The organism is Chryseobacterium daecheongense, from assembly GCF_003729955.1.
Classification (GTDB): Bacteria; Bacteroidota; Bacteroidia; order Flavobacteriales; family Weeksellaceae; genus Chryseobacterium; species Chryseobacterium daecheongense.
Map to the genome: position 1 here is coordinate 922746 of NZ_RJTX01000001.1, position 57671 is coordinate 980416.

At 36.5% G+C, this 57671-nt stretch carries 54 protein-coding genes (2 of these 54 cut by a window edge); 12 read left to right on the forward strand and 42 right to left on the reverse strand.

The genetic code is table 11. The features are described 5' to 3' along the window. From EGI05_RS04305 to EGI05_RS04320, 4 genes are all read right to left on the reverse strand, one after another. Positions 1-1880, reverse strand: the 5' portion of a protein-coding gene (locus EGI05_RS04305; RefSeq protein ID WP_123261820.1) for a T9SS type B sorting domain-containing protein. The gene continues 2326 nt to the left of window position 1, outside the view; only the first 1880 of its 4206 coding nucleotides appear in the window; its start codon is at positions 1878-1880; the stop codon falls past the left edge of the window. A 207-nt stretch (positions 1881-2087) separates the two neighbouring features. After that, on the reverse strand, positions 2088-2381 hold the full coding sequence (locus tag EGI05_RS04310) for a hypothetical protein (RefSeq protein ID WP_123262570.1): 294 nt from the start codon (positions 2379-2381) through the stop codon (positions 2088-2090). Positions 2382-2488: 107 nt separating this feature from the next. After that, on the reverse strand, positions 2489-2746 hold the full coding sequence (locus EGI05_RS04315; protein WP_123261821.1) for a prevent-host-death protein: 258 nt from the start codon (positions 2744-2746) through the stop codon (positions 2489-2491). Positions 2747-2812: 66 nt separating this feature from the next. Then, on the reverse strand, positions 2813-3463 hold the full coding sequence (locus tag EGI05_RS04320) for a protein-L-isoaspartate(D-aspartate) O-methyltransferase (RefSeq protein ID WP_123261822.1): 651 nt from the start codon (positions 3461-3463) through the stop codon (positions 2813-2815). A gap of 135 nt (positions 3464-3598) precedes the next feature. Between EGI05_RS04320 and EGI05_RS04325 the strand changes: the two genes are divergently transcribed. The 6 genes from EGI05_RS04325 (at position 3599) to EGI05_RS04350 (ending at position 9364) form a co-directional block, all read left to right on the forward strand. Continuing rightward, positions 3599-4567: a Gfo/Idh/MocA family protein gene (locus EGI05_RS04325; RefSeq protein ID WP_123261823.1), complete on the forward strand. Its 969-nt coding sequence runs from the start codon at positions 3599-3601 to the stop codon at positions 4565-4567. Positions 4568-4918: 351 nt separating this feature from the next. Continuing rightward, positions 4919-6649 (forward strand): cellulase family glycosylhydrolase, encoded by a 1731-nt coding sequence (locus EGI05_RS04330; RefSeq protein WP_123261824.1) that lies wholly within the window; start codon positions 4919-4921, stop codon positions 6647-6649. Between the two features lie 63 nt (positions 6650-6712). Then, a complete protein-coding gene (gene bla-A / locus EGI05_RS04335; RefSeq protein ID WP_123261825.1) occupies positions 6713-7591 on the forward strand; it encodes a CGA/CIA family class A beta-lactamase in 879 nt (292 codons plus the stop codon). 42 nt (positions 7592-7633) lie between these two features. Beyond that, positions 7634-8050 carry a hypothetical protein gene (locus EGI05_RS04340; protein WP_123261826.1) on the forward strand — a complete coding sequence of 139 codons (417 nt, stop codon included), beginning with the start codon at positions 7634-7636 and terminating at the stop codon, positions 8048-8050. Positions 8051-8067: 17 nt separating this feature from the next. Further along, positions 8068-8958: a 3-hydroxybutyryl-CoA dehydrogenase gene (locus EGI05_RS04345; protein WP_185144962.1), complete on the forward strand. Its 891-nt coding sequence runs from the start codon at positions 8068-8070 to the stop codon at positions 8956-8958. A 166-nt stretch (positions 8959-9124) separates the two neighbouring features. Then, positions 9125-9364, forward strand: a complete 240-nt coding sequence (locus EGI05_RS04350) for a hypothetical protein (RefSeq protein ID WP_007845674.1) — start codon at positions 9125-9127, stop codon at positions 9362-9364. A gap of 53 nt (positions 9365-9417) precedes the next feature. On the opposite strand, the gene EGI05_RS04355 is transcribed toward EGI05_RS04350, so the two are convergent. From EGI05_RS04355 to dnaN, 3 genes are all read right to left on the reverse strand, one after another. Beyond that, on the reverse strand, positions 9418-9828 hold the full coding sequence (locus EGI05_RS04355) for an META domain-containing protein (RefSeq protein ID WP_123261828.1): 411 nt from the start codon (positions 9826-9828) through the stop codon (positions 9418-9420). Between the two features lie 172 nt (positions 9829-10000). Next, positions 10001-12403: a phenylalanine--tRNA ligase subunit beta gene (pheT, locus tag EGI05_RS04360; RefSeq protein WP_123261829.1), complete on the reverse strand. Its 2403-nt coding sequence runs from the start codon at positions 12401-12403 to the stop codon at positions 10001-10003. 255 nt (positions 12404-12658) lie between these two features. After that, complete coding sequence (dnaN, locus tag EGI05_RS04365; RefSeq protein ID WP_123261830.1) at positions 12659-13789, reverse strand: DNA polymerase III subunit beta; 1131 nt, start codon at positions 13787-13789, stop codon at positions 12659-12661. A gap of 231 nt (positions 13790-14020) precedes the next feature. On the opposite strand from dnaN, the gene EGI05_RS04370 reads away from it, so the two are divergent. Next, the gene (locus tag EGI05_RS04370; RefSeq protein ID WP_123261831.1) at positions 14021-14377 is read left to right on the forward strand and encodes a diacylglycerol kinase family protein; all 357 of its coding nucleotides are present in this window, start codon (positions 14021-14023) and stop codon (positions 14375-14377) included. A 30-nt stretch (positions 14378-14407) separates the two neighbouring features. Here EGI05_RS04370 and EGI05_RS04375 read toward each other — a convergent pair whose 3' ends face one another. The 13 genes from EGI05_RS04375 to EGI05_RS04435 form a co-directional block, all read right to left on the reverse strand. After that, positions 14408-14590: a bacteriocin-like protein gene (locus tag EGI05_RS04375; RefSeq protein WP_123261832.1), complete on the reverse strand. Its 183-nt coding sequence runs from the start codon at positions 14588-14590 to the stop codon at positions 14408-14410. A 68-nt stretch (positions 14591-14658) separates the two neighbouring features. Further along, entirely contained in the window at positions 14659-14991 is a 333-nt protein-coding gene (locus EGI05_RS04380; RefSeq protein ID WP_123261833.1) for a gamma-glutamylcyclotransferase family protein, read from the reverse strand. Further along, positions 14991-15617 (reverse strand): SGNH/GDSL hydrolase family protein, encoded by a 627-nt coding sequence (locus EGI05_RS04385; RefSeq protein ID WP_123261834.1) that lies wholly within the window; start codon positions 15615-15617, stop codon positions 14991-14993. The genes EGI05_RS04380 and EGI05_RS04385 overlap by 1 nt, the downstream gene beginning before the upstream one ends. A 105-nt stretch (positions 15618-15722) precedes the next feature. Continuing rightward, positions 15723-19421 carry a phosphoribosylformylglycinamidine synthase gene (locus EGI05_RS04390; protein ID WP_123261835.1) on the reverse strand — a complete coding sequence of 1233 codons (3699 nt, stop codon included), beginning with the start codon at positions 19419-19421 and terminating at the stop codon, positions 15723-15725. 29 nt (positions 19422-19450) lie between these two features. After that, positions 19451-20413 carry a WG repeat-containing protein gene (locus tag EGI05_RS04395; RefSeq protein ID WP_123261836.1) on the reverse strand — a complete coding sequence of 321 codons (963 nt, stop codon included), beginning with the start codon at positions 20411-20413 and terminating at the stop codon, positions 19451-19453. Positions 20414-20462: 49 nt separating this feature from the next. Beyond that, a complete protein-coding gene (gene purB / locus EGI05_RS04400) occupies positions 20463-21890 on the reverse strand; it encodes an adenylosuccinate lyase (protein ID WP_123261837.1) in 1428 nt (475 codons plus the stop codon). A 196-nt stretch (positions 21891-22086) separates the two neighbouring features. After that, the gene (locus EGI05_RS04405) at positions 22087-22230 is read right to left on the reverse strand and encodes a bacteriocin-like protein (RefSeq protein ID WP_123261838.1); all 144 of its coding nucleotides are present in this window, start codon (positions 22228-22230) and stop codon (positions 22087-22089) included. Between the two features lie 137 nt (positions 22231-22367). Next, complete coding sequence (locus EGI05_RS04410; RefSeq protein WP_123262571.1) at positions 22368-22760, reverse strand: hypothetical protein; 393 nt, start codon at positions 22758-22760, stop codon at positions 22368-22370. Between the two features lie 80 nt (positions 22761-22840). Next, positions 22841-25171 carry a beta-glucosidase BglX gene (bglX, locus tag EGI05_RS04415; protein ID WP_123262572.1) on the reverse strand — a complete coding sequence of 777 codons (2331 nt, stop codon included), beginning with the start codon at positions 25169-25171 and terminating at the stop codon, positions 22841-22843. Between the two features lie 65 nt (positions 25172-25236). After that, on the reverse strand, positions 25237-25944 hold the full coding sequence (locus EGI05_RS04420) for a carboxylesterase family protein (RefSeq protein WP_123261839.1): 708 nt from the start codon (positions 25942-25944) through the stop codon (positions 25237-25239). 88 nt (positions 25945-26032) lie between these two features. After that, positions 26033-27424 carry a glucoamylase family protein gene (locus EGI05_RS04425; protein ID WP_123261840.1) on the reverse strand — a complete coding sequence of 464 codons (1392 nt, stop codon included), beginning with the start codon at positions 27422-27424 and terminating at the stop codon, positions 26033-26035. A 68-nt stretch (positions 27425-27492) separates the two neighbouring features. Continuing rightward, positions 27493-28872, reverse strand: a complete 1380-nt coding sequence (locus EGI05_RS04430; RefSeq protein WP_228428545.1) for a RagB/SusD family nutrient uptake outer membrane protein — start codon at positions 28870-28872, stop codon at positions 27493-27495. Positions 28873-28921: 49 nt separating this feature from the next. Continuing rightward, complete coding sequence (locus EGI05_RS04435) at positions 28922-31741, reverse strand: SusC/RagA family TonB-linked outer membrane protein (RefSeq protein WP_123261842.1); 2820 nt, start codon at positions 31739-31741, stop codon at positions 28922-28924. Between the two features lie 325 nt (positions 31742-32066). Here EGI05_RS04435 and EGI05_RS04440 point away from each other — a divergent pair, with 325 nt between their 5' ends. Together EGI05_RS04440 and EGI05_RS04445 are read left to right on the forward strand one after the other, a co-directional pair. Continuing rightward, the gene (locus EGI05_RS04440) at positions 32067-32738 is read left to right on the forward strand and encodes a DUF4197 family protein (protein WP_123261843.1); all 672 of its coding nucleotides are present in this window, start codon (positions 32067-32069) and stop codon (positions 32736-32738) included. Between the two features lie 41 nt (positions 32739-32779). Then, positions 32780-33085, forward strand: coding sequence for a DUF493 family protein (locus EGI05_RS04445; protein WP_123261844.1), 306 nt, complete (start codon positions 32780-32782; stop codon positions 33083-33085). 57 nt (positions 33086-33142) lie between these two features. Here the strand turns inward: EGI05_RS04445 and EGI05_RS04450 are convergent, their stop codons facing one another. The 19 genes from EGI05_RS04450 to EGI05_RS04540 form a co-directional block, all read right to left on the reverse strand. Further along, positions 33143-33493 carry an ArsC/Spx/MgsR family protein gene (locus tag EGI05_RS04450; RefSeq protein WP_123261845.1) on the reverse strand — a complete coding sequence of 117 codons (351 nt, stop codon included), beginning with the start codon at positions 33491-33493 and terminating at the stop codon, positions 33143-33145. A gap of 88 nt (positions 33494-33581) precedes the next feature. Beyond that, positions 33582-34196 carry a deoxynucleoside kinase gene (locus EGI05_RS04455; RefSeq protein WP_121460718.1) on the reverse strand — a complete coding sequence of 205 codons (615 nt, stop codon included), beginning with the start codon at positions 34194-34196 and terminating at the stop codon, positions 33582-33584. Between the two features lie 37 nt (positions 34197-34233). Beyond that, complete coding sequence (locus EGI05_RS04460; RefSeq protein ID WP_123261846.1) at positions 34234-35193, reverse strand: hypothetical protein; 960 nt, start codon at positions 35191-35193, stop codon at positions 34234-34236. Positions 35194-35278: 85 nt separating this feature from the next. Further along, on the reverse strand, positions 35279-36298 hold the full coding sequence (locus EGI05_RS04465; protein ID WP_123261847.1) for a glutaminyl-peptide cyclotransferase: 1020 nt from the start codon (positions 36296-36298) through the stop codon (positions 35279-35281). A 111-nt stretch (positions 36299-36409) separates the two neighbouring features. Beyond that, entirely contained in the window at positions 36410-37432 is a 1023-nt protein-coding gene (locus EGI05_RS04470) for a glutaminyl-peptide cyclotransferase (RefSeq protein WP_123261848.1), read from the reverse strand. Positions 37433-37468: 36 nt separating this feature from the next. After that, positions 37469-37852 (reverse strand): VOC family protein, encoded by a 384-nt coding sequence (locus tag EGI05_RS04475; RefSeq protein WP_185144954.1) that lies wholly within the window; start codon positions 37850-37852, stop codon positions 37469-37471. Positions 37853-37931: 79 nt separating this feature from the next. Further along, a complete protein-coding gene (locus EGI05_RS04480) occupies positions 37932-38357 on the reverse strand; it encodes an SRPBCC family protein (RefSeq protein WP_123261849.1) in 426 nt (141 codons plus the stop codon). An 18-nt stretch (positions 38358-38375) separates the two neighbouring features. Further along, entirely contained in the window at positions 38376-39989 is a 1614-nt protein-coding gene (locus tag EGI05_RS04485; protein WP_123261850.1) for a Na+/H+ antiporter, read from the reverse strand. Between the two features lie 17 nt (positions 39990-40006). Next, the gene (locus tag EGI05_RS04490) at positions 40007-41011 is read right to left on the reverse strand and encodes a bestrophin family protein (protein ID WP_123261851.1); all 1005 of its coding nucleotides are present in this window, start codon (positions 41009-41011) and stop codon (positions 40007-40009) included. Between the two features lie 57 nt (positions 41012-41068). Continuing rightward, a complete protein-coding gene (locus EGI05_RS04495) occupies positions 41069-41743 on the reverse strand; it encodes a DUF2490 domain-containing protein (RefSeq protein ID WP_123261852.1) in 675 nt (224 codons plus the stop codon). 133 nt (positions 41744-41876) lie between these two features. Further along, the gene (locus EGI05_RS04500; protein WP_123261853.1) at positions 41877-42275 is read right to left on the reverse strand and encodes a DUF1398 domain-containing protein; all 399 of its coding nucleotides are present in this window, start codon (positions 42273-42275) and stop codon (positions 41877-41879) included. A gap of 112 nt (positions 42276-42387) precedes the next feature. Next, entirely contained in the window at positions 42388-42840 is a 453-nt protein-coding gene (locus EGI05_RS04505) for a VOC family protein (protein ID WP_123261854.1), read from the reverse strand. Between the two features lie 41 nt (positions 42841-42881). Then, positions 42882-43424 carry an SRPBCC family protein gene (locus tag EGI05_RS04510; protein ID WP_123261855.1) on the reverse strand — a complete coding sequence of 181 codons (543 nt, stop codon included), beginning with the start codon at positions 43422-43424 and terminating at the stop codon, positions 42882-42884. Between the two features lie 20 nt (positions 43425-43444). Next, the gene (locus tag EGI05_RS04515) at positions 43445-43816 is read right to left on the reverse strand and encodes a VOC family protein (protein ID WP_123261856.1); all 372 of its coding nucleotides are present in this window, start codon (positions 43814-43816) and stop codon (positions 43445-43447) included. Next, a complete protein-coding gene (locus tag EGI05_RS04520; protein ID WP_123261857.1) occupies positions 43813-44217 on the reverse strand; it encodes a hypothetical protein in 405 nt (134 codons plus the stop codon). The genes EGI05_RS04515 and EGI05_RS04520 overlap by 4 nt, the downstream gene beginning before the upstream one ends. Positions 44218-44228: 11 nt before the next feature. Further along, a complete protein-coding gene (locus EGI05_RS04525) occupies positions 44229-44699 on the reverse strand; it encodes a hypothetical protein (RefSeq protein ID WP_123261858.1) in 471 nt (156 codons plus the stop codon). An 11-nt stretch (positions 44700-44710) separates the two neighbouring features. Then, on the reverse strand, positions 44711-45166 hold the full coding sequence (locus tag EGI05_RS04530) for a DUF1569 domain-containing protein (RefSeq protein WP_123261859.1): 456 nt from the start codon (positions 45164-45166) through the stop codon (positions 44711-44713). 165 nt (positions 45167-45331) lie between these two features. Then, a complete protein-coding gene (locus EGI05_RS04535; RefSeq protein ID WP_123261860.1) occupies positions 45332-45817 on the reverse strand; it encodes an ecotin in 486 nt (161 codons plus the stop codon). Between the two features lie 181 nt (positions 45818-45998). Continuing rightward, the gene (locus EGI05_RS04540; protein WP_123261861.1) at positions 45999-51893 is read right to left on the reverse strand and encodes an alpha-2-macroglobulin family protein; all 5895 of its coding nucleotides are present in this window, start codon (positions 51891-51893) and stop codon (positions 45999-46001) included. 78 nt (positions 51894-51971) lie between these two features. Here EGI05_RS04540 and EGI05_RS04545 point away from each other — a divergent pair, with 78 nt between their 5' ends. From EGI05_RS04545 to EGI05_RS04555, 3 genes are read left to right on the forward strand one after another with little or no spacing between them, the layout of a single operon-like run. Further along, positions 51972-52667: a UbiA prenyltransferase family protein gene (locus EGI05_RS04545; protein ID WP_317125043.1), complete on the forward strand. Its 696-nt coding sequence runs from the start codon at positions 51972-51974 to the stop codon at positions 52665-52667. Between the two features lie 3 nt (positions 52668-52670). Then, entirely contained in the window at positions 52671-53750 is a 1080-nt protein-coding gene (recF, locus tag EGI05_RS04550; protein WP_123261863.1) for a DNA replication/repair protein RecF, read from the forward strand. Next, entirely contained in the window at positions 53747-54043 is a 297-nt protein-coding gene (locus EGI05_RS04555; protein ID WP_123261864.1) for a hypothetical protein, read from the forward strand. Before recF ends, EGI05_RS04555 begins: the two co-directional genes overlap by 4 nt. Here EGI05_RS04555 and EGI05_RS04560 read toward each other — a convergent pair. The 3 genes in view from EGI05_RS04560 to EGI05_RS04570 are tightly spaced (at most 41 nt apart) and all read right to left on the reverse strand, a layout consistent with a single transcriptional unit that may run on beyond the window. Then, positions 54021-56054 carry a recombinase gene (locus EGI05_RS04560; protein WP_123261865.1) on the reverse strand — a complete coding sequence of 678 codons (2034 nt, stop codon included), beginning with the start codon at positions 56052-56054 and terminating at the stop codon, positions 54021-54023. The two genes, EGI05_RS04555 and EGI05_RS04560, sit on opposite strands and share 23 nt — an antisense overlap. A 13-nt stretch (positions 56055-56067) precedes the next feature. Next, positions 56068-56712, reverse strand: coding sequence for a monofunctional biosynthetic peptidoglycan transglycosylase (mtgA, locus tag EGI05_RS04565; protein ID WP_123261866.1), 645 nt, complete (start codon positions 56710-56712; stop codon positions 56068-56070). 41 nt (positions 56713-56753) lie between these two features. Further along, positions 56754-57671, reverse strand: partial view of an ABC transporter substrate-binding protein gene (locus EGI05_RS04570; RefSeq protein WP_123261867.1) — the 3' portion only. It continues 129 nt past the right edge of the window; the window shows 918 of its 1047 coding nt (coding positions 130-1047); its start codon lies off the right edge, out of view — the gene reads right to left on this strand; its stop codon occupies positions 56754-56756.

Consider the following 57671-nt stretch of genomic DNA (forward strand, 5'->3'; position numbering starts at 1 on the left):
GGGGCAACCAGCATATTCGTTGATAATGTATTCAGGTTAATCGAAATATCGTCGGTTCCGTTAAAGCAGATATATTCATTCTTTTCGCTGACAATAATTTTAGTGAAAGTAACATTCATATTCACCTGTGCAACGGCAAAACATCCGTTTGGAATCTGCACTCTAATAAATACCGGATATTGCCCTTCCTTGATGGAAGTTAAAGGAATTCCGGTTCCGGCAAAAGCATCCGCATACGTTTCATAAGCCGTAAAAGTGGCTCCGGGTTGTGTAGAAACCAGTGGTCCTATATTCAGTGCAAAATCGAAAGCTTCATTATTATCCGCATTGATATCACACATTGTATAAGGGAACGTTATAGGTGAATTGATATTAACTCCCGGCTTGAACTGAAAATGTACAGGTCCTAATACATAAGTGCAGGAAGCATCCTGAACCCTTACCCAAATATTAGTATTGGTGGTAATATCTGCCGTTAAAACAGCATTCGTATTGTTCTGAGCTGCTGTCTGGCTAAGATGATAAGAAATTCCCGTAGTCCCAGGTGCAAAAAGTTCATTATTAAGCAAACTAAGATCATAAGCCGGCTCTACTCCATCATTATTAGTATCACAAAGCAGTATGGTATCTTTCAATAAATTTTTAGTCAGAAAATTAAGTGTTAAAACTGCCACTCTGAAACATGTGGGTACATTAGGATTCTGAATTCTGACATATAAAACGGTATTCGCACTTAAAGTATAGGACGTTGATATTGCATTTTGTCCATTCTGAGCATCTTGCAGAGAGGTATGAAAACTGAAAGTAAAATTAGCCGGGTTTTGCGAAGTCACATTCTGCTGCAAACTGTTAAGATTGATATTCAACGGGGCATTTCCACAAAAATCCTGCGTATGATTCTTTGCAGCAGGATAAGTTGCATCAAAGGTTAACGGAAAATCATCTGTTAAAATAAGCTGGCTGTTTCCACAAATATTAAAAGCAACATTCGCAGTATACACTTCGTTTTGTGTTGGGCAGATGGTCGTCTGAATTCCTGTACTTACCGTTTGTCCGGCCGAATTCGTCCAGGTCACTTCCGGCTGGATCACATTTCCCTGTGGATTAAATCTCCATCCTTCCTGCGCAGCCTGCCAAACGCCTGTATTCCTGGTGGCGGGAGAAACTCCGGCTGTTCCGTCATTATTAATAACACCAATCAAAGCATTTGCAAATTTCCGGGTAGGACATGGAAGTGGTTTTTTATCGATAAAAACTTCAATAACATTCGTTGTTTCGTGCAATACGATCTGAGAAGAAGAACGATCTGTACATCCCGTTATTCTTCCTTCGTAGAAATTGATCACAAACTTCCTGAAAGGGGCCGTTCCTATAACAGAATAATAAATCTCCGACTGATCTGCGGAAGAAAATACCATGTCATGATACGCACCGAAAATAGAGTTTTTAGGAAGACCCGTACTTGGATTGGGCCATTGAACATTCGGGTAATTGATATTCCCAAGTTGGCTGAGATCAAAAGTGACCATTCCGTTGGAACCTACCACAAGCGCTTCAAAGTACTGATTATAAAAACAAAACTTAAAGGGAAGATCCAGCTTCGTGGCAAACAGATCATCATAATTGGCATTCAGAGGTGTCCCTTGATTGAAAGGAATAACCGGATTATAGGCTTCCGGATTGACCTGGTAACCTGTTGTTGCATTCAATACGGGATATTCCACATGAAGCTGTATGCAGCCGTTCGCATCCAGGTCATTGGTACAGGTTACGTTAAAGCTCTCATTACCCACCGCATCTTTTACTTTAACGTTTGTAGGTGTCTGTGAAAAAGCAACACCCCATATAAACAAGAATAAAATTTGTAAAGATCTCTTCATACCAAAAAAATTAATCTGTTATATATCACAATAAAATTACAAATAAAAATCATAAATCATATCATTTAATTGTGAAATATACAATCATAAACATTTATTAATATATGATTGAGATCAATTTTCCACCTAAAACTATTTTATAAATTCTTGCAAAGGCTTATGAACATTCATAAATCCGAAATAAAAAACCTTACTGAATCAGTAAGGTTAATCAATTACATCTGTATTTTCTTCTTCATGATCATCGTCATTATCACTCAGACTCCAGTAATTATTTTCTTCATCCTCTGCTCCCAGCTCTTCCATTTCATCGTCATCTTCAATTCCCGGAATATCGAGGCCTTTATCTATTTTATCTTCATCCGAATCTTCATTCAGGATCGGATTTCCGTCACCATCCAACGGGATATGCTCTTCCTGGTTAAAAAGATCTTCTTCAGGGTCGTAATCCATCTGTTCTAACTTCCTGTTTTGCTCATTAATATTGTCTTCTGGTATCATACTATTATTTTTTAAGGTTACTTTATAAGAACAAAAATAATTCCAAATAAAAAGCCTCACTTTCATTAAAAAGTGAGGCTTCTTACTAACTTTAATATTAAAAACTACTACTCATCTTCATAGTCCTTAGTCTTTTCCCAGGCTTCGGAAGCCAACTCCTGGATTTCTTCCCAGACATCTTTAGCAGATTTTTTCGCCTGTGTCATAAATCCCTGTTTGGTTGCTTCCTGATTCTTACTCTTCATATCGTTAATGTAATCTTTCACCTGCTGAGAATAGCTCTCCACACTATATCCCGGATTATTGTGCAGATTTTTCTGAAGATTACTAAAATCGTGTGATGCTTTAAATCTGTTCGTATCCATAATAAAAGATTTAAGTGATTGGGAATGAATATACTTCAATTTTCATTCCGAAATGGAAACGCAGATCTACAGATTGGTATTATTCAGCATGGGAACGAATTTATAGGCGCCAAATTCTTCTTTTTCAAATTCTGTAGGAGAAATTTTTGTAAACCGATACAAAACCTGTTCATCTGTTGGTCCCAATGGAATCACCATTTTCCCTCCCACTTTCAGCTGCTTCAATAATTCCGTAGGCAAAACCGATGCCCCGCAAGTCACAATGATTTTATCAAATGGAGCAAAAGTAGGCAATCCGGCAAAACCATCCCCAAAACTCTGAAATTTTGGATAAAGGTGGAGTTCTCTGAATTTTTTCTTAGAAAAATCAAAAAGGTCTTTTTGTCTTTCGACAGTATACACCAATCCTTTCATGGCCAATAAAACAGCAGTCTGGTATCCGCAGCCCGTCCCGATCTCCAGGATCTTCTCTCCAGCTTTTACCTGTAAAAGCTCAGACTGTTCTGCTACTGTGGAAGGATGGGAGATCGTCTGATGTGCCAAAATAGGAAAAGCCCGGTCTTCATAGGCATAATCTTCAAAAATGCTTTCGATGAAAAGATGTCTTGGAACTTCATTCATGGCGGCAAGTACATGTTCATCAGAAATCCCGATTTTCTGTCGGAGATAATCCACTAATTTTTTTCTTTTCCCTTTATGTACAAACGAATCATGCATCATTGGATAGTAGTTATTAGGTAACAGGTGCTAGTTTGTACAAAAGTAACAAAACAATCTATAATGATCAACCTAAAACCTATCATCTGTTTCTGAATACCTAAAATTATTATCTTTACAAAAATTAAAAAAGCTATGTTGAAAGCAGGTTTGGTAGGAGCCGGACATCTGGGAAAAATACATTTAAGACTCTTAAGCCAGTCAGATCAATATGAACTGGTAGGTTTTCATGATAAAGATGTAGAAAATGGAAAAAAATTAGAAGCCGAATTCGGATACCCTTATTTTGAAAACTTTGATGATCTTTTGGATCAGATTGATATGTTGGATATTGTAACTCCAACTGTTTATCACTACGATTATGCCTTGAAAGCGATTGAAAAAGGCCTTCATTTTTTCATTGAAAAACCGGTTACGCAGACCCTTCAGCAAGCAGAAGAAATTCTTTACAAATGCAGGGAAAATAGTATTAAAGCACAGGTTGGACATGTTGAAAGATATAATCCGGCCTTCATTGCCACTAAAGAATACATCAATGACCCGATGTTTATTGAAATTCACAGACTGGCGGAATTCAATCCACGTGGAACAGATGTTTCTGTAGTGCTGGATTTAATGATCCACGATCTGGATATTTTATTGAGCATTGTGAAATCCAAAGTAAAAAACATTCATGCAAGCGGTGTTTGTGTGGTAAGCAAAACTCCGGATATTGCGAATGCCAGAATAGAATTTGAAAACGGATGCGTTGCGAATCTTACAACGTCCAGAATTTCAATGAAAGCTATGAGAAAAAGCCGTTTTTTCCAGAAAGACGCCTATATTTCAGTAGATTTCCTAGAAAAAAAGGCAGAAGTGATCCGTATGAAAGATGCTCCGGAGAATCCTACTCCATTTGATATGATTATTGAAAATGCAGATGGAGAAAAGAATCAGATCTTGTTTGAATATCCGAATATCCAAGCTAATAATGCCATTTTGGATGAGCTTAACTCTTTTGCAGAAGCCATTACCGAAAATAAAAATGTTGAGGTATCTCTGGAAGATGGTACTGAGGCCTTAAAAGTAGCTTTGGAAGTAATGAAACTGATCAGCAAAAATTAAAATTACAACCTTCCCTTTTTTTATTCACAATAAGTAGTATTACCATTCTGTCTTGTAGCCCTTCTAAGAAAAGCGGCTACGAGATAGTTTGTAACTTATTCTCATACTTTCGCCGGTTTCATCCTTACTAAAAATAGAGAAATTAAAGATTTAACAGTACAAAGCAGGTTTCGGAACAAAAAAAACAATATATTTGAAAAGCAATTCAATAAACAGTTGAAAGAATTTGTTTTACAAACCCGCTGGATTCCTGTCCAAATCAATGGCGTGAATGTAGATTCCCATGACGGAGTCACTATTCATTATGTTTAAAATTTAAATCCCCTAACTATTAATAATTAAAAAACTACTATGAAAAGAGCCATCCTATTATCCGCTTTATTATTGTCTCAATTTGGGACATCACAATTACTAACAACAAATGGTCAAAAAATTATTAATGATAAAGGTGAAAATATCCAGCTGAGAGGTCTTGGTCTCGGAGGTTGGATGTTGCAGGAAGGATATATGCTGAAAACAGCTGATTTTGCCGGTCCGCAATATAAAATCAAAGAGAAAATTGCCGAGCTGGTAGGTGAAGACGGAATGAATGATTTCTACAAAGCCTATCTTAAAAACGGCATTACGAAACAGGACATTGATTTTCTTGCGAAAGCGGGATTCAACTCAATCAGGCTTCCGATGCATTATAATCTTTACACACTGCCTATTGAGAAAGAACCTGTAAAAGGACAAAATACCTGGCTGGAAGAAGGATTTAAGATGACGGATGATCTATTGAAATGGTGTGCAGACAACAAAATCTATTTGATCCTGGATTTACACGCCGCTCCTGGCGGACAAGGAAATGATGTGAATATTTCCGACAATGATAAATCCAAGCCATCCCTTTGGGAAAGTGAAGAGAACCAGAAAAAGACGATTGCCCTTTGGAAAAAACTGGCTGAAAGATATAAGAATGAGCCATGGATCGGCGGTTATGATCTGATCAATGAGCCTAACATCAATTTTACCGGCAAAAATCCGAACGGAACGGATGAAATGTCCAATGCACCACTTTGGAAATTACAAAAAGAAATCACAGAGGCCATCCGACAGGTGGATAAAAAACACATCATTATTATTGAAGGAAACGGATGGGGAAATAATTACAACGGACTGATCCCTCTTTGGGACAACAATATGGTATTCAGCTTCCATAAATACTGGAACTATAATAATGATGAAACCCTGAAGTTTGCTTTAGAACTGAGAGAGAAGCACAATATTCCGATCTGGCTGGGAGAAACCGGGGAAAATTCCAATGTGTGGTTTACAGAATTGATCCGTCTGCTGGATAAACACAATATCGGGTATGCTTTCTGGCCTATGAAGAAGATTGATAATATCGCGGGAATTACCAATGTAAAAATCACTCCTGAGTATCAAAAACTATTAGATTACTGGAAAAACGGAGGGGAAAAACCTTCCAGGGATTTTGCCTACAAAGCATTGATGAAAATTGCCGATAATTACAAATTCAGTAATGTTGAGATCAAAAATGATGTGACTGATGCGATGTTCCGACAAACAAAGGAAGAATCAACCAAACCTTTTAAAAATCATCAGGCACCGGGAAGAATTTTTGCCTCGGAATATGATTTGGGAAGAATGGGGTCTGCTTATTCCGATAAAGACTACATGAATCTTTGGGTAAGTGATCCTGAAAAAAGGTCAGACTGGAATTCCGGTCAGCAGATGAGAAATGACGGCGTGGATATTTATTTATGTAATGACAAAATCACCAATCAATATTACATTGGGAAAACCGAAACCGGAGAATGGCTTCAATACACCATTACCGGTAAAACAGATAAGGATTATACTTTTAACATCAGATATTCGGGAAGTAAGGATTCAAAAATAAAAATTGAAGATGCTTCAGGAAAACAATTGGCAACGGCAACATTGGCTTCTACAGGCGGAAATGAAAACTGGAAAACCACTTCTGTAAAAGGAGTTCATCTTAAAAAAGGTGAAAACAAAATAAGGATCGTCTTTGAAAATGATGGAACCAATCTGAATTATTTTGAAGTACAATAAGAAATATCTTAAATTGCAAATCCCTTTTAGAATCTAAAAGGGATTTATTTTTAAATCAGTACTATGAAAAAAATAAGCTTACTTTTCCTGTTGATTTCCTCTTTTATATGGGCACAGAATTCAGTTCTGGAACAGAAAATCAATACAATTCTTAAAGATAAAAAGGCAACCGTAGGGATTTCAGTCCTTGGAATTGAAAATGGCTTCCAATATCAGAAAAACGGAGAGAAGAAGCTGCCTATGCAAAGTGTTTTTAAGTTTCATATTGCTTGTGCTGTTCTGGAACTTGTAGATAAAGGAAGACTTTCCCTGGATCAGAAAATATTGGTAAAAAAATCCGATCTTCTGGAAAACACCTGGTCACCTATGCGCGACAAATATCCAAACGGAGACGTAGAACTCACCCTTGGTGAAATCATAGATTACACTGTTGCTATGAGTGACAATAATGGCTGCGATATTCTCTTGCGTTTAATCGGAGGAACAAAAACGGTTCAAAAATTCATGGATTCAAAGAGAGTGACCGGCTTTCAGATCAAATTTAATGAAGAGGAAATGCACAAAGACTGGAATGCTCAGTATGAAAATTACAGTACCACCCATTCCATCGTACAGGTTTTAAAGAAATTCTATAACGGAAAACTGCTATCCAAAAAATCCACAGATTATCTGATGAACGTCATGCTTGGAACTAAGACCGGAACTAATAAAATGGTTGAGCAACTTCCGAAAGGCACTCCTGTCGCTCATAAAACAGGAGCATCGGGTAAAAATAAAGAGGGCTTAACAGGTGCAGAAAATGATATGGGAATCGTTACTTTACCGAACGGTAAACATTTTGCAATAGCTGTATTCGTAAGTAATTCCACAGAAACAGATGCAGTAAACTGTAAAATTGTTTCTGATGTGACCAAAGTGGTTTGGGATTATTTTAATAAGTAAATTTTAAAGCTTAATTTTAAGCGCTCTTAAAAAGCCATTGTCATGAAAAAAATTGTATTGACATTAAGTGTATTGTGTTTTTCTTTCTTTTACTCACAAAAGAATCAGAATTACCTGGAAGTAAGTTATGGAAGCATTTGCTGCGGTCCGCCTTCTGATGTTCCGGTAATGAACTATATTACCCAGTTCCAAAAGAAAAATAAGCTGAAAGCTTTTGAAATCTATGAACAATCGGGATTAGGCAGAGAAGGTGAATTCAGTTTTTATATCGGGATTGATAAACTATCCAAAACTCAGAAAAGTAATTTTATCAAAGGGTTGAAAGCCGTTGTAAAAGCACAAAACGATAAGAGGAATGAAAGCAGAGACGGAATTGTCTATTTCGAAGAATCGGCACCCGTTACTCAATCTGATCTGTCAAAAAAAACAAATATAACTCTCTATAAAAAAACAAAATAATTAAATACGTAAAAATGATCAAGAACATCGTAGTTATTGGAGCAGGAACCATGGGGAATGGTATTGCACACACTTTCGCACAAAGCGGTTTTAAAGTCAACCTGGTAGACGTATCTCAGGAAGCTTTAGACAGAGGCTTACAAACCATTACCACCAATCTTGACAGAATAATTGCAAAAGGTAACCTTACTGAAGAACAGAAAGCTGAAACGTTAGGAAACATCACTACTTTCACTCAATTGAAAGATGCGGCAGGTAATGCGGATCTTATTGTAGAAGCAGCTACGGAAAACCAGGATCTGAAACTGAAGATCTTCGGGCAGATGGATGAGTTTTCTCCGGAACACTGTATTCTGGCGACCAATACCTCTTCTATTTCCATCACTAAAATTGCTGCGGCAACGAAAAGAGCGGATAAAGTGATCGGCATGCATTTTATGAACCCGGTTCCCATCATGAAATTAGTAGAGATCATCAAAGGATATTCTACTTCAAAAGAAACTTTCGATGTGATCTATGAAATGAGTAAAACGCTAGGAAAAGTTCCTGTGGAAGTAAATGATTATCCGGGATTTGTGGCAAACAGAATCTTGATGCCGATGATCAACGAATCTATAGAAACGCTTTACAATGGAGTGGCAGGTGTTGAGGAAATCGATACGGTAATGAAATTAGGGATGGCCCATCCAATGGGACCTCTTCAATTGGCAGATTTCATCGGTCTTGATGTTTGTCTGGCTATTTTGAATGTGATGTATGATGGTTTCAAAAACCCTAAATATGCTCCCAATCCATTATTAGTAAATATGGTAATGGCCGGAAAACTGGGTGTGAAATCGGGAGAAGGATTCTATGATTATTCAGAAAGCAAAAAAGCGGAGAAAGTTTCCAAGATGTTTTTAAAATAAAGCGACAATAAAGCAAATCATAAAATAAATGATCATCATGAAAATGGTGGTCATTTTTACTATAAACAGCAGATAATATCCTTCATAAAATTTTACAAAAATTAGAACTGACAGGAGTAAATATCAATAATTTTATTATCTTTGAGAAAGTTAAAACATTAAAAAAATGAAATTACCAAAATTTTTATTAGCAGATAATTCGGAATTTCCAGAAGATTTATTCGTGGTTCATACAGAATACCCAAGATTTATCTTAAACGTTGAGGAAGAAGAAGTTGAGTGGCTAGATGATTTGGAAGGCGACGATGAAGAAACTATGGCAGATGAAGCTACTAAAGTGGTAGAGGCTGCTTTCAAATGGTGTGATGAAGAGTTGGCTAAGTACGACGAGGAAGAGGAAGAATAAGAAAATTATTATACCTATAAAAAAAGGAACTCCGCGGAGTTCCTTTTATTTTTTTATTCTGATTTATTAAATTTCAATAATAATAAATTGTCCTGATATAATTCCAGCGTATTCCCGGAAATCACATATTTATTCGCCTTTCCTACCATATCCATAAAGTTCTTCTCTACGCTCATATTATCACACATCATTCTTGTAGAACCCATTTGCCCGGCAGAAAAACTACCTGTAGAAGCATCCAGTTTCACTGTCCCGAAATAATTATTGCATCCTGCATTTCCATTCAGCTTTTCTCCTTCAATATTTAATGTAGGAATTTTCCCTTTTACATTATCTGCCAACGTCCATTTTGTATTGGCTATTGATGGTTGAGATTTACCTACTTTCGAAGCGGACGAACCGGACATTGCTCCACACGATGCTAAGACCGCTGCCGCACATATACTTAAAAAAAGGTTTTTCATTTTTTTCTTTTTTGATTTAACCAAAATTACAGAAAATATACTATTTAAACGATTTTCAGCCGATTTTATAATTCTGTTAACACTTTATATTACTTTAAATAATGCTTTTGGCAAGAGATTTCGGGTAATAAAAAAGCGGGCTAAAGCCCGCTTCCATTAATATATTTTTGTATTAAGATCTTAATTCAGCATTAAATTCTTTTTGGAAAGATTTAATCAATGAATCCATAACTTCTGAAATTTCTTTTTCTTCCAGTGTTTTCTCTTCATTCAGAAGCTCAAAGCTCATGGCATAGGATTTCTTTCCTTCCGGAAGATTTTTCCCTTCATATACATCAAAAAGATTAATGTTTTTGATGAAAGGCGACTTGTTTTTCTTCGCTGTCTGATACAAATCCTGGTAATTCACATTCTTATCAATCAACAATGCCAAATCTCTTCTGATCTTGTTGAATTTCGGAATATCTTTGAACTTCAGTTCGTTTTTAGAACGCAATTCCTGAGCTAATTCCAGTTCAATTTCAGCATAGAAACATTCCTGGTCAATATCAAACTCTTTTAATAAATCAGAAGACACTTTCCCTATTCTCACCAATGTTTTTCCTTCCGTTTCATACGCTAAGGCATCTGAGAATCTCTCATCAGATAAAGCCACTTCTTTATAATCGATGGAAAGTCTTTCCAATAGAACCTTTACATATGCTTTCAGGTTGTAGAAGCTTGTCGTAGATTTTGGCTGTAACCAGTTTTCTGCTACGTCTCTTCCTGTAACCAAGATGGCCAATTGCTTTCTTTCTTCGTATTGCTCTCTTTTATGATAGATCTTCCCGAATTCAAAAAATTTGATATCCTGATTCTTTCTGTTGATATTATAGATAGCATTTTGAAGAAGCCCCTCCAATAAAGATTTTCTCATAAATGCCAAATCACTGCTTAACGGGTTCAACAGTTTCACCGCATCCGTTTCATCTTTTACAGAAGTTAATGAATTGTTCATCACTTCATTGAAGCCTAAGCTTTGTAACGTTCTTGCCCAATTGTTTTCCAACTCATCCTGATCCTGTGCATTAAGCTTTACAGGCGTAAAGGAAATCTTCTGTGGTGCATCGATTTTATTGTATCCATAGATTCTTAAAATCTCTTCAATCACGTCGATTTCTCTTGTTACATCAGCTCTGTATGCCGGAACAGAAATCTCGAAACCATTCTGAATTTCATTCAACACCTGGATTTCAAGAGCCTTTAGAATTTCTTTTACTTTTTCCCTGTGAATTTTAGTTCCTAAGATCTGCTCTATTTTTGAGAATCTTATGATCACATAGTTGTCTTCAATTTTCTTAGGATATTCTTCCAGCAACTCTCCTACCATTTTCCCCCCGGTTATTTCCTGGATCATTTTGATGGCATGAGTAATAGCTGTTCTCGTGATATTGGGATCAACCCCTCTTTCAAATCTGAAAGAAGCATCGGTATTCAGTCCATGGAATTTAGCTCCTTTTCTTACCGCTACCGGGTTGAAATAAGCGCTTTCAAGGAAAATAGTTTTGGTTTCCTCAGAAACTCCCGAATGTGCTCCACCGAATACTCCAGCGATACACATTGGGGTATTTTTACCATCCTTGATCATAATTTCAGAACCATTCAATGTTCTTTCCACCCCGTCAAGAGTTGTGAATTTAGTTCCTTCTTTTACGGTTCCTACTTTCACTTTCTTATCTGCAATTTTATCTGCATCAAAAGCATGAAGCGGCTGTCCGTACCCATGAAGGATATAGTTGGTAATATCTACTACATTATTAATTGGGCTTAATCCGATGGCTTTTAGCCTGTCTTTTAGCCAATCCGGAGAGTCTGCTACTTTTATATCTTCTACCACCGCTCCGATATATCTTGGACATAATTCGGCATCTTCAACTTCTATAGTGAAGTCATGTGTTCCTTCATTATTCAAAGGCTGAGAAGATACTTTTTCAAACTCAGATTTCTGTTTGTTGGTTGAAAGATACGCATACAGATCTCTTGCCACCCCATAATGAGACATCGCATCTGTTCTGTTCGGCGTTAAACCGATTTCAAAAACATCATCATTCGTCAATTCAAAATAATCTGCAAAGTTTTTCCCTACCTCATATTTCGTCTCATCCAGTACCATAATTCCACCATGATCCTCACTCAATCCCAATTCGTCTTCGGCACAGATCATTCCCTGTGAAATCTCTCCTCTTATCTTCGCTTCCTTGATCTCAAAGAAGTTCCCGGTTTTATCATAAATTTTAGTTCCAACTACAGCTACAGGTACTGTTTGTCCTGCTTCCACATTAGGAGCACCACAAACGATATTCAATACTTTTCCGTTGGCTACTTCAACCGTTGTCTTTTTTAGCTTATCTGCATTCGGATGTTTTTCGCAGGTTAATACTTTACCTACAACAATTCCTTCCAAACTTCCTTTTACGCTTTCGAACTTTTCTATCCCTTCTACTTCAAGGCCTATATCCGTAAGGAACTCCCCGATTCTTTCAGGTTTTATTTCTGTTTTGATAAAGTCTTTCAGCCAGTTGTTTGATATTTTCATAAATTATTTTGAAAATTTTTACTTGAATTTTTGAATGTACAAATGTCGTGTTTTTTTGAGAAATAGAGAAATTTAGAAGCGAATTTAAAGTGACATATCTTTATGAAATCTATTCTTTCGCAGATTTAGGTAATTATGCAGATATTATGTACACTGTACTAAACCGAAAGAGGTTTTCAACTTCAGATTTTATCTCCTTCCCAAAATAAAAAAGAGGTTTGAAATTCAAACCTCTTTTCGTATTTATTTTTAATATTACAATCCGATTACCGGCATTGATAACATTAAGATATTTTCGTTGTCTTCAAGACCGTCAAGAGGTTCAATGATTCCCGGCCTGTTCGGTTGTGACATTTTCATGGTGATATCATCAGAACCAAGAATCGTCAACATTTCCGTTAAAAACTTAGAGCTAAACCCGATGTTGATATCTTCTCCGTTATAATCACAAGGAATCTGCATATCCGCTTTGTTTGCATATTCCGTATCTTCTGCATGAAGGTGCAGGATATTTCCGGAAAGCTTGAATCTTACCTGATTGGTAGATTTGTTGGACATGATGGATGCTCTTTTAATAGCACCTAACAGAAGATTTCTGTTGATCGTCAATACATTTGGGTTTTCTTTTGGAATTACCGCAGTATAATTAGGATATTTTCCATCGATCAATCTACAGATCCAGATATGTTTCCCGAAAGTAAACTTCGCCATATTCTCATTGAATTCGATGGTAACATCATCACTCGAACTTGCTAAGATATTTTTGAAAATTGTTAGAGGCTTTTTAGGCATGATGAATTCCATCGGTTCTACATTCATCAGATCAGTTCTTTTATACACTACTAATCTGTGAGAATCTGTGGAAACGAAATTGGTTTCATTTTCGCCAAACTGGAAAAGTACCCCTGTCATTACCGGACGAAGAGAATCGTTACTTGTTGCAAAAAGGGTGTTCGTTAATGCCTCGGATAAAACTCCTGCAGACATGGTTACACTTTGAGCGGCATCAAATTCCGGCAATTCAGGATAATCATCCGCATTATCCAGTGCTACTGCGAAGTTGTCTTTTTCATCCAAAATCTCTAACTGGCTTCCGGTTCCTTCCGCATTATCTTTTACAGAAAACGTTAAAGGCTGTTCGCCATAGGTTTTGATAAAATCCTGAAAAATCTTAGCAGGAACGGCAAATTTCCCAGAATCTTCAGACTTCACCTCAAGAGAAGTCACAAGAGTTGTTTCGCCATCAGATGCTGTAATGGTAACATTATTTTCGTTTAACTCAAAAAGGTAGTTTTCTAAAATAGGTCTCGATTGAGAGCTTGATATTACGCCACTTACAGTTTGCAAAGCCTTCTGCAGTTCACCACTTGAAATAATAAATTTCATAGATTTTAATAATAAGTTTTTACAAATATAATAAATAGATGCAAGAAAGAAAAAAATAATATCTATGAGTTTTTAACAAAGTTCATTAGTCTGTTTTCAAACCAGATATCAGGGTTCAAAATTCCTGTAACGGAATATTTTCCTTTCTAAAATTAAGTAAAATTACCGGAATTCAATAATTAAAAACAATTCATTGCCCGACAAGTTTTATATTTGCTTAAAAATACACTCATGCGAAAACCGCCTGTTCATCATAGTATTTTCAACGCTTTCCGGGGTGTTTTCCTGATGCTGAAAAGTGAAAGGAATTTCCAGATTGAGGTTGTTGCTTTTTTTATCAATCTTTTCCTGATTTTTTATTTAAACCTTTCTACCGTCGATACTGCACTCGTCCTCATTGTTTCTTTCGGTGTTTTAAGTGCCGAAATTTTTAATACTGCGATCGAGAAGATCTGTGATATCGTTCAGCCGGAGTTTGATAAAAGAATCGGCTTTATTAAAGATATCTCAGCCGGAGCCGTTTTGCTGATGACCCTTGCTTCTGTGATCGTTGGAATTATTGTTTACTGGAAATATATTTTTAATTAAAAAAGCATTCCCGGGAGAATGCTTTTATTGTCAGGAACAGTATTGATCCCATGATTCCGGGGTTAAACAACCGTCAAATTTTGCGCAATAAGAAATATATGGCGGTGTACTGCAATATCCGTTTTCATCTGTTGGATAAATGATCAATGATAAACCTGATCCCCCTTTTACATTTTTCAGTTCTTGTCTTCCAAGTTTTTTTAAATTTTTCATATTCAATTGAGATTTGTGAATGATAAAGGTAGCAATTAATTCAATATATCACATTACTTGGAAAAATATTACTTTGCAACATATATAAATCCTTTCTTTCCCGATTTAAAAACAGTTTCAATCCTTTTATAATCATCCACTTCGTATTCATCGGCCTGAAGAATTTCTTCGTCGGTAACTTCAAATAATATTCCTTCTATTTCGTCCTCGGTATTTCCGGAAAACTCTAAAATCGGGTGATATTTCTGATTGCTTTTTCGCAGTACTTCAGGATCAGTAACTTCCAGCATCTTTAGCCGATACCCTGTTAAAATATCTCTTTGTCCGTTTAGCAACCGTCCAAAAGTCTCCATCTGCACCTGTTCTTTTTGCAGCGTTCCGTAAGAAAACAAATAAGGCATTATAAGTATTTTTCAATGATTGGTATTACTATTTCCGCCATCATTCCATATCCTTTTTCATTAGGATGAACGCCGTCTCCGGAAAGTAAAATTTCTTTATCTTCTAACAATGCAGTATAAAAATCCACATAGGTGAGTGCATTGTCAATGGCAATATCCTGAAGAATCTGATTATATAACAGCACATCATTACTTTTCCTCATTTTTCCGGTCGCTGAAACCACCCCGTCTAATTTTGAGGAAAAAGGCAAAATGCTTACCAGGTAAATATCCTGAGAAAATTGTTTAGCATGTTGAATAGCTGTCAGAATATTACTTTTGAATTGCTCAGGTTTCACCAGTTTCTCTCCTTCTTTGGCAGCCAGATCGTTGGCTCCGTAGGCTATAAAGACAATATTTCCATCAGCAGCATTTCGTGCGCTTAATTCGTGGGGAATTCTTTTTATCAATCCTTCTGTCGTTTCGCCACCAATTCCCAGATTAAAAAGAATAAGCTCATCTTTTCCTTCATGAAATTGCTGTAATGCATATCTTTTCAGAATATCTACCCAGCCACCGAAAACTCCGTCATATTCTCCGTACGTAATGCTGTCGCCGAAGAATAATCCGTACCTCATTTTTTTCATATGTTTTTTAAATATTTTGCTCAAATTTATGGAGAAAAAGAATGCTAATACATAAAATGACTGCCATTACTGACAGTCATTTTCTATACTTGTTATTACTATTTCTTATTTGAAATACTCAACTCCGTTTTTGAAGACGTTGTGATAGTTCGCTGTCGGAATGTTTTTCATTAAGCCTTCTGCAAAACGTTCAGGGTGTCCCATTCTACCGTAAATCTTACCGCATGTACTGGTGATTCCTTCAATTCCGAATAAAGAGTTATTTGGATTGAATGGCATTCCATGAGCAATATTTCCATCAAAATCAATGTACTGCGTTGCTACCTGTCCATTTTTGTACAGCTTTTCAATTTCTTCCTGAGAAGCCATGAAACGTCCTTCTCCGTGAGAAATCGGAATCGTGAATACCTGATCTTTCATTCCTTTCAGCCACGGACTTTCATCATTCACCACTTTTACGTTGACCATCTGAGAAATGTGTCTTCTGATGGCATTGTGAGCTAACGTCGGGGAATTTTCATCTAAGTCTTTAATTTGTCCATAAGGCAATAATCCGGATTTAATCAAAGCCTGGAAACCGTTACAGATCCCGATGATCATACCATCTCTTTCTAACAGATCGTGAACCGCATTTTTCATTTTTTCATTCTTCAAAACGTTCACAATAAACTTAGCAGAACCATCCGGTTCATCCCCTGCAGAGAAACCTCCGGAGAACGCTAAAATCTGGGACTGTTTAATTTCTTCCACCCATGCGTCGATGCTTTCATCCAACAACTGATGGTTGATATTTTTTAACGGTAAACTGTTGACAATAGCACCTTCTTTTTGGAATGCATTCAACGTTTCGTACTCGCAGTTTGTTCCCGGGAAAACCGGAGCGAAAACTCTCGGCTGAGCAATCCCGTGTTTTTTAATGATGATATTTCTTGGGGTAACTGAATTTAATTTCTCATCGATTTCAACCGTAATTTTCTCTTTTTCAATGGTTGGGAAAAGGTTCTCAAATGTTTTTGTATTAACATCAAGTAATTTTTCGATTTCAAACTCAAAATCACTGATTTTCAAAACATTTGAATTTTTAACTTCACCAATCAATTGAAGGTTTACAGAATTCAATTCCTCTGTAGATTCTATGATTAAACTACCGATATTTTTAGCTAATAATGTGCTTTCATCAGCTCCATTAATTTCTGCACCCAATTTGTTTCCGAAACTCATTTTCGCTAACGCTACGGCTACACCTCCTTCTTTGATTGTTTTAACTGAAACTATTTTTCCAGCTTTGATATTTTCAAAAATGAATTCAAAAACAGCTTTTAAACTTTCATAATTGGGAAGCCCGCTTTCCTGCGGAATATGGTTGAAGAAATAGATTTTATTTCCGGCCTGTTTAAATTCCGGAGAGATGATATTTTTCTTTTCACCATTTGCACAAGCGAATGAAATTAACGTCGGGGGAACGTTCAGATCCTGGTAGGTTCCACTCATGGAATCTTTCCCTCCGATTGCTGCTAAACCAAGATTAATTTGAGCGTCATAAGCTCCTAAAAGCGATGCTAATGGTTTACCCCATTTCTCAGGATTCTGGCCTAATTTCTCAAAATATTCCTGGAAGCTTAATCTGATATTTTTATAATCGCCTCCCATCGCAACGATCTTCGCTACACTTTCCACTACCGCATAAGATGCTCCCAATAATGAGTTCTGCTTGGATATTTCGGCATCAAATCCCCAACTCGCTAAAGAAACCGTTTCGATGTCTTTAGCTCCTAAAATAGGCAATGTTTGAGCGCATCCCTCCATTAGGGTCTGCTGGTATTTACCTCCTAAAGGCATTGCAACGGTTGTTCCTCCAACGGAAGAGTCAAACATTTCCAATAATCCTTTCTGGGATGCTACATTTTTGTCTGCTAAAATCTGTAAGAATGCTTCTTCTGTGAAAGACTGGTTGTCAGCTTTCACTTCTTCAAGATGTGTGATTTTCACTTCCTGATTTTTAGAGCACCCATTGGTATTCAGGAATTCTCTTGAAAGATCAACGATCTTGTCTCCTTTCCAGAACATCTGCATTCTTCCGGAATCGGTCACTTTTGCCACTTCTACAGCGACAATGTTCTCTGCTTCGCAATATTTGATAAACTGTTCTTTATCTTTCGGATCAACAACTACCGCCATTCTTTCCTGAGATTCGGAAATTGCAAGTTCGGTTCCGTTTAATCCTTCATATTTTAATGGTAAAACGTCTAAGTTGACTTCTAATGAGTCTGCAATTTCTCCAATCGCTACAGAAACTCCTCCTGCTCCAAAGTCATTGGATTTTTTGATCAACTTCGTTACTTCAGGTTTTCTGAATAGTCTTTGAATTTTTCTTTCTTCTACGGCATTTCCCTTCTGAACTTCTGAACTCATGGTATGAATAGAGGTTTCATCCTGTTCTTTTGAACTTCCGCTTGCTCCCCCAACACCATCACGGCCAGTTGCTCCTCCTAAAATGATGATAGAATCGCCATTGGCAGGTTTTTCACGTCTCACCCAATCTACAGGAACAGCCCCGGTAACAAAACCTACTTCCATTCTTTTGGCTTTATATCCTTCATCATAGATCTCAGAAACCATTGTTGTAGCCAAGCCAATTTGGTTACCATAAGAAGAATATCCGTTGGCAGCTTGTTTTGTAATGGTTTTTTGAGGCAATTTTCCAGGTAGAGTCTGATCAACCGGTTCTAATACATCTGCCGCTCCCGTTAACCTCATTGCCTGGAAAACAAATGATCTTCCTGATAACGGGTCCCTGATAGCTCCTCCAAGACATGTAGAAGCTCCACCAAACGGTTCAATTTCCGTCGGGTGATTATGGGTTTCGTTTTTGAATAGCAAATACCATGGTTCTTTTTTACCATCGTATTCCGCTTCGATCTGGATGGTACAAGCATTGATCTCGTCCGAAACAACAAGATTTTCAAGCTTTCCGGTTTTATGGAAATATCTTCCGCAAACGGTTGCCAAATCCATTAAGGAGATTGGCTTTAATTCACGGCCTAAGAATTTTCTTTTTTCGATATAATCATTGAAAATAGTTTCCAATGTGTGTTTGAATTTTCCTTCAAACTGAATATCTGACAATTCCGTTTCAAAAGTAGTGTGACGACAGTGGTCGCTCCAATACGTATCTAATACTTTTAACTCAGTTTCCGTAGGGTTTCTTTGTTCTGTCTTGAAGTATTCCTGAATGAATTTCAGGTCGTCCAATCCCAAAGCAAAACCATGATTGTTGTAGAAGCTTTCCAGTTCAGCATCATTGAAGCTGATGAAATTCTCATGCACGATCACTTTTGAAGGCTGCTCTTCCGCAGGAATGTCCAGAATAGTAAGGTCTTTTTCCTGAGATTCTACTTTATTGATCAATAGATCTTTGATTTTAGCTAAATCTGTTTCTGAAACTCCTTCAAACTCGATCAGCTTTCCACTTCTTACTTTTGATTTTTCATTCTCCGTCAATAAAGCAATACATTGTTGTGCTGAATCTGCACGCTGATCGTATTGGCCAGGCAAAAATTCCATGGCGAAATGAATGGTTGTTGACGGATTTTCTGTGTGAAGGATATCAGTAACAGGATCTACGAATGTACTGTTGACCACTTTTTCAAATTCTCCATCATTCAATCCGAAAATATCGTATACATTGTACACTTTTACGGTTTTCACGGACGGTACAACCGCTTTTACTTCATCAAAAATTTTTGGACTTTCTACATCGAAAATTCCTCTTTTTTCTACGAAAATTCTTTTGTTATTAGACATTAGATGTCAGATATTAAATATTATTAGACTTATTTATTAAATTTATTGGGGTTATCCGGATGCTCTTTCTGATATTGTATGGCCGCTTTTATTTCTTTTTTCAGCCATGTTTCAAAAGGAGTCTTTTCATCCTCATCAAAAAAGCTCACTTCATATACTTTTTTGCCGTCTTCCGAAACTATAAACTTCATTAAACTTGTTGAGTACTTATTGTAATCGTACGCATAGACCTTATAATAAGGAAAGTTTTCTTTAGGTCTTTCTACAATCTCGAAGAACAATTTCTTCTCATTTTCAGACAGCTTTGGGTAGAAGTTCACATAATGCAGATCTGATAACAACTTGTTCTGCCTTTCGAAAAACTGAAGGATATTCTTCTCCTTTTCATTGTACCCGAATGGATATGGATAATATTTTCCATCCAGTTTCACATCTTTCTCAGATTTCTTTGCTATAGGCTGTACAATTTCGCCTTTGAAATTCATTACGCCCCATGTCCCGCCTACGATTGCTTTATGTTCGTCCTCTGTTTTCTCCCAATCACATCCGTCGCAAAAAGCAGCATATCCATAATTAAAAGGAGAAACAAAATCATGTTCAGGTTCAATAACCACTTTTCCGTTTCTGTCTGCAAACCCTACTTTCCCGTTTTTAACGAATCTTTGTACTCCTTCTTCAAAAAAATCGGCACCATTATCATAAAAATAAGGTCTGTATAAAAAGTTTCCTTTTCGATCATAGACATATCCCCACATATTCTTTTCATGACCTACATCTTTTTTCCAGCCGTCAAAAAAAATGGTATTTCCTTTTACGGGATCTCCATCTTCGAGTATTGAATAAATTCTAAACTGTGCCGGAACAATGATTTCTCCCTTCTGATTTTTCACCCCAACCAAAGTATCTTTTGTGATAAAATACCTCAACACTTCTTTTTCCTGTGAGAAAGCAAGCATCGGTATCCATATGATCAGCAAAAGTAATTTCTTCATATTCTTTGGTTTGAAAAAAAATATGCAGCCGAAAAGACTGCATACGATATTATACTTTAAGATCAGCCTCTAATCCTATCAGGTCCTTGTTCTGGTCCAAAATCGGCTGAACTTCATTTTTAATGAATTCTTCCGTCTGAATCGGAGCAAACCCGATAAAGTTTTTAGGGTCTAATACTTCTTTTAATTTTGATTTATCCAGTTTTAAAGAATCGTCGTTTAAGATTCTTTCAATCAGGTCATTTTCTTTTCCTTCTACTTTTACCTGCTTGGAGGCCTCCATGGAGTGAACTCTAATCACTTCGTGGATTTCCTGGCGGTCTCCTCCCGCTTTTACTTCTTCCATGATGATGTATTCCGTCGCCATGAAAGGGAGTTCTTCTTCAATATGTTTATTAATTCTGTTCGGATATACCACAATTCCGTTCATGATGTTGTTCCAGATCAATAGAATAGCATCAACCGCTAAGAAAGCCTGAGGAATCGTTAATCTTTTGTTGGCAGAATCATCCAATGTTCTTTCAAACCATTGTGTAGAAGCTACCATTGCAGAACTTGTGGTTAAAGACATTACATATTTCGCCAACGCTCCGATTCTTTCGCTTCTCATTGGGTTACGTTTGTACGCCATTGCGGATGAACCGATCTGGTTTTTCTCGAATGGTTCTTCAATTTCTTTAAGGTTTTGAAGCAAACGTAAATCATTGGTGAATTTATGGGCTGACTGAGCAATGTTTGATAATAAAGCCACCACTTTAGCATCAATTTTTCTGTCGTAAGTCTGACCAGAAACTCCAAACACTTTATCGAAACCGAATCTTTTTGAAAGCTCTTTATCTAAGTGTTTTACTTTAGAATAATCTCCATTGAAAAGCTCCAAGAAACTTGCAGCAGTTCCCGTAGTTCCTTTTACCCCTCTGAAACGCAATGTTTCAAGGAAGAAATCAAGCTCTTCGATATCCAGAACTAAACTTTGCAGCCAAAGTGTTGCTCTTTTACCTACTGTTGTTAGCTGTGCAGGCTGAAAGTGAGTAAATCCTAATGTTGGAAGGTCTTTATATTGAATCGCAAAGTCTGCTAAACTTTTGATCACGTTAACCAACTTTTTCTTGAGAATCAAAAGTCCGTCACGAATCTGAATTAAATCTGTATTATCTCCTACAAATGCCGAAGTAGCTCCCAAATGGATAATTCCTTTTGCTGAAGGCGCCACATCACCATAGGTATGAACGTGAGCCATCACATCATGACGGAATTTCTTCTCATATTCAGCAGCTTTATCGTAATCGATGTTTTCAGCATTAGCTTTTAACTCAGCAATCTGCTCATCTGTGATTTCAAGACCTAAGTTTTTTTCGATTTCAGCAAGAGCAATCCAAAGCTGTCTCCAGGTACGGAATTTGTTATTATGTGAGAAGTTAAATAACATTTCTTCACTGGAATAGCGCTCTTCCAATGGATTTTTGTAGGAATTCATTCTTTCTTTTACTTTTTAGATATGCAAAAATAAGGTTTTTCGGTGAGAGATAAAAATTGGGGATTGTACTTTTTTGATTTGGTTGAGAAGGTTCATTTTTCTCGCTGATTTGAGCGGATTACGAAGATTCTAAAACAAAAAAGCCGCCCACAGACGACTTTTGTTTTTGATTATAATAATCTAATATTTTTTAAGATTATTCAATTGAAATACCGCAGTCTGATCCCACAGGAATACATTTTCTCAGCACTGAACACCAGTAATAGCCTGGTAAACATTGAGGAATACCTCCATACACTGTTTTCAATTCTTTTTTTGTAAGTTTTTTTAGATTTTTCATATTAATGATTTTTAGTTTTTCCTACTCTATGTGCTTTTCGGATCCCGCATAATTTGGTAAAACCAATATACACATTTTCAACTGAGTAACATAAAAAAATCCGTTCAAAAGAACGGATCGGTAATTTATTTTAATTTTTACTGATAAATCACAACATTATCTTTTTTGAGCTGATACCCGGTTTTCTTGTAATGAACCAAGGTATATTTTCCATTTTTCCAGGTTTTACTGGTACTTCTTCCAAATTTAGTAAGGATCAGGCTTCCGGAATTGGTATCGGGAAGAAAAATTTCCGCCTGATTCATGTCTTTGCTAAAAATAACAGCAGTCATAGAAGTGGAACTTCCTTTCGGTTTTACTTCATTCAATTTGATTTTCTGCTCAAAAAGTCTCACGCAGTCTTTCTTAACCTGAGAATAGGTATACCCCGCAGAGCCAATACATCCGTGTGAATCTCTGTCTCCTCCTACTTTTTGTGCGAAAGTTAACGTACCCAGGAACATAGCACTTAATAAAATTGTTTTTTTCATATTTCTTGTATTAGTCAGAACAATATTAGTAAAAATCATACCAAGATAAAAGCCATTCAAAAGAATGGCTTTTATCTATTTTATTTGCTCCAGTTGATTTTTGAATGTTTCACTTCATCGGAATTGGTTCCGATCATGATGTCAAATTCTCCTGGTTCCCAATCGTATTTTAATTCTCCGTTGTAGAATTTCAAACTTTCCGGGGTAATCTCGAAGGTTACTTTCTTAGATTCCCCTTTTTTCAGGAATACTTTCTGGAATCCTTTCAATTCTTTTACTGGTCTTGTAATGGTTCCTACCATATCTCTGATGTATAGCTGTACCACTTCTGCTCCATCATAGTTCCCGGAATTGGTTACCGTAACAGAAGCCTGAATAGTTTGATTTCCTTTCGGATTGGCATTGGAAATAGCGATATCAGAATAATTGAATTTCGTATAGCTTAATCCATAACCGAAAGGATATAATGGTGTGTTACACTCATCCATATAGTTGGAACGGAATCTTTCATAAACACATTTGTCCACTTTATCCTGAGCTAAGGGACGTCCGGTATTTTTAGCATTGTAATAAATAGGAACCTGTCCTAGGCTTCTCGGGAAGGTCATCGGAAGTTTTCCCGAAGGATTTACTTTCCCGAATAATACATCTGAAATAGCATTTCCGGCTTCAGAACCCGCAAACCATACATTCAAAATAGCATCAGGAGTATCTTTGATGTTCGTTAACGCTAAAGGACGACCTGTGAAAAGCACTACTGCAATTGGTTTTCCTGTTTTCTTCAATTCATTTAAAAGGTCAACCTGAGATTGCGGGATGGTAATTTCAGTTCTTGAAGAAGATTCTCCGCTCATTTCAGCGGATTCTCCGATGGCAAGGACAATAACATCCGATTTATTGGCTACATCTACGGCCTCTTTCAATAAAACTTCTTTGGAACGGTTGTCTCTGTCTGTTTTTTTACCATGAGCAGCATAGATATCTTCCAATTTTGCGTCATAATCAATATTAGCACCTTTTGCGGAAAGGAATTTCACTTCTTTTCCGAAATTGGCCTGAAGTCCCTGCATTAAGGAAACAGCTTGATCATGTTTAGCTGCAACACTCCACGTTCCGGCCATATTTAATGAATTATTTACCAAAGGACCAATGACAGCCACAGTTCCTGATTTTTTCAAAGGAAGCACCTGGTTTTCATTTTTCATTAAAACCATCGACTGTGCTGCAACATTTCTGGCAATGTTGCGGTTTTCCATATTGTAAACTTCCTTAGCAGCCAGTTTTGCATCTCCGTAACGGTATGGATCATCAAATAATCCCAAATCATATTTTGCTTCAAGGATTCTTCTTGTTGCCGCATCTATTTCAGCCTGGGTAACTTTTCCTTCATCTAGTGACTTTTTCAACGTTTTTAAGAAGCCTTCTCCTACCATATCCATATCAATTCCAGCCTTTAAAGCCAATGCAGAAACCTGCTGAAGGTCACCCATTCCATGCTCGGTCATTTCATTGATCCCAGTATAGTCTGTTACTACAAATCCTTTGAAGCCCCACATTTTTCTAAGAACTTCAGTCTGAAGCCATCTGTTTCCTGTTGCCGGAACTCCGTCTACTTCATTGAAAGAAGCCATTACAGAAGCTACTCCCGCATCAACAGCAGCTTTATAGGGGGGAAAATATTCGTTGAACATTCTTACATGGCTCATATCTACAGTGTTGTAATCTCTACCCGCTTCACCGGCTCCATATAATGCGAAGTGCTTTACGCAGGCTAAAATAGTACTACTAAGGGATAGGTCCTTCCCCTGATAACCATATACCATATTTTTAGCGACTTCACTTCCTAAATACGGATCTTCCCCTGATCCTTCGGAAACCCTTCCCCATCTTGGTTCACGGGAAATATCCACCATAGGCGAAAACGTCCAGTTGATCCCGTCCGAAGAAGCTTCTTTAGCTGCTACTCTTGCAGATTGCTGTACCAAGTTCATATCCCATGAAGCGGCTAAACCTAACGGAATCGGGAATGTGGTTTCATATCCGTGGATCACATCCATTCCGAAGATCAATGGGATTTTTAAACGGCTTTTTTCTACCGCAACTTTTTGAACGGATCTGATTTTATCAGCTCCTTTTATATTGAATAGTCCACCCACTAAACCTTGTTCTACTTTTTTCCCGATATCAGAGCTTTGAGCCTGCCCTGTGGTAAAATCTCCGGAAGTCGGTAAATTCAGCTGTCCGATTTTTTCATCCAAGGTCATTTTAGATAAAAGATTTTCTACAAAAGCTTTTCTTTTTGCCTGGTATTGAGCGGTCTGATAGGACTGAACCGGTTTTGTTACCATTTCCTGTGCCGAAAATACAGGAGCTAGTGCTAAAGCCGCTATTACAATTAACTTTTTACTCATAACTTCTTCATTTTTTATTGGATTCATGAATTTTCAATTTCATGAATCTGTCTTCTTAATTTTTATTATTTAGGTTTCTTTTGTGACAACATCCACTCATAGAATTTAGGATCCGAGTAAGTGGAATCCCAGGAATTATGATTATCATCCGGGAAAATAGTTAAACTTGCGGTTGGATTTACTTTTTTCACTGCCTGATACATATTGATGGAATTAATGGGTGAAACAATATCATCATTCCCTCCATGGAAAATTTTGATAGGCAGGTTTTTAAATTGGTCCACATTCGCTTCCATCACGCGATCCGAAGGCGCACAAACAGGAGCTATTGCGGCGAACATTTCCGGATGTTCCATCGCCAGTTTCCAGGTTCCCCAACCTCCCATGGAAAGACCGGTAAGATAAATTCTGGATGCATCAATTTTATATTTGGACTGAATTTCTTTAATTAACTGATACAAAGTCTCTGTATTCCACCATGAATTGGCAGGACATTGCGGTGCTAAAATAGCTACCGGTTCTTTGATCAGGTTTTTATAAGTGAACGGACTGTGTGCTTTTACCAGCTCAAGATTGTCTCCTCTTTCTCCTGAGCCATGAAGAAATACTATCAGGGGAACATTCCCTTTTGTTTTCTGAGGATAATCCAATATATAAGATATTTTTTCAATCTTTTTAACTTCTTTGTTAAGCTCCGCTTTTATTTCCTGTGCCTGTAAGCCCATGCAAAATGGCAAAAAAAGAAGTGCTATATGTTTCAGTTTATATTTCATACTAGGTTTTAGATTTTGGCTAAAGCCTGATTAATATTGTTTTTTTAAACGGTTAAAATCTGTCTCTTTGATGGATTAAAATTTCAAGCTATTTTATTCCATACTTTGTTGATTTGAAACTTAATTTTTTTAATCCTTGTTGAATTTCCGGCGCATTCATGAACAATTTCCATAAAAATCCGGTTCTATAGTTTTCTATCATTGGAGCAATGGTACCCTGATCAATCGCTAAATATCTTGGTGTAAACCAATTGTCATAGTTGATAGAAGTAGCATCATATGGTCCTGCTGAACCTATAAATTGAGGTTTTTGAGTATATATGAATCTCAGGAAATCCATAGATTCTTTTGGGGTATATGGAAAACTGCTTAAAGCCGCCGTAGGAGTAATTACTCCGTTATCATTAGATGGCATATGTGCAGTATAGCCTGTTCCTCCATCATCATTTCTAGTATAGCTTGCTGTTAATCCCCAATAGTTAGGACCATAACCTTTCCATTGTTTTGGATTCTCAACGCAATATTTATAATCTATAAGAACCTGATTTTTATTCAGGTCAAAATAATTCTTCACCAATTTATCAGATAATCCCGTAGGATCCAGACCTATATATGAATAGTGTGCCCAGAATAAAGGTCCCCCATATTCTTCTGCGTAGTTATGTTTCACATATAATGGTAACCCATATTTTGTTTTATCCGTAAGATAAGTTCCGTTTCTTGTCCAACCTTTATAATAAGTTTCCGCATCGATGGAGTAAGTAGGTGATGAAGCCGCTAAAATATAAGTAATCAAACATTCGTTATAGCCTTCAAGCGGAAAGTTCATTTCCCATTGATACTCGGGTGACCAATGCCAGTACAATACTTTTTCACCGCCTTTGGTATACCAGTTCCACTGGATTCCTTTCCATAACTCATCACACTTTTGAGCAAGTGTTTTTTCTTCTGCATTTCCGTTTTTAAAATATTCACGGACCATTAAAATCCCCGAAGTCAAAAATGCAGTTTCCACCAAATCTCCGCCATTATCTTTTTTTCCGAAAGGAACCGTTTTTCCGGTTTCTCCATTGATCCAATGTGACCATGCACCTTTATGGCGGTCTGCTTTAGCCAGGAAATCCATGATTCTGGTCAATCTTTTTACGGCATCTTTCCTTGGAACGAAACCCCTTTCCACACCAACCAAAATTGTAGCCAAACCAAATCCTGAACCCCCTGTAGTAATTACATGTTTATCATTATCAGGGTAAATATTATCTTCATGATAACGCTCTCTTCCCAACATTGAATTCGGCTCTGCATAATCCCAGAAATACTTCAATGCATCTTTTTGCACTTTGTCCATCAATTGCTCATCTGTAATATTACTTTTTACAACCTGATGCTGAACTGTATCCTGTTTTGAATTTTGAGAATTCTTGCATGAATATGCAAAAAACAATGCTGCCGTACTTACTGATAATAGTATCCTTTTCATTATATCATTATTTTAAAATCCTAAAAGAAGAGGAGAACTTTCATTCTCCTCTAGGTTTTTAAGTTATTTTAATATCCGGGGTTTTGCGTTAAAACACCGTTACTTTGATTAATAGAATTTAATGGAATCGGGAATAATTCATTCTTTCCAGGTGTAAATCCATATGAGGCAAGTACTGTAGCTGCTTGTCCGGTTCTCACTAAATCTACAAAACGATCTCCTTCCAAAGCAAGCTCTACTCTTCTTTCATTCCAGATTGCGGTTCTCAAAGCAGCTTGAGTAGTAGCAGTAGTATTTGCTAATTGAGCTCTGGTTCTGACTTTGTTAAGATTTGTAATAGCTGTAGCTGTATTACCTAGTTCATTAGCTGCTTCAGCATTAATCAGTAATATTTCAGCGAAACGTAAAATCCGAATATTCTGAATAGAACCGTAACCGCAAGCATTATTGTTTAAAGCTTTAGGAACATATACTTTCTGGTTATAAGTATCCACAGATAACGGATCACCTTTCTGAATAAGGTCACCTTCAGGAGTAGTTTCTCCATTTCTAAGTATTGTTAGTTCCTTTCTTATATCTCCTGCTTCAAACGCATTTTCCAAAGCCTGGGATGGTGTAAAGAACCCCCAACCAAATTGATTTCTAACCCCTTGAACCTCAGCATATTGACTACCTCCATATTGAGATGAACATTGGCAATTTACTTCAAATATCGATTCCGTACCAAATTCTCCAGCTGGTCTAAACAAATGGTTGAAATCCGGATCCAAAGAATATCCCATGGAAATAACTTGATTAGACGTATCGTAAGCTTTTTGCCAATCTTTTTTGTATAGATATACTTTTGATAATAGTCCTAAAGCCCCACCTTTTGTAACTCTTCCAAGATCACTTGCAGGATAGGTTTGAGGTAAAACAGCCGCCGCCGCTGTAAGGTCTGAAATTATAAAATCATAAACTTCATTAATACTATTTCTTGGAATATTATAATTAGCTTGAAGGCCATCATAAATAGGAACCCCACCATAGATTCTTACCAAATTAAAATAGAAGTATGCCCTTAGCATTTTAGCTTCAGCAATTAATCTATTTTTCAATGTTGCGTCCATTTCTATATTAGGTACATTGGTAATTACCTGATTACATCTGTTCACTGCTTGCCATTGACCAATCCAATACCCCTCTACCCCTCCATCACTTTGGGTATAAGTAAAGTTATCATAAACATTAATAAAAGAAGCATCACCAGGATTTGATCCCTTTATAACGTCATCTGCTGGTACTCCAAATACATATTGATAAGGGAAGGCAGAATTTTCCCAACTTCTTAGAAAACTATAGATTGCACTAGTTGCCTGTATAGCATCTTCTTGCGTTTTAAAAAACGCTGAAGCTTCTACTACTCCTTCCTGTTTTATATCTAAATAATCATCTTTACAGCTCGTCACAAATACTAACAGCGTGATTGATAAAAATATTTTTTTCATAATTTTTTAATTAAAATGTTAGATTCATACCAAAGGTATAGATTGCTGAAATTGGATAGATATTATTATCAATACCCATCTGTACTCTATCCGTATTTAAAATTTCCGGTGAAAACCCATTGTATTTGAAGCTTGTCCAAGGGTTTTGTGCACTTACATATAGCCTTAGCCTTGTTATAGATAATGAGTTAGCAAAAGCTTTTGGTAAGTTATAACCAATCTGGATATTTCTAATTCTGAAATAACTTCCGTCTTCTACGTAAAAACTATTGGGTAAAATAATAGATTGATCATTGGTTGCCATTGCATAAGTATTGGATGTTCCTGCACCATGCCATCTGTTATTATAAAAATCTAAATCCCAACTTTCATTACCAAAACGTTGTTCTCTGTTATAGTTGTAAATTTTGTTTCCAAAAACACCTTGGAAATCTATAGCAAAATCAAAATCGTAAACATTCATATTGAAACCAAATCCATAGGTTCCTTTTGGAACAGGACTGCCTAAGAATGTTTTGTCTCTAGCATCAATAATTCCGTTTCCATCGATATCCGCAAATTTAAATCCACCTGGTTTTGCACCATTTTGTGTTGCCCATCCGCTTACCTCTGCCTGGTTTTGGAAAACTCCTACCACCTGATAGCCGTAATAAGAACCTACCGACTGCCCCTCCTGTAACCTTATAATTGAATTTCCAAATAAGCTGGCTCCCGTCTCAAGATATGATCCTCCATATACTGAAGTAATTTCATTCTTCAACGTGGTAAGATTTCCATAAACTCCTATTCTTACATTCTCATTAATTTTAGTATCATAGTTTACAGAAGCTTCGAAGCCTCTATTATTGAAAGAATAAGCATTGGTAATATAATTATTCCAGTTTGTAGCTCCAGATACTGTACCTTGTACTATACCATAGACAACATCTTTAGTATCTTTATCAAAATAAGTAGCTTCGATTTTCAATTTATTATTCAATAATGCCATTTCCAAACCTATATCTCTACCGGTAGTAGTTTCCCAGCCTATGTTTGGATCTATAATTTGGTCTATTGTTTGAGCCGGTGAACCATTATTTCCATAATAAGCTCCCGCATTAATTATTGAAGTATTAAGCGTATAAGCTCTCTGTACATCAGGATTTCCTAATTTACCCCAGCTTGCTCTCAATTTTAATAAATTAAAAAGATTTTGATCACTCATGAAGTTTTCTTTAGATATCACCCATCCTGCACTAATAGCCGGAAATGTACGATATCTGTCATTCTCAGAATATTTAGAGGTTCCATCTCTACGAATAGATGCATTGATAAGATATTTCCCTCCATAATCATAATTTAATCTTCCAAAGAAAGATTCTATTCTATCCTGATAAGGAATAACATTTCGAGAACCCTTATCATATGTTGTCATATAAATATCGGTCCCGTTAGCAATTTCCAAGGAAGAATTATCACCATTATAATAAACATTCAATGCTTCTGCATAAGCTTGGGCATAGGAGTTTCTTGTACGAGAAAAACCTGCTAATAACTCTAAGTTATGTTTACCAAAATCTTTTTTCCAGCTAAGGGTATTGTCCCATACATAATTTCTGGTTCTTGAGTCTCTAGTAATTAATTTAGATTTTCCTGGATTTGGAACATAAGTACTTACAGGTGTGTATTCATACTGGTTTGTATTAATATTATCTGATGTATAACTTATTCTGAAGGTAAAATCATTTAAGAATTTATATTCTCCCCAAATATTATTTAAAAGTCTTTCTTCTCTAGTCTGTGATCTAAACAAGTCTAATTTTGCTCTCGGATTTGTTATATTAACTAATGTAAAATATTGATAATTTCCTGTACTTGGATTTATCGGAGCATAAACAGGAGGAGAACTATATGCATCCAATAAAGGGTTTTGTGCTAAATCAGTACGCATTTTTGAGAATGTGAAATTATCACCGATCGTTAAATTCTTTGTGATTTTATAGCTCAAATTAACTTTAGAATTAAATCTATTAAAACCGCTCCCCGAGTTAATACCACTTCCAGCGGCTAAGTTTCCTTCATCTTGTAAAAAACCAACACTTAAATAATAATTAAGTTTACCAAGAGTTCCGGCTGCAGAAAGATCATTCGAATTGATGATACTGTTTCTGAGAATTTCTTTGAACCATTTGGTATCAGCAGGAAAATTAGATCTGCTTAGGAATTTTGTAGGATCAGTTACACCTTCATTACTTAATTTTTCATTATATAACTCAATATACTGATCAGAGTTAACCATATCTGGAACGTTAGTCACAGTTTTGATTCCTAAATAAGAATTAAAATTAAATACAGGTTTTTTACCTCTTCCTGTTTTAGTTTTAATGATTACAGCACCATTGGATGCTCGCGCTCCATAAATTGCCAAACTTGAAGGATCTTTAAGAATACTCATTGATTCAATATCTTGAGGACTTAAAAAAGAAATATCATCAGTAATCATTCCGTCAACAATAAAAACGGTTTTTCCTGTTAGAGAACTAATCCCCCTAATATCAACCCTAGGTGAGCCTCCTGGTGTTCCTGAGTTAAGGATTTGAACACCTGCAACCTTACCCTGAACGGAACTGATAGGATTTGCATTGGGCTTATCCGCTAAGTCTTTAGCACTTATCGTAGCAATACTACCTGTTACATTGGCTTTCTTCTGGGATCCATATCCAATCAGTACCACCTCCTCAATTTTCTGTTCCTTAGCAACAGTATCCTGAGGCGTAACCTGCGCATTAACGTTCATACCGAAGTATAAAACAGCAATGAGACATGAATACTTTAAATCACTTTGTTTCATATAGTTTTATTTTATTTTGTACAATCAAAAAGCTTAATTTTTCAGCTATTTCAGCTCAATATCTTCTAATTCTCAAAAAAAGACATTAGTCAAAATTATAAAAATATCTCTAACATTGTTAATTTATCTTAAATAATTTATAACGATTATATTATGTTATATTGATTAAGAAAATATATGAATTTTTATTAAGCTTTTCTCTGAATTTTAATTTAATTATTAAGTAAAACTATCTTATCTTTATTAGTTTTTATCTTGGGTAAAACCAACAATTTGTTAAATTTGGCTCAAAATTTGAAAACACTAAGCAATAGACCATTATTAAATGAAAAAATATATTATCGCAGCTGCTTTAGTTATAGGAACCGGAGCAGTAATCAATACTACCATGCAATCCTGCACTACTCTGGCAACTACCGATTTGGGTTTATCTCTAATTAAAAGGTTATTGCTGAACGGAATAGATAAAGGAATGGGTATTTACAGCAATAAAGAGGCTTTCCTGCAAAATAACCTGGTGGATAAAGCGCTACCAAAGCAATTGAGGGATATTAATTCTACTTTGGAGAAAATTGCCCCTTCATTAGTGGCTAAGGAAAGAGATTATATTGCCCAGGCAGCATCTTATACGGTCAATATTTCAAGACCTATTCTGGAAGGTGCTGTGAATAGCTTAAATGCTCAGGATGTAACAAGAATTATACAAGGTACTACTGCTACTCAGATCCTTAAAGAGAAAACTTCCCAGCAATTGGTTGCTGCTATTGCACCGAAAGTTGACGAAAAGCTCAATCAATATGGTATCGTAAAAACAATCAATACCGCTCTCTCAGGAAGTAATTTATTAGGAAGCCTTTTGGGTGGAAATAATAGCACGGTGAACGCAGGCGGATTAAGCCAGCTTGCCTCAGAACAACTGGTGAATGGTATGTTCAATATCATTGAGGATTATGAGCATCAAAACTCCAAATCGTTATTAGGGCCACTTGGAAAATAAAGAAAATTTCATTATATTTATATATAATTTAATATTTGTAGATGGATATATTACAAGGAAATCAACATGCAAGCCCAGAGGATTTTTATAACTCTCTAAGGGAGAAACTGGAAGATCATCACGATTTTCCGGAAGATTATTTATTTAAATTTATTATCCCGACCGATCAGGCTAAACTTACTGAAATTTACAGGGTTTTTGATGGTATAAAATTCACCTTGGGAAACCGAGAGAGTAAAAACGGAAAATATACAGCCTGCAATATCAATGCATTTGTTTTGGATGCAGATCAGGTGGTGAAGATTTATAAAGAAGTAGCCAAAATAGAAGGTGTGATTCTTCTTTAAATAAAAAGTCAGCTTAAAAGCTGACTTTTTTGGTTTATATTTTTAATGTTCTTCCCATTATTTCTCAATAAAAAACTTAACGTTTTCAATAGGTCTTCCCAACATTGCTACAGATCCTTTGATAAGGATAGGTCTTTGAATTAAGGAAGGGTTTTCCGATAGAATTTTAATCCATTCATCTTCGGAATAATTGTGAGCCGCAAATTTTTCCATATACAGCTTTTCCGTTTTGCGGATGATATGAAAAACACTTTGATTAAGCTTCTTTAATACTGTCCTAATCTCCAAAATACTCAACGGATCATCCACAATATTAATGATCTCGAACGGCACTCCGTTTTCGTCCAAATACTCTAATACAGCATTGGATTTTGAACAATTTCCATTATGCAGAACCTTCACTAACATTTTTTTTGCTTTTTGAATTAAGAACTTCTTTCTAACAAATTTAGAAAGAAATAGAGTTACAGAAACCTTAATTTATAATAATTAATTGTTAAAAGAGACCATTAAGTTCTGCTTCGATCTTTTCAAGGATAAATCCGAAGTCTTCCGGTTTTTCTACAAAATCCAGATCGTCCACTTCAATGATCAGGAGCTTCCCTTCTGTATAATTAGAGATCCATTTTTCATATTTCTGGTTCAGCTTGGAAAGATACTCAATGCTGATAGAGGCTTCATATTCTCTTCCCCTTTTATAGATTTTTTTAACCAGATTAGGAACATCAGATTTCAAATAGATCAACAGATCCGGAGCCGAAACAAAGGATTTCATCAGGCTGAAAACAGAAGCATAATTATTGAAGTCCCTGTCTGAAAGCAATCCCATATCATTAAGGTTTTCTGCAAAAATATGGGCATCTTCATAAATGGTACGGTCCTGGATGATATTTTTACCACTCTCCCTGATCTCTTTTACCTGGCGGAATCTGCTTCCCAGGAAATAAATCTGTAGTGCAAAACTCCACTTGCTCATATCTGCATAAAAATCTTCCAGATACGGATTATGATCTACATCTTCAAATTGAGCATCCCATCCGTAATGTTTGGCAAGCATGGTCGTTAAAGTGGTTTTCCCTGCTCCAATATTTCCTGTAACCGCAATATGCATATTTCTCCTTACTGTTTTTTTGATATTAACTCAACAATTAAATCCCCGAAGCCTGAACATCCGAAGTATCCTGAATCAGTTTTTCCAACGTATTGTCTGCAGATTTCTCCACAGGCTCCACTTTAGAGTTTTCTTCTGTTTTCTCTATGGGCTTTTCTGTGGACTGCTCCATAGGTTTTTCTGTGGATTTCTGTTCAGATTCAGGTTCTGTCTGTTGTTTCTTTTCTTTATTATTTTCGAGGTTGTAAAGATAAAGGTTGTTGGCTTTGATTTCAAAAAAAGAAAGCGTGTTTTTATCCACAATTTGCGCATCGGGATCTTCAAAAATTTTCACTAATTCTTTTTCGGGAACGTATTTTAATATGGAATTGTTTGTAATGATTAAAATAAATTCATTTTCTCTTCTGAAGCGCTTTCCGTTTTCCAAGGGGGTTTCAAAAAGCTTTTCAAATTTCAGGGTGTATACTTTCAGGCTTTTTCTTGTCAGGATATACACTTTATTTTCAAATACGAGAAGATCCACCAGATCATCAAAGCTGGCATCAAAAGGATAAGAATTGATGGTGGTTTCATTTCTGAAATTATATTGAATGAGGCGTTTCATGCTGTCATCCAGCAACCAAAGCTGCTGAAGGTCTTCTGCATAAGCCATTCTGATAAACCCGAATTTTTGTTTGAAATCTATACGCTGGATCTCATTAAGATTCTGATCCACGAGCTTCAATTCCTGAGCGTTTTCCGAAAACAAAGGAACACTTAAGGGATTTTGCACACTTTGTATCTTAAAAGGAACGGTAAGCATCATTTTCCCGATCTGTTTGCCCAAGGAATCATATTTCGTCAGGCTGAAATCTTTGTTTTTATAGATGTACAGATTTCCGTAATCATCGGCAAGCATATCTTTAGCCTCTTTTAGCTTCAGAGTGTCCAAAGGAAGGACATTCTGTGCAGATAATGAACAGAAAAAACAGATCAATATGATGGGTATGAGTTTCAATATTCTTTTATTATGATACAATCTTAGATATGCGCCAATTTACACACTTTATTTTATACAGATCATCATTGATTATTTTTTTTAATCACTTCAGGGTTATTTCATAAATTTTAGTCCAATTTTTCCCTGTGATCAGCATATTTTCACCTTTAAAGGCAATACCATTTAATACATCATTTTCTCCTTTTGTATTTTTTTTGGCAATTCCTCTAAGGTCCAATTTCCCTACTACTTCACCATTCTCCGGATTTATTTTTAAAATGACAGGTTTCCCCCATACATTTGCGTATACGAAACCATTATGATATTCCAATTCATTCAATTGCGTATAAGAACGGGTTCCGGCAACAGCAATGGTTTTAATCAATCGGGAAGGATTTTCAGGGTCGAGGAAGAACAATTGCTTGCTTCCATCAGATGCGATCAGATGTTTTCCGTCATAGGTTAAACCCCATCCTTCTCCTAATAAGTTCGGGTACTTAAATTCAGATAGTAATTTCAGTGAATTTTTATCATAGATAAATCCTTTTTTGCTCTGCCATGTCAGTTGAATGATCTTATTTCCTACAATAGTGCATCCCTCTGAAAAGTCTTGTTCAGGTTGCCGGGCTACCACCAGAGGAGTTGTAGTTCCCAGTACATATTTTAAAAGCTTCGATTCTCCTTTTCCACCATCACTTTCAAAAATAGTATTCCCCTCCAATTGAAATCCCTGTACAAAGTTTTCAGCATCATGAGGATATTCAGCTACAATCTGAAAAGAAATGGTTTCTTCTGCTTTTTTTGTAAACACATTGATGGTTGCCTCCTGACTTAAATTTTCACCATTTTTTGTTTTGATATTGAAAATGGCTTTATTATCTCCAAGCGTAAAGAAACCGGGATCGATCACGAGGTTGCGGGTTTCTTTATTTCCCAGAGTAATAGAAATGGCTTCTGCATTATCTGTAACTTCTTCAGGAAGTTCCAGTTTATCACCAAAATGATACCCTTTAAGCTCCATAGAATTGTTATAATCGCTTAAAACATCCAGAATTTTTTCATCATTCCGGCAAGAAATCAACAATACTACGGTAGCAAAACCTACCATTAAATTTTCCTTCACTGGGTTTCTAAATTTGTTTCAAAATTAGCAAATTTTATTCCTGTTTGTTAAAAAAATAAAATAGCGCTCTGTAAGAACGCTATTCTTGATTTCTTTATAAGAATACAGAGATTATTTCACTGCCACTTCATAAATTTTCGACCAGTTTTTTCCGGTGATCAACATATTTTCGCCTTTAAAAGCAATCCCGTTCAATACATCATCGCTTCCCTTGGTATTTTGTTTGGCAATTTCCGTAAAGTCAAACTTTCCTACCACTTCTCCGTTGGCCGGGTTGATTTTCAAAATAACAGGTTTCTGCCAAACATTAGCATAGATAAATCCGTTATGATATTCCAGCTCATTCAATTGATCATAAGCTTGAGAACTTCCTGCTACAGCAATATATTTCACCAATTTGGAAGGATCTTTAGCATCTAGGAAATATAATAGCTTACTGCCGTCTGATGCAATCAGGTTTTTCCCGTCATAGGTTAACCCCCAACCTTCACCCAGCACGTTGGGGTATGCAAATTCGGATAATAATTTCAGGGAATTCTTGTCATACACATATCCTTTTTTGCTTTGCCATGTTAATTGATATACCTTATCTCCTACAATAGTACTTCCTTCCGAAAAGTCTTCCTGAGGTTGTTTAGTGGAAGCTAAAGGAGTGGTTGTTCCCAATGTATATTTTAAGATTTGTGAAGAACCGTTCTGCCCATCACTTTCATAAATAGTGTTTCCTTCAATTTGAAACCCTTGTACAAAGTTTTTGGGATCATGCGGATATTCCGCTACGATCTGATAAGACAGATTTTTTTCAGGGCTCTTTGCAAAAACATTGATGGTTGCATCCTGGTTTAACGTTTCACCTCCTTTAGTTTTGATATTGAAGGTTACCGCATTATCTCCAAGGGTAAAAAACTTAGGATCAACTGTAAGATCAGAAGTTTCTTTATCTCCAAAGCTGATGCTGATGCTTTCAGCATTATCCGTAACCTCTTTCGGAAGGGTAAGCTTATCTCCAAAATGGTATCCTTTATTTTCCATTGAGTTGTTATAATCACTCAAACTGTTCAGGATTTTTTCATCCTTGTTACAAGATGCCAACAGTAAAATGGCTGCAAAACCTGCTATGATATTTCTTTTCATTGAATTTCTAAATATTTGCCCCAAAAATAGCAAATTTTATTCCGCTTTACCAATTTCATTTACAGGCTGTCCGAATTGTAAGATATAGCCGTTATTATCATAGATTGCAAATTCTCTCATATCCCAGTCGAAGGTTTCAATTTCATAGCAGATTTTAGCTTTAGTTTTCAAGTCTTCCCATAGAGCATCCACATCATCCACATTGAAATAGAATGATCCCGTAAAGCCTATTCCTTTAAATTTTTCGTGCTCATTGGGTCTGGAAAGCATGATATACACTTGATCTTTTTGCAGGGATGCCCATTGCCATTCATCATTTCTTTCCAAAAGGGAAAAACCTAATATCTGCATGTAAAACCCGATGGTATCATCCAGATTTTCTGTCCAAAGAATAGGACGAAGTGCGGTATATTTTGACATAATTATAATTGATGATTGATGATTGATGATTGATGATAGATAAACGATTAGGCGCAAAGCTTTGCTTTGCGCCTAATCGTTATTTTTCCAGATATGTTTTTAAACTTTGTCCGATAATTCCGTTCCAACCTTCTGTAAAGCTGTTTCGTGAAAAAGTTTCACCCAGCTCCTGAAATTTCTCAATTCCTTCATGAGTTAGCGTGATTAAAGTTCCGTCATCTTCTGCCTTGATTTCCCAAGTTACAATGGTTTTTTCTTTTGAGAATTCCGGATACACCCATGAATGCTTTAATTTCTGATTGGGAATAATTTCTAAAATTTCGCCGCGATGATGATATTTTCTCTCTTCTCCCGGTTCATAAAAATTGAATTCATTTCCTTCTCTAAGCTCAAAATCCGGGATATCAAAATACCAGGATTTCATTTCGTTTTTATCGGTCAGTGCTTTCCATACTTCCTCTATGGGAGCATTTACTTTATATTTTACAATAATGGGAACATTCATTTTCTTTAAATTTAGTCATTAGCTGTGTGAGAATCCCGTAATTTTTGCTTCTTCAAAATCCAGTTGCATCTCAATGGTTCTCATCACATGATCATCAAATATTTTTTCACGTTTCATGCGGTGCAGTTCGTTTCTCTGGGCCTGTATAATCTGGCGGAGAACGTCTTTGTTTTCATTAATTGCGGTCACATAATCACCTGTGGAAGCCATACATTGGGCCTTATCAGCCATCAGCATCATTTCATTCTCCAGTTTATGCCTTTGATGGCGAACCAAGCTGTTTTTCTCTGCCAGTTCGGAAAAATCATTATCCAATTTGTGCAAGGCGGTCTCTTTTAATTTTCTCATTAAAATCACTTCCTGTTTTTCTTCCGGCAGTTCACTTCCTGCATCATCAATTTTCAACCACTTTAATATCGGAGTTAATAATAATCCTTGTCCCACTAAGGTAATCAAAATGATAACAAAAGTTACGAATAAAATGATATTCCGGTGCGGAAATGCTTCGCCATTGGGTAAAAATGCAGGAATAGATAATGCAGCCGCTAATGAAACCACTCCTCTCATCGCCGCAAAACTAATGATGAAAGGTTCTCGCCAATCCGGTTTGGGAACTTTCATCCTTAATTCCTTCGAACATATTCTTGGAAAATACATTAAAGCATAACTGTATAATATTCTCGTAAAAATAATGGCTCCGCCGATCACTATACTATAGAAAATACCCTCTGAAATTGTATAATCTTTCATCGCAGCAACCACAACCGGAAGTTCAAGACCAATCAGAATGAAGATTAGCGTATTCATTAAAAATATCAGTACACTCCATACATTTCCCGACTGAATTCTTGAAGTATGGCTTAAATAACAATGGGAATTATAGGACATTAGCAAACCTCCCGCAACCACAGACAAAACGCCTGAGAAATGGAAATGTTCCGCGCCTATATACATGATGTAAGGCACAATAAGAGTAATTACCGTGTCTATATTGGAATTAGAGGGAATAATTCTTAATAGTGCTCCAAAAAGCAATCCTGCTCCTACTCCTACTGCGATTCCGCCGATGGCCATGGTAAAAAAATCTTTCACGGCTTCTCCAAAAATGAATTGCCCGGAAATAACTGCTGCCAAAGCAAACTTAAAGACTATTAAACTGGATGCATCATTAATTAAGCTTTCTCCTTCCAGAATAGAGGTGATCTTTTTAGGGATTTTCATATGCTTTAACACGGAGGTGGCAGCTACTGCATCCGGAGGAGAGTTGACTCCGCCTAACAAGAAACCCATAGCCACTGTAAGTCCCGGGATGATGGATGATGAAAGATAAGCCACCACAATCGAGGTAAGGAAAACCAACCCGAAAGCCATGGAAAAGATCTGCTTTCTCCATTTATGAAAATCCTGCCACGAAGTAAACCAGGCAGCCTCAAATAAAATGGGAGGAAGGAAAATTAGAAACACCAGATCCGGCTCTATCTCAATATGGGGCATTCCGGGAATAAGGCTTATCAGTAAACCTGCAATAACAAGAAAAATAGGATAAGCCACCCTTAGTTTTTGCCCGATCATTACCAATATCATCACAGACAATAACACCGCGATTGATATTATGACATAATTGTGAATCATTTATTTATTATTTTTTGTTATAATACAATATTATTTTTCGGAGTAATGGCAGATGGAAGGTTCACTTCATCCAGCATATCTCTCATATCTATTTCTATGGTGCGGCTGATCTGGGTGATCGGAACATCATTAGCACTTCCCTCAAATGGGTTTACAGAGGCTTCACCTACATTATCCAATGTATGGAAACACCAGGTTACCAATAAGGAAAACGGGATATTAAACCATAATGTAATTCCTTCAAAGAAGGTTCCTTCTCCCAGCTTATCAAATTCTTTCAGCAATCCGAAGGGCACAAAAACAATAAATAATAACAACAAATAGGTGGTAATGGAAGAAAAGTTTCTTGGATAAGGGAAATTTTTAATTCTTTCTGCTTTACCCTGGTTATCCGTAAATTTCACTAATTGCTGATTGATCTGTGTCCACTGAAAATCATTGATTTCTCCTCTTGCATACACTTCTGACAATTCTTTGCTCTGGCTTGCCATTAACTGTGTTGCTCTGTTTTTTTTGCTCAGAATATACTGAAGCTCTGTTTCCGAAAGATAGCTTTTCAATTCTTCATCTAACTTGGAAGTTCTTTCGGGAATTTCATATTTCTGGGCATATTCGTCAAATTGTGCCGTATTCATATTCTCCCATGCTCTGGGTTCCCGAAGCTGGAAACGAAGCGCAGTCAGCCAAGCATAATGACGGCTGAACATTTCTTTTACTCTACCGGGATCTTTTCCGGAAAGTGAATCTCTCAGAATGTATCCGAAGCTCCGGCTGTCATTGATGATGGCACCATAAATCTGCCTGGCTTCCCAAAGCCTGCTGTAACTTGCATTGTTTTTGAATCCCACGATGAATGCTACTGCTGTTCCCATAATCGCTATAGGCTGCCATGGAAAGGCAAGAAATTTCCATCCACAGAAGTAAAGAACCGTTGGAATTGCCGCCAAAATTGTTAAGATATAAATACTTCTCCTCGTCCATACTATGAACTCCAGAGCTCCAAATCTTTTTCCTGAATGCATACGTTTTTGTGATTTTTAGTTTTTTATTTCTATGTTAAATCACCCTTTCAAAAATTTTCAATTTTTGGTAAAAGGAATATTATTATAAAACCCGATCTGAATCTGTCCCCGGTTTCTATTTTCCTGGATCTGATTCATATATCCGGCTTCAATTCTCATATTTTTATTGATCACATATCCTAAAGCCCCATATACTCTGTTCCTATCAAAAACCGGACTATCAAAATGCAGGAAGATCTCATTATATGCCGAAGCATAAAAGGTTTTCGGAAGCATTTCTTTATTATTGATCGGAATGTTCACTCCTAATAAATAGCGGAACCTCATCCTGAAATCTTCTTCTAAGAAACGCTCTTCTAAACGATACCTGTGCTGAAGATTGAATCTCCCGAATTTCTGTTTGGTAATATATTGCTGAAAAATACGGTGCTCAATATTTTCAGTTTTTTCTCCGTTTACATACGGCTGGCTTAAGATGAAACCATACCCCAGTAAAACATTGTTATTATTTTCGGTCAGGTCATATCCGATTCCGGTACGGATCAACAGCTGCTCCAAATCACCTATCGCATCAAAATTACGATATTGGATCTCGTTATGCCAATTCAGTTTTTTACTGATCTTATTGTTCCCGAAATACATATACCAGGCTCCAAGATCATTTTTCTGGGCAAAGGAAAACGTTGTTCCCAAGCTGAAAATCATCAGAGCCAACAACTTTACAATCTTCATAATTTATTTTTATCTATTACTCCTATCTATCACATTCACTAAAATCAATATGAATTATCAATAATAAGGAAAAAATATTTTTTATGAAAATTTTTCTATCTCTTCGTAATTGAATTATTCCTGTATAAGCAATTTATAATGCCGGTATTTGTTCTATCAGGACTTCATTGCCTCCTTGATCAAAATAAGCACAAGTCATTTTGTTTAAATCCATTTTCCAGCCATAAATACCATTATCTGCACAGTCTCTGCAAAAGGTCGGATAATCTGTTCCACCCTGCTGATGGAGTTTTAACCTGGTTCGGAAATGTTCAACATTAAGCCCTCCCGAAATACTTCTTACAGCTCTATCTTTCCCCAAAGTTGAAACCGATTGGTTTTCATTATCAAAATATTCCACATTTCCATCTTCAACAGATACAATATAATAGGATACTCCCAAATCCTTAATGGCTTTGATATATTTCGGAAAATCTGCACCACTTTTTACTTTCTGGTGTTCTGCTTTAATTTCATTAATGGTAAATTTCATCTTGCGTTTTTAATTGTTATCTTTTTGTTCTCGTAAAGGTATTATAAAAAGAAAACTGACGGAAAATTCCGCCAGTTATTTTTACCTATGTTCCGTATATATAATATGTATATTACGGATGTTGCTGCATTTTAGCAGGATCATCGTAATTTACCATCCAGTTGATCCCGAATTTATCCGTAAACATTCCGAAATAAGCTCCCCAGAATGTATCTGCCATTGGCATTGTCACCATTCCTCCTGCCGATAAACCTCCGAATAATTTATCCGCTTCTTCTTTAGATTCTGCATTGATAGAAATTGAGAAATTGTTTCCCGCCTTATAGTGAGAAGCCCATTCTCCTCCGGTATCACTTCCCATTAGAACAGTTTCTTTAGAAATAGGAAGGGAAACGTGCATAATTTTATTCTTTTCTTCTTCAGACATTTCACCACATTCTTCTGATGGAGGCATTTCCCCAAAAGTTCCGATGTAAGGATATTCTCCTCCGAAAACTGATTTATAAAAGTCGAATGCTTCTCTGCAATTTCCGTCAAATGTTAAGTAAACGTTTACTGATGCCATAATGTTTCTTTTTAAAGTTTAGTTTATAAGTTGTTTTTGTATTAAGGTTTTTCAGCCATAACTTTCAATCTTGAAAGCCCTTTTTCATAATCTTTTCCAATAGCATCTTCCATATTCATGAATAGCTTCATAACAGTGAAAGGATAAGGAATTTTTGAGGTAAATCCCCATGTTGCTTTGCTTCCGTTTCCTTCCGGAACTACCGTTACATAAGCATTGGCTTCGCTTTTATAAGGAGTCAGAAACTGGATGGCAGTTTCTATTCTTTTACCTGCTGCATCTACTTTAGTGACTTCCTGACAGCCTTTCCCTGCTGCTTCTTTCTGACTTTCCCAGCAAACCTTTTCTCCCGGCTGCCCTGTGGCTCCTGTCCAATCTTTTTTCATTGCAGGATCAAGGTCATTCCACGGGCTCCATTGATCCATGGCTTTCAAAGTATTGGTATTCTGCCATACTTTTTCCACAGGGGCATTGATGGATATTGATTTTTCATATTGGCAGTCTCCTGAAACAAAAGCTGCAATGACCAACCACAGGATCAGGATGGATGCCAAAATCATGATAATTCCTTTAAGTATTCTCATCTTATTTATGTTTTTAATTGTTATCTGTGCTGGTCTATCAGTATTACATTTCCATCCGGATCTTTTAAGAAAATATGGGCTGGCCCGGAAGTGGATTCATCGGCTTCTTTATCAAGCTCAATATTGTTTTCTTTTAAATGTTTCTGAATATCACGAACATCATCAAAAGATTCCAGATTGGCCGCATTTTCGTCCCATCCCGGATTGAATGTCAGCATATTTCCCTGAAACATGGCCTGAAAAAGACCAATCAGGGTATTCCCGTTTTTCATAATGAGATAATTGTGCTCCATACTTCCTCCCATGGAACTGAAGCCTAATTTTTCATAGAATTCTTTTGATTTCTGAAGGTCTTTTACACTTAAACTTACTGAAAATGCGCCTAATTTCATATTGCTTTTTTATTTACTGCTAATCTGTACCCTACTATAACCAATACCCAAACCAGGATTCCTAAAACCCAGAACCAAATGGGTGTTGGCAACATAGCTAAATTGACAATGGTAATGATCACGAAGATTACTCCACAAATAATGGCATATCTGTTTTTACCATCATTCGCTACTTTTGTTGAAACAAATCCTGCAATCAACGCCCCAAAAGCATAAGCAATAATAACAAAAAACAACGCCATAAAAGGAGCGTTAGGAATATATTCTTTCATGGCCTCCATATCATCGCTTTTCATTCCTGCCGGTAACGGATATAGATAATGGCCAAGCATTTCAATGGCTGCAATAGCAAGTGAGCCCGTAATAATACCGGCTACTACAGATAGTATTCTTCTAAGCATAGTGTATAGTTTTATTGGTTTTTCAAGCGGGTTTTGAAGTCCAGTGTTCCATCATAACTTTTCCAGTTTCCGATGAGTTCTATGTACTGGGCTTCAATTTTCTCTGTTTTTTTGTTCCATTTAAAGGTATAAATGAATTTTCCTTTGAAGATGCCTGAATGCTTGCCTTTATTTTCTTCCGCCAACTCATATTCGCCAAATACAATCCCTTTATTTTTGCTATCCTTATATTTGGTAATAATGAATTTACCTTCAAATTTTGCATAAGAAGTATCTACAAGCGAATAGCCGGAAACAAAGTATTCCTGGTCATTTTTTTTGTTCTGTTCGGAAATGTTCACCTTCAGTTTGATTTCCTGATGCTGATCACCTATTGTTCCCGTATAAGGCTTACTGTTATTGCGCCATACATTAGAAATATCCGGCATCTGAGCCAACGCAAGATTGGAAACAAGGATGAGGAATAATAAAATTTTTTTCATATGTTTTGGTATTAAACTCCAAATTGTGCTAAGTGGTGGTTCAAATGTTTAGCGAACATATTGTTCCATTCCTGAGCGTTCAATTTTCCGAATGAGAAAGATTCTTTGCCATCAAATGCGGAAGCTCCCAACTGTTGTGTTTTCTGAATAAAGCCGATGAGTCTTTTCTTTTCTTCATCAAAGTCTTTTCTGTCTGCAATAATAAACTGTGGTGCTGTAGGACCATCTTTCGAGTATGCTTTATCTCCTACCACTTTAGGTTTCACAAAGGTTTTAAGGATAAATTTAGCGATTGAGCCCGGCTTTTTATGTTTTTCCGGCTCATACACCATTTCATAAGAAACGTTACAGTGCGCCAACATCTGATCAACAGTCATTTTTCCCCACAACCCTTGAGTATCCGGGGTAAGTTTATTGATTCTATCAATGTAATTCTGAGCATCTTTTGCGTCAAATACGTTTTCCATACTTTGTTCGTTTGTTAAAGAACAAATATATCAGTTTTTTTGAATCAATTTATATTCTTTTGAAAAAACCGTGAAAACCCTGTGGGACAAGAAACTAAGTATGAGTTCGGGGTAATAAAGAAAACCGCCTCGCAAAATTTGCGAGGCGGTTTTTTATAGTTCAAATTATTTTTGAGTTGCTTTTTTCATTGCATCCGGACGTAAAACCCTGTATCGTACTTCCAGATCTTTAGGAACGTAGAACACCAAAGGTAGCTTACTGTTGTATCGTACAACCTGTGGCTGAAGAGTCACAAACTTTTTCGTCAGTTTCGGGTCAATACAAGCCATTAGTGTTCCGCCGGTTTCCCCTTTGGATTCCACTTCATAATAATTGTAACCCCATCCCTGTAAATCCTGGGTTTTTACATCTCCTATCAAAAAGTGTTTATTACAATCCAGCATTTTTTCAGCTCCTACAAAGAATTCAACTTTTAAATCGTTTTCGTTCTTGGCCACCGGAAGCTGAATATACACTTGCTTATATCCTTCCTTTGCTTTTGGGAACATCTCAATCTGCAGCTTTTCAAATTTTTCTCCTTTCTTTTGGGCAAAAGCATTTACACCCATCAACATTACTAATCCTGTAATTACCGTTTTTGAAAATTTCATTTTGTTTTGTTTTAAAAAAATTTACTACTTCCCTATAGCCAAAAATCATTCCAAAGTTAAACGTATGTTTAATTAATTTGATTATCATCTTATTATAGCTGCAAAAATTTAAGGGTGAATATTGCTAATCAAATTATATATCATAAAAAAACTGCAGTTTTTTTATGATTCACTTTAAAATTTACTCCGAAATTATCACACTACTTCCTTTTGTATGGGCATTCATCTGCGGCGCATAGTAATTCTGCATCGTAGTAATCCCATTGGAGAATTTCCCGGCTGCATTCGCTACGAAGTCATATTCGAATACATATTTTCCTTTCGGCATGTATTCTATATAGAAATTGGTTGAGGCATCTTTTGTCGACTGGTAATACCCCAGATTGTTCTTCCATTGATAACCGGACAGCACATCCACAGGCTCAAATCCGGCAGCACGCATATCCTTAAGATGGATAAATTCCATTGGGCGATCTGTATTCAAGATCATTCTTACGGTTACCTTATCTCCTATTTTCAAAGGTGTTTCCGGTGAGATCTTTTGCAGTTCTTCTCCGTTCACTGTTTTCACCTTTTTATACAGCTCTTTGGTAATGGATATATAGTTTTCTGATGATTTGATCTTATCCAGGTCTTCATAGTATTGCCAGAACAACCCTCCCTGAACAATTCCCGGGCCTGGTTTTGTAACAGTAACAGTGGCTAAGTTCTTATCTAAAACATCAGTTTTCACAGCAGATTTTACATAGCCTGTTGCTTGAGTTTGAGGCTGTAACTCTTTTCCGCCCCAAACGATTGTTGCTTTATCACTTTCAGCACTTGTCCATGATTTTCCTGAATTTAAAATTGTGAAGATCACTTCTGAAGTCCCTCTTGAACTGCCCCATGAATTCACTTCTTTCTGGGTAACCAGCCAGATCTTCATGTCTTCAATGAATTTCTGATCGTTCGGCTTCAATTTGTTGAAGGCTTCTAACGCTCCTGCATGGTTCACTACTTTTGAACTGAACCAGCCCCAATCATTAAAGTTCTGCTTCCAGTATACTCCCTGGGTTTTGGTATCTGTGGAAGTTTCCTTTAGATAATTCATCAGTTTATCAGAAGTTTCTTTCAATCCATAGTCACTCATCAACAAAGCGGCACGATGCAATCCGAAGAAAGTGAAATCAGTTAATTTCGCCGTCTTCGCTTTTTGTTTTACTAAAGATTTCAGGGTTGCTCCTTTTCCTTTCAACGGATATTGTTTTTCCCAATAGTTTCGGGTGTCAAGATACTCCAGTGTCCAGTTATTCCAAACATTTTCTTTCTTCACATCCCAATATTTATCGATTTCATTATCCACGTATTTAATAAGTTTTCCTACCATTTCATTTTGAGATGAAGTTTGGTAATCTTTCACATTATCTTTCAACCATGTATTTATTTTCCCTAGATTTTTAAGTATGTATAATGATACCCCGTAAGAGCTTGGATACCCTGAATACCAAGAAAAACCACCATCCGGATTCTGAAGTTTAACAAAGTCATCCCAATCCTGATTAATTGAATTTCTCATCGTATTAGCATCAAAAAGTCTTGCCAGTTTCTGCATCTGTTCTTCCTCATTTTTGCTTTCCAGCACCCACGGTGTTTCTTCCAATAATAGCTGCTTCAATTCCTGATTTTTCTCAAGATTGGAATTCAATAATCCTTTGCTTTGGTATTCTTCGAAAACGGTTTTCATTTTCGGGTTAGCTTTGAATATTTCGGAAGCAAGAACATCGGCAAACCATTTATTGAAGATGACATCCGCAGAATTATTCTGGTCATTTTTCAAGCTTGGAAGGGCAAACATGATCTCCCAGATCGGATTGGTAGTAAGTTCTAATGTATTGGCAACATTCGAAATGGTTGATGAATTGGCATCAGCAAGGTTATCCAATACAAACGTCTTGGTTTCTCCTTCTTTTACGAATACAGGAACGGCATCAGTAACCAGCATTCTGTTGGGTAATACGGCAATGGCCTGTTGTTCGCCATCAGAGAAAGCTCCGGCTTTAGCCACCACTTTGATGATAATGGAGGAAACATTATTCGGAACTTTCAGCTTCCATGTTAAAGCTGTATTTCCGTTTTCATTCAAATCAAAATTCTGAGTTCCACCACTAATCCCAAACTTGGAGGAAATATCTTCATTCGTAAAGGCATCCAGGATTTGTAAATTCGCGGAACCGTTAAGCTTTTTACTGCTTAGGTTAGATAGTTTTGACTGTAAGCTCAATTCATCCCCTTCTCTTAAAAATCTCGGATAATTAGGGGTGACTGAGAATTCTTTCTGAGTTACGACTTCTTTCTCCAATGTAGCTGCTCTTGCATCTTTTGTATGCGCTAAGAACATCAGTTTCCATTTTGTTAATGCTTCCGGAGAGGTAAATTCAAAATTCACATTGCCTTCTGCATCGGTTTTCAAATCCGGATAGAAGAAGGCGGTTTCGTTCAGATTTTGACGAACAGGAACTTTATCAAAAACAGCATTAGGGTCTTTGACGTCCGTAAATTCTGCCTTCTCTTCCTCTGAAAGTTGTCTTCCAGAATTCGTGACATCAATTGCTGCATCAGCCATCTTTTCTTTCTTTGCTCTGGCCGTAGCATAACCTCTTATCACTACACTATCAACACTTTTTTCAGCCACAGGGGCAGGCATGGCTTCAACCTGAACTCCGTAAACACTTCCGGCTAATGCCTGATTTATAATATTCCCATCAAACCAGTTGAAATAAGGTACTTCAAGGTATTTTCTAGGATAATACGGCTGTCTTTTCTGGTAATATTTCTGAGCCAGATATTCTCTAATGTCATACGAAGTAATGATCGAATAAGGAGTGTATAACTTCTGCCAATCAAAAGTATTAATAGCAAATTGGTCCAAAGACATATCATACATATTGGCCAACACTTCGGCATTGATCTTTTCTTTATCATTTCCGGAAATCTTCACCGACCATTTTTCTTTAGAATTAGGTTCCAGCTTATCCCGGAAAGTCACGGTTTCAATTTTCAACGGTTTTTCTGTATCTTTAATTTTTAGATTAACAGATTGTGTCTGTACATCATTAAATGCCACCAACTGGAACTGCAGATTCAGATATTCTACCGCCTTATCTTTAGGAACATCCACGGTATATTCCAATACTCCGTTTTTGAACGGATGTACTTCTGAAATGGTTTTTCCGGAACCATCCTGTACAAAAACATTCACCAAAGCTCCCGGAATGGCAGAATATACAAATACTTTAGCTTTTTCTCCTCTTGAAAATTCTTCTTTAGGTTCCAGTACTGTTAAGAATGTTTTCTGAACAGGCTTTAAGGCTTTTTTATCCCAAACACTAAAGTTTTGAGAAGATTTTATCGTATCTTTTCCTTCAATATTGTACAATTCCAGCTGATAATCTCCCGCTTCCAGCTTTCCAAGATCCAGAGATTCTTCACTTCTCTTCTCCCCGTTCAGAATAACAGATGAAGTTTTCCAATTTTTCAACTCGCCATTTTTATCAAACCGGTCATGTGGAAACTTACTGATGAACTCATCTTTTGAAAATTTCGGAAGGTCCTGAACCGCAGATTGGAAGTTCTCTCTGAAAATCCTGTTCGGTGTTTCCAGTTTGGATAATTTAACCTGGTAAGATTTTTTCAGGTTTTGCTCGTTATAGTTTTTGGTTTCAACTTTCAGCTTTACATTATCTTCGGCAAATACATTTTTGATTTCTTCTGCTTTAATATAATGAGAAACCGATGCTACTTTTAACTGAGTATCCGCAGATTGGGTTTCACCATTGATATCCGTTACTGAGGCATTAATTTCATAATTATCAATCTGAATTCCTTCCAGCTTTTCGTCTTTTTTAAGATCTAAGCGGATCACAAATTCTCCTTTATCATTGGTTTTTGCTTCGCCAAGAATGGAATTTTCATTATCATTTTCCTGAGGGTACCACCAGAAATATCTCCAACGGATATTGCGTTTTTTGATTTCATAGTTTACCGTGGTATTGCTTAACGCAACTCCGGAAAACATCATGGCTTTCCCTTTTAATTCTATAGTTTGTCCGTATCTGTATTCCTCTTTTACGGGTTCAAAAGTGACTTCAAACTTCGGCCTTTTGTATTCTTCAACTCTGATATCTTTATATCCTTGCTCACTGCCATCTGTTCTCAAATAAAATACTCCATTCAGCTTTCCTTTCGGAAGAGTGAAGCTTCCATGATAAGAACCGAACTCATTGGTCGTAAAATTCTGAGAAGATACTTCTTCGCTGTTGGCATCCAACAAAGTGATTTTTTGTTTCGCTCCGGAAACTACAGATTCTATTTCTTTATCTATTTTGGTATTGATGACTTTAAAATAAACGGTTTGCCCAGGTCTGTAAATTGCTCTGTCTGTAAAAATCTGAGCTTTTGTACGAAGCTGTTTATTCGGGTCATAATCTTCATAATCATTATCACCGTACATCTGCATGATCTGGAAATCATTAGTTTCAGGCTGCTGGATCAGGAAAGTTCTGTAATATGCTTTATTGGCTGTTTGCGGAAATTTGAAAACACCTTTATCATTAGTCTTGCCATTGACTTTATTAATGGATTGGTCATTAACGAATTCATGAAAAATAAGGTTTCCATTGGCAACAGGCTTCCCGTTTTCGCTGTTTACCAGTTTCAATTCATTGGAAATAGGCTTTCTGTCTGATTTGGTCTGATAAATAACCTTGTTATTGGAAACCAGGAAATAAAAATTCTGTCTGGCAATGTCTTCATTTTTTTCTGTTCCAACAGTGTATTCAGCAAGATAAATTCCTGACGGAAGCGGTTTGATCTCCACAGAAGTCTTATGAATCTGATAATCTTTAGGATCAGGCAATTGAAATTCTTCTTTTCTTACAAGGTTCTTTTTGATTTTGGTATAGGTATCCCTATAAGAATTCTGAGCATATTGTAAAAATGAAGAAATATCTTCTTTTACCTGGTAAATATTCAGAGAAAATTGAGTTGTATTTTTATATTCAGCTACCAGATGTATCGGCAGATTACTTTGGGTCTGCTGTTCGTATCTGATATTAAGGGTCGGATTCGTAATCTGGCTTTCTTTATTTTTAATGTTTTCGATGAAAGGGGATTTGGGATACTGGCTTTTTGCTTGTGCAGCCAATGCCAAAGCTTCTTTTTCCTTTTTCTTTACAATCAGTTCGTTCATGATCTCTTCTATGATCACCACTTTGTAATCTCCTTCTACATTAGATTTCGCAAGACTCTGTAGCTGTTCCAATCTATCTTTGCATTGGTTGAAACTGCAGTTCTCCTGCAATTTCTGATGCATAAAATACAGCTTGGAATTCCCATTGTTCTGAGCGATCAGTTCATCAAAGGTCGTGTTGATCTCATTCCTGTTTTCTGCCAGTTCATTTTTTGTGAATAATTGATTATCTGAAAGGAAGCTGATCTTTTTCAACGAGTACCATTCCCATAAAGTCGGGAAATATTCTATATCTTTTGTATTGGAAAAAACATCTTCATATTTCTTTAAAGGAATCTTCTTCATTTCCTGTTTCTGCTGATCAAGTTCCTTGAAACTTTTAGCCAGATAATTTTTAAAATCGAGCTTGCTCCAGGTTTCGATCTGTGAAAGATCCTGCGAATTCAGATTCGTTCTTCCATTGATTCTCCAAGAGTTCTGCTGATAATAATCCATGAAAAAACTGTTCAGCAGTGCGCTATATGCTAATTTTTCTTCTCCCTTCAATTGTTTCTCCACATTTTGAAGTTTTCCGAAGAATTTCGAAGCAGAATCATTCTGATCATCATCCGAAGTCCTGTTCACAATACTGAATTCTGCTTTCAGGGAACGGATGAGTTGAAGTGCATTATTTTCTTTCATGGCATGGTTTTGTATGTCTAAAACAATGGGAAGGTTAGATTTATACGCTCCTTTTTTACTATTCTCTGCTATTTTTTTCCACTGATCGTCATAATATTTCTGGCCGGAAACCGCCGAAAAACTTAGTAGGAACAGGAAAAGGATAAAAATCTTGGAAAATCTTTTCATAAATGTTATTTTTGATCGATGAACTTTTTAAAAATACTGAAAAAATCTGTTATAGATAGTCAATTTTATGTCTCTATAATGGGAACTCTTTTTGCAGTATTTTTCATGGAAGAGCAAAACACGTTCCGTTTCCCTACAGTATTTTTGATTTTGATCACTTATTTCAGCGGTTATCTGTATACAAAGTATCAGCATACCAAGCATTTTTTCAAAATTCTTATTTTTAATGGAGTTGCAGGATTCATCTGCGCGCTTCTGATTATTTACAATCATAATGAAGTCCGACTGCTCAAATGGTTTATCATTGTTGTTTTGGGGCTTCTGTATAATAGTTTTTTTCTTGATGTTTATATCCGGAAAATCCCTTTATTAAAAGTATTCTATGTGGGATTGGTTTGGGGACTGGTAAATTGCTGGCTTACATTGCCTCAATTCAATTTTCCCATTTTTTTTATTAGTTTTTTTTTCATCACCGCTTTGGTTCTTCCTTTTGACATCCGGGATATGAAAAAAGACAGGGTACAGACTTTTCCTCAGCTGATTGGTATTCAGAATACAAAATACATTGCCTATCTGCTTATTTTTATCAGCAATATTCTGTCAATTTTTTATCTGAAATATGATTATGCGGTTGCTTTTTTTCTAACTGGTATCGTTACTTATATCCTCATTTATTTTTCCGAAAATGAGAGGGATGATGCTTATTTTTCTTTTGGAGTTGAAAGCTGTTCCGCACTTCCTTTTTTATTTTTAGGAATAATGGAGTATTTTTGACGAATGATTATTAAGAAGCTTTCCCTTTACAATTTCAAGAACCACTCTGAGAAAAAGTTTGAGTTTTCTCCGCAGATCAATTGTTTTGTGGGAAATAACGGTGCTGGAAAGACAAATATTCTTGACGCCTTGCATTATTTGTCTGTTGGAAAAAGCTTTTTAGGAAATACAGATTTTAATAATATCAAGAAGGACGAAGATTTTTTCACCATTGATGCTGAAATCCTGAATGAGGAAAGCGAAGATATCATCAAAATCTCCCAGCCAAAGGAAGCAAAAAAGATCATCAAAAAAAATGACAAGAACTATGACCGGATAGCGGATCACATCGGTTATCTGCCAAGTGTGATGATCTCACCCTATGATTCGAACCTGATCTCTGATTCAGGAGAAAGCCGCAGGAAGTTTTTAGATTCCATGATCTCTCAGACTGATTCGGAATATCTTTTTGACCTGATTCAGTATCAAAAAACAATCCAGCAAAGAAATGCCTTACTAAAATATTTTGCTAAAAACCGTGTTTTTGATCAGGACTCTCTGGAAATTTATGATGACCCGATCATTAAGTTTGGGACCAAAATTTTTGAAAAAAGAAAGGATTTCGTCACTCAGCTGAATCCGATCGTACAAAACTTTTATCATATTATTTCAGGCGGAAAAGAAACTGTTTCTGTGATCTATGAATCGCATTTGCTTGAAAATTCTTTTGGAAATTTATTAAAGGAAAGCCTGGAGAGAGATAGAATGCTTACCTATACTTCCAAAGGAATTCATAAAGATGATCTGCTTTTTGAAATGGATCATATATTAATCAAAAAAGTGGGTTCACAAGGACAGCAGAAATCATTTTTAATTTCTCTGAAGCTTGCTCAAATGAGCCTGGTGAAAGAATTAACAGGAAAAACACCTATTCTTTTACTGGACGATATTTTTGATAAACTTGATGATTACAGAGTTTCTCAATTAATTGAATTGGTAAATCAGGAAAACTTCGGACAGATCTTTATTACGGATACGCATAAAGAACGTACAGAGAGTGTGGTGAAGAAAATCAATGAAGAAAGCATCATTTTTGAGATATGAAACAGAAGAAAAAACGCGAATATCAATCCTCGGAACTTGTAAAATCTTTTGCCAGAATCTATGGCTTTGAAGATAAGCTTGTTGCGTTTGAGATTAAAGATTTCCTTGAAGAGTATCTTGACGAAAGTCTTTTTAATGAGATTAAAAGTGTTAATATTCAGAATAAGGTAATCATGATTACCATCAATTCTCCATTACTGAAAAATGATTTTAAAATGCGCAAAAGCTTTTACTTGAAAAAATTTCAGGATAAATTCGGAGCTGAAAAGTTTAATGATCTTCAGATTTTGTAGACAAAGTGCTGTTCATGAGATCATCTGCTTTTTTATCCAGCCTGGAACGTATCGGAAGGAAAAATTTAAGCGGATGCTTGATAAAATATCTGAAAATCTCTTTGTAAATCTCACTTACCTGCCCGAAGTTCAGCTTTCTTGACCTGAATGCCAAAAACATTGACAGGGTAAAACTGACTAAGAAATTGAAAAAACCAATCACAAAAACGGTAATAAAAGATATCCAGAAGGTGTAACTGTCTACCGTAAAATCTTTTCCATATAACCCCAATGCAAAGTTTCCTGCCGCAAAAGTAATGTGACGGATGTCCAGATCCAGTCCCAAGAATAATCCTACCGGAGCTGTAGCGCCCAGAAATACCCCAAACCAGAAGTTGGAAACAATTCCCGGCCAGTTTTTAGCGTAATATTTCGAAAGGCTTTTGGCAAATCTGGCTCCAAAAAATTTTTTGATGGAAAGGTTTTTGGCTATTCTTTCTGGAATTTGGTAGAAAACCGAATTATTCCCTATGTTTCCGGAAATGATCCCGGAAATAAAAAGATAAAAACCTGCAATACTTGCGTGTAAAATAGCTTTTGACTTGAATGGGTCTAAATCTTTAAGAAGCTTATCCGATTTATCGATCGCAAGATTTTGTGAGAAAAAAACATCCAGTCCGTAAATAATAGCCACTGCTATAGGAAAAGAAAGCAATACGTTTCCTACAAAGGCGATAAACTGGCTTCTGAAAAGCTTTGAAACAAGGTGTGCAAATTCCGTATTATTTCTGGTATTATTTTCTCCTTCAGATAACACTTTGGTCATGGTAGCCGCAGTCATCGCAGGCTGTTTTGTTGCCAACGTGAATCCCATCAGGTAAATCATGATGAATCCCATCGCATAGTTCATGGAATACATGAAGGCATGGGAAAAATCACTTCCCGGAATATATCCGTAAAGCATTTTCAAGACACACAAAGCGCCTACAATAATTCCGCCCCCACTCGCCTTATAAAACATTTTCAGGTATTCCTTTCTTGTAGAAGTGATATAGTGTGTTCCTGTTTCTGCGGTGTGGTTGGTAATCAGATGAGAAATTAACCTCGTACTGTCATTGACGAGCTCTGAAATATTATTTTTATGCGATTTATAGCTTAAAACATTAAAAATTAATTGCTTGGAATTAATCATCAGATCTTCTTCACTATCAATAACAAGCAAACTTACAATGTCGTAAATCCTTTGAATCTGTTGCTGGATTTTTAAAAGTGACTGGTTGATCTTTCCGGAAATTCCGTATTTGGATGAATTTTTAAAAGCAATATTCACGAATTCCAAACATTGCTCAATATAGATTTTAATTTGTTTATAGCGGCTGTCTTTAGAATGTAATTGAAGTTCAGGATCGTTTTCCAGCTCTTCTGTCAATGCCTCCAGTTCATTTTGCAGGGCGATGAACGGATTATCAAAATTCCTGTACTCCGGAGCCATTCTTACCACATCCACTTCCATCGCCATCCCTGTCACTCTCCAGGAAAGGATATTCATTGCAAAAAGCATTTCCTTTTTCACCCTGATTTCTTTGATGAAATCTGAAGCATCAAGCATTCTTAAGAATTCATCGATTTCGTTTTCAGGAAGGTTGTGAAGGTATTTTAAATCTTTTTTGGGGCGGAGACTCACGTTATCAATCATATACCACACTGTGTTTTCATTTTCCACAGGAGGTAAAACCGTATTAAGTATCCTCTTTTTAAGCTCGGGAAAGAAAGCATTCTCCGAGAGGATATTGGCTTCCGTTAAAGATAAATTGAAAGGTTTCCCTTCAAAAATATTATGGATATAATACTTGAAGTGGTCCAGAAAAACCGGATTGCTCTTGAAGAAACCAAGAACATTGGTAAAATCAGTTCTTTTTACAGCCTCCAAAAATTCTGCAAACGGCTCTAAAGAACGGGTTTCATTCTTAAAAGAAAAGTATTTTTTAAGAACAGCTTGAAAGTCTTTTGTACCGGAATTTAGAAATTTCATTGGTACAAAGATACTATTTCAAACTTACATTCCTCATTTGTCTCATGATCCAGTTGTGCTTCTTGTTCAGATATGCTGATGGATTTTTAGGATCATACTTTTTAGGATTAGGCAATACAGCTGCAATCCATGCCGCTTCTGATCGGGAAAGATCTTTGGAAGATTTTCCGAAATAATACTGTGCTGCTGCTTCCACCCCGAAAACCCCTTGTCCCATTTCAATGGAATTCAGGTATCTTTCAAGGATAATATCTTTGCTCCATACTTTTTCTATGATGAATGTGTATACAGCTTCCAACCCTTTTCGGAACCAGCTTCTTCCCTGCCATAGGAAAATGTTTTTGGCCGTTTGCTGGGAAATGGTACTTCCACCACGGATCTTTTTTCCTTTTTCGTTATACTTCATGGCTTTTTCAATGGCGGTATAATCAAATCCGTCATGACTGAAAAATTTCTGGTCTTCAGAAGCAATGACCGCTTTTTTCACGTTATCTCCCATTTCATCATAGGAAATGTAATCGCGGTGCAATTTTCCATATTTAAAAAGGCCTCCGATCTGTGTGATGGTAATGGGCGGATTGAAGAATCTTCCCCAGATAATAAATACTACATTCAGTATCAGAACGATCAACAGAATTTGCTTGATTTTTTTCCACATAACTTTTTAATAGGAACTGCAAAAATAACAAATCCTCCGGGTTATCGCAATTCTTTCATATAAGTCAACTGATAATCCGGCAGCAATTCAGGATGAAAGATTTTAATGTAATCTTTGAGAATCAGGTCGGATCTTACCACTCCGCTTTCAAAGAAATCATTGGCTTTTTGTATTTCTCTTCCGGTGATCACATATATTTTTCCTTTGTTGAAAACATCCAGCTTACTGTATAGTGAGTTCATGCTCAGCATTTCTTTTTTAGAAACATGATTCCCTGCGTTTACCCAATATTGTACGCCTCCTGTTTTAGCATATACTTCTTCAAAATTCATGGTAACTGCCTTTTCCTCGGTATTATTTTTCAGGATATATTCCGCATTGGCATCTGAAATATAATGGGCTGTAGATGTTTTTCCTCCCGGAAGGTACCAAATATCTCCATACATGATATTAGCAAGTACAATAGGCTTGGTTTGAGCTTGCAGGGCCAGTTGCTTCAGTTCGTTATAATTCCTTTCAACTTCGTCATATTTTTTTTCCGCTTCTTTATCTTTCCCTAACAATTTCCCGAAAAGCTTGATATAAGCCGTTTTCTCAAGAGGCTTCTGCTCCATATATTCATCCAGAAATATCACTTTGATCCCATTATTTTTCAATAATTGATAGGTATTGTCAAAACTGGCAATATAGTTGGTGAAAACCGCATCGGGTTTCAGAGAGATGATCTTTTCCACTTCATATTTCTGCTCGCTTCCTACGTTAAGAATTTTACCTTGTTTCAATAAGTTTTGAATTGTATCAGAATAGATATATTCAGGGCTAGACACTCCGGCAATAAGATTTTCTGCACCTAACTCAGAAATATAACCCGCCATACTTGCATTTAGTAAGACAATTTTTTTGAAAGGAATCTGATCTGTTTTGAAATCATAGGTGAAATTCCCGGATTTCAGCTGGAA

What these genes read in the sequence shown, in the direction of transcription:
- EGI05_RS04490 (WP_123261851.1), bottom strand. Translation starts at nt 41,011, where the DNA reads ATGCATTCAGGAAAAAGATTTGGAGCTCTGGAGTTCATAGTATGGACG.
- EGI05_RS04370 (WP_123261831.1), top strand. Translation starts at nt 14,021, where the DNA reads ATGCGAAAACCGCCTGTTCATCATAGTATTTTCAACGCTTTCCGGGGT.
- EGI05_RS04525 (WP_123261858.1), bottom strand. Translation starts at nt 44,699, where the DNA reads ATGAAAAAAATTTTATTATTCCTCATCCTTGTTTCCAATCTTGCGTTG.
- EGI05_RS04320 (WP_123261822.1), bottom strand. Translation starts at nt 3,463, where the DNA reads ATGCATGATTCGTTTGTACATAAAGGGAAAAGAAAAAAATTAGTGGAT.
- recF (WP_123261863.1), top strand. Translation starts at nt 52,671, where the DNA reads ATGATTATTAAGAAGCTTTCCCTTTACAATTTCAAGAACCACTCTGAG.
- EGI05_RS04510 (WP_123261855.1), bottom strand. Translation starts at nt 43,424, where the DNA reads ATGAGAATACTTAAAGGAATTATCATGATTTTGGCATCCATCCTGATC.
- bla-A (WP_123261825.1), top strand. Translation starts at nt 6,713, where the DNA reads ATGAAAAAAATAAGCTTACTTTTCCTGTTGATTTCCTCTTTTATATGG.
- EGI05_RS04315 (WP_123261821.1), bottom strand. Translation starts at nt 2,746, where the DNA reads ATGGATACGAACAGATTTAAAGCATCACACGATTTTAGTAATCTTCAG.
- EGI05_RS04475 (WP_185144954.1), bottom strand. Translation starts at nt 37,852, where the DNA reads ATGTCAAAATATACCGCACTTCGTCCTATTCTTTGGACAGAAAATCTG.
- EGI05_RS04350 (WP_007845674.1), top strand. Translation starts at nt 9,125, where the DNA reads ATGAAATTACCAAAATTTTTATTAGCAGATAATTCGGAATTTCCAGAA.
- EGI05_RS04395 (WP_123261836.1), bottom strand. Translation starts at nt 20,413, where the DNA reads ATGAAGAAATTACTTTTGCTGATCATATGGATACCGATGCTTGCTTTC.
- EGI05_RS04380 (WP_123261833.1), bottom strand. Translation starts at nt 14,991, where the DNA reads ATGCCTTATTTGTTTTCTTACGGAACGCTGCAAAAAGAACAGGTGCAG.
- EGI05_RS04520 (WP_123261857.1), bottom strand. Translation starts at nt 44,217, where the DNA reads ATGCTTAGAAGAATACTATCTGTAGTAGCCGGTATTATTACGGGCTCA.
- EGI05_RS04385 (WP_123261834.1), bottom strand. Translation starts at nt 15,617, where the DNA reads ATGAAAAAAATGAGGTACGGATTATTCTTCGGCGACAGCATTACGTAC.
- EGI05_RS04495 (WP_123261852.1), bottom strand. Translation starts at nt 41,743, where the DNA reads ATGAAGATTGTAAAGTTGTTGGCTCTGATGATTTTCAGCTTGGGAACA.
- EGI05_RS04355 (WP_123261828.1), bottom strand. Translation starts at nt 9,828, where the DNA reads ATGAAAAACCTTTTTTTAAGTATATGTGCGGCAGCGGTCTTAGCATCG.
- EGI05_RS04560 (WP_123261865.1), bottom strand. Translation starts at nt 56,054, where the DNA reads ATGAAATTTCTAAATTCCGGTACAAAAGACTTTCAAGCTGTTCTTAAA.
- EGI05_RS04425 (WP_123261840.1), bottom strand. Translation starts at nt 27,424, where the DNA reads ATGAAAAGGATACTATTATCAGTAAGTACGGCAGCATTGTTTTTTGCA.
- bglX (WP_123262572.1), bottom strand. Translation starts at nt 25,171, where the DNA reads ATGAGTAAAAAGTTAATTGTAATAGCGGCTTTAGCACTAGCTCCTGTA.
- EGI05_RS04450 (WP_123261845.1), bottom strand. Translation starts at nt 33,493, where the DNA reads ATGTTAGTGAAGGTTCTGCATAATGGAAATTGTTCAAAATCCAATGCT.
- EGI05_RS04500 (WP_123261853.1), bottom strand. Translation starts at nt 42,275, where the DNA reads ATGAAATTTACCATTAATGAAATTAAAGCAGAACACCAGAAAGTAAAA.
- mtgA (WP_123261866.1), bottom strand. Translation starts at nt 56,712, where the DNA reads ATGTGGAAAAAAATCAAGCAAATTCTGTTGATCGTTCTGATACTGAAT.
- pheT (WP_123261829.1), bottom strand. Translation starts at nt 12,403, where the DNA reads ATGAAAATATCAAACAACTGGCTGAAAGACTTTATCAAAACAGAAATA.
- EGI05_RS04545 (WP_317125043.1), top strand. Translation starts at nt 51,972, where the DNA reads ATGGGAACTCTTTTTGCAGTATTTTTCATGGAAGAGCAAAACACGTTC.
- EGI05_RS04420 (WP_123261839.1), bottom strand. Translation starts at nt 25,944, where the DNA reads ATGAAATATAAACTGAAACATATAGCACTTCTTTTTTTGCCATTTTGC.
- EGI05_RS04390 (WP_123261835.1), bottom strand. Translation starts at nt 19,421, where the DNA reads ATGTCTAATAACAAAAGAATTTTCGTAGAAAAAAGAGGAATTTTCGAT.
- EGI05_RS04505 (WP_123261854.1), bottom strand. Translation starts at nt 42,840, where the DNA reads ATGGCATCAGTAAACGTTTACTTAACATTTGACGGAAATTGCAGAGAA.
- EGI05_RS04410 (WP_123262571.1), bottom strand. Translation starts at nt 22,760, where the DNA reads ATGAAAAAAACAATTTTATTAAGTGCTATGTTCCTGGGTACGTTAACT.
- EGI05_RS04540 (WP_123261861.1), bottom strand. Translation starts at nt 51,893, where the DNA reads ATGAAAAGATTTTCCAAGATTTTTATCCTTTTCCTGTTCCTACTAAGT.
- EGI05_RS04535 (WP_123261860.1), bottom strand. Translation starts at nt 45,817, where the DNA reads ATGAAATTTTCAAAAACGGTAATTACAGGATTAGTAATGTTGATGGGT.
- purB (WP_123261837.1), bottom strand. Translation starts at nt 21,890, where the DNA reads ATGAATTCCTACAAAAATCCATTGGAAGAGCGCTATTCCAGTGAAGAA.
- EGI05_RS04515 (WP_123261856.1), bottom strand. Translation starts at nt 43,816, where the DNA reads ATGAAATTAGGCGCATTTTCAGTAAGTTTAAGTGTAAAAGACCTTCAG.
- EGI05_RS04555 (WP_123261864.1), top strand. Translation starts at nt 53,747, where the DNA reads ATGAAACAGAAGAAAAAACGCGAATATCAATCCTCGGAACTTGTAAAA.
- EGI05_RS04530 (WP_123261859.1), bottom strand. Translation starts at nt 45,166, where the DNA reads ATGGAAAACGTATTTGACGCAAAAGATGCTCAGAATTACATTGATAGA.
- EGI05_RS04310 (WP_123262570.1), bottom strand. Translation starts at nt 2,381, where the DNA reads ATGATACCAGAAGACAATATTAATGAGCAAAACAGGAAGTTAGAACAG.
- EGI05_RS04480 (WP_123261849.1), bottom strand. Translation starts at nt 38,357, where the DNA reads ATGAATGTTCCCATTATTGTAAAATATAAAGTAAATGCTCCCATAGAG.
- EGI05_RS04440 (WP_123261843.1), top strand. Translation starts at nt 32,067, where the DNA reads ATGAAAAAATATATTATCGCAGCTGCTTTAGTTATAGGAACCGGAGCA.
- EGI05_RS04325 (WP_123261823.1), top strand. Translation starts at nt 3,599, where the DNA reads ATGTTGAAAGCAGGTTTGGTAGGAGCCGGACATCTGGGAAAAATACAT.
- dnaN (WP_123261830.1), bottom strand. Translation starts at nt 13,789, where the DNA reads ATGAAATTTATTATTTCAAGTGGTGAACTGCAGAAGGCTTTGCAAACT.
- EGI05_RS04435 (WP_123261842.1), bottom strand. Translation starts at nt 31,741, where the DNA reads ATGAAACAAAGTGATTTAAAGTATTCATGTCTCATTGCTGTTTTATAC.
- EGI05_RS04330 (WP_123261824.1), top strand. Translation starts at nt 4,919, where the DNA reads ATGAAAAGAGCCATCCTATTATCCGCTTTATTATTGTCTCAATTTGGG.
- EGI05_RS04340 (WP_123261826.1), top strand. Translation starts at nt 7,634, where the DNA reads ATGAAAAAAATTGTATTGACATTAAGTGTATTGTGTTTTTCTTTCTTT.
- EGI05_RS04485 (WP_123261850.1), bottom strand. Translation starts at nt 39,989, where the DNA reads ATGATTCACAATTATGTCATAATATCAATCGCGGTGTTATTGTCTGTG.
- EGI05_RS04405 (WP_123261838.1), bottom strand. Translation starts at nt 22,230, where the DNA reads ATGAAAAATCTAAAAAAACTTACAAAAAAAGAATTGAAAACAGTGTAT.
- EGI05_RS04470 (WP_123261848.1), bottom strand. Translation starts at nt 37,432, where the DNA reads ATGAAAAGAAATATCATAGCAGGTTTTGCAGCCATTTTACTGTTGGCA.
- EGI05_RS04375 (WP_123261832.1), bottom strand. Translation starts at nt 14,590, where the DNA reads ATGAAAAATTTAAAAAAACTTGGAAGACAAGAACTGAAAAATGTAAAA.
- EGI05_RS04445 (WP_123261844.1), top strand. Translation starts at nt 32,780, where the DNA reads ATGGATATATTACAAGGAAATCAACATGCAAGCCCAGAGGATTTTTAT.
- EGI05_RS04455 (WP_121460718.1), bottom strand. Translation starts at nt 34,196, where the DNA reads ATGCATATTGCGGTTACAGGAAATATTGGAGCAGGGAAAACCACTTTA.